Here is a 57,671-nt window from a genome sequence, read left to right as displayed (position 1 = left end):
TTCGAATATGGATGCGACTATTATCTTAAGCATGGAAAAATGATGGCAGATGATGGGATGGAGCGCCTGGCTGAATCGGACAGTATCCTGCTTGGTGCAGTGGGCGATGCTTCCAAAGTGCCGGACCATATCTCTCTATGGGGACTGCTTTTGAAAATCCGGCAGGAATTCGAACTGGGAATCAACGTCAGGCCGGCAAAGGTATTTAAAGGGATCGATTCACCACTGTCTGATCCGGCGCATTTCGACCTGGTCATCGTGCGTGAAAATAGCGAGGGAGAGTATAGTTCTGTAGGCGGGCGCATGTACCGGGGAGATGATGAGATTGCGATTCAGAACAACGTCTTTTCAAAAAGGGCCACAAAACAGGCCATGGAATATGCATTCAAGCTTTCTGCAGGGAGGAGTCATCATGTAACGAGTGCGACGAAATCGAACGGCATATTTCATGCCATGCCTTTTTGGGATGAAGTGTTCAGCGAAACGTCAGCACAGTATGAAGGCATTACAACGTCCCAACAGCATATCGATGCACTGGCGGCTTCACTCGTCACCCATCCACAGCGCTACGATACTATAGTGGCCAGCAATCTATTCGGAGATATCCTCACCGATATCGGTGCAGCAATAATGGGGAGCATCGGCATCGCACCATCGGCTAACTTGAATTTGAACGGCAAGTTCCCGTCGATGTTCGAACCTGTCCATGGTTCTGCGCCAGACATCGCCGGGCAGGGCGTTGCCAATCCTATAGGTCAGATTTGGACGGTCAAAATGCTGCTGGATCACCACGGTGAGGAAGAGATGGGGTCTGTACTGCTCGATACGCTGGAAAGTGTCGCAGCAGAAAGAATTCTTACACCGGACGTAGGCGGAAATGCGACAACTGATGAAGTAGCAGGTGAGGTAATCAAAAGGTTGAAAAGGAAAGTCTAAAAGGATGGCTGTTATATCAGCCATCCTTTTTAAATTGAAATTGTAGAACCACTAGAGTTGTGGTACTATTCTGATTAATGAAGAACGGATTTATACGTTGTGCACCCGAGGAGGGGAAAATATGGACGACAGAAAAGAATTGAAATCGATACTGAAGGATTGGCGGCTGCACGCTGTTGTCCTCACCATTGTCTTGTTTACAGAATTAATCGGACAGATATCCATCCCCGTCGGCCCAGGAGCGATTCTGTTGTTGCCGATGCTCTATGCGTTGATTATCGGTTTTGGATTGTATTTCACTCCAGTGATTTCGAAAATTCAATCCATCAATGCCGAGCCTTTGATCGTCATGGGAGTGGGGGTGCTCATTGCTAAAATAGGGGTTATCATCGGTCCTCAGGCAAAAGAACTGATTGCGGTTGGTCCTGCCTTGCTGCTCCAGGAGTTCGGCAACCTCGGAACCATCCTAATTGCACTGCCTGTGGCAATATGGCTCGGCATGAAGCGGGAGAGCGTAGGGATGACCCACTCGATCGGCAGGGAGCCGAATGTCGGACTCATAATGGATCGATATGGTTTCAATTCGCCCGAAGGGCGCGGGGTCATGACGATGTACATATTCGGCACGGTGTTCGGGGCAATATTCCTTGGGTTGATTGCAGGTTTGTTGGCAACAGTGACGCCGATTCACCCATTGTCGTTTGCGCTCGCTTCAGGCGTCGGCAGTGGTAGTATGATGGCGGCCGGCAGCGGGACACTGATTGCTGCATACCCCGCATTGGAAGACCAGATAATCGCATTGGCTGGAGCAAGCAATCTGATATCTCTTGCTACTGGTCTCTATGTCAGCATGTTCATCGGACTCCCTCTTGCCAATAAAATCTATTCTGTGATGAACCGGGAAGAAACAGGGGGACGAAGCGAATGAAGAAGATCATCGATTGGACTTTAATACTATTGATATTTGCAGGAATAACCCTGCTCGGGAACATGATTGGATATGATATCTACTCATGGGGCGCAGTTCCTGGCATACTGGTCCTGATTTTGATTGCATTGGCGGGAATGATTATGGAAGAATATATCCCGGTCAATATTCCAGCAGTCGGTTATATCGCGCTAATCGGCATTATCATATCGCTTCCGGGGTTTCCCGGATCTGAACAGGTGGTTACTTGGACGAACGATATTGAACTGCTGGCCATCACTACTCCAATACTCGCTTATGCAGGCATCTCGATAGGACGCAACTGGGCCGATTTCGCAAAAATGGGATGGAAGTCTATTGTAGTGGCGATTTTGGTTTTCATAGGTACATTTCTCGGTTCTGCTTTAATTGCAGAAGTTGTGCTGAGGATACAAGGCATCATATAAAAAAAGGCATCATATAAAAATCACGCACCTCATCGAGGTGCGTGATTTCATTCTGTGGTAGAAGATATAAATTAGGTCAGATCAACTGTTTCAGCTTCTGTCTCGTCATCATTCATTATTTTAGCCGTTTCAATCTCTATTTCTATGGCTTGAAGATTATCATTGCCTTTTAACTTCTGATAAGTCTGCCCAATTTTAGCGAGTGTCTCGTCAACATCAGGTGTAACATCTTCAGGCAATTTGGCTTTACCTAAAATTTCCACAAAACGCTCGCTCTTGTCAGTGCTTTCTTCATAGCCGAGAAGGATATGAGCATAAGGGTTCTTTTCAAGATCCTCTATTTTGTAGGTATCTTTCGTTGTGTACGTATAGAGTGTAAGACCATCATTATAGAAAGTCATATAACGGCTCATAGGTTTGTCCTCACGTATTGTGGCCATCGTACCTATTTTGTTGGAATCGAATATTTCTTTCAGCTTATTGGTGAAATCTGTCTTATTCATGGATAAACCTCCAATTAATGATCATTCTCCATCCTTATACCCATCTACAGGAAATAATAATCACGGTTGATTGCTGATGCGCAATTAGTAGTATAAAAAAATTTATATGCTTCTATTCCCTTCATATATATACTGCAAAATATGGTATGATTGTCTGACAATCGTGAAAAAGATTTACATATTAAGGAATGATTCAATGGGAAAAGAAAAGCTTTGGACCAAAGATTTCATCATAGTCTTCATCTTCAATTTCTTCATCATGCTGGCGATGTTCCTGCTTATGGTGACGATAAGCGGCTACGCGGTAGAAGAGTTTAATGTGTCCACCAGTACAGCAGGACTCGTATCGGGTATTTTCATTGTTGGTTCGCTGGTCGGACGGATATTGACTGGTCATCAGCTCAGTCTGATCGGTGCAAGGAAAATCATGTTCATCGGTACGATCATGTTCATCATTACATATGGCTTGTACTTTGTTGCCGGGAATCTCACCTTGCTGCTGCTTGTGCGCTTCTTCAATGGTCTGGCTAATGGAGTTGCAACCACTGCAGTTGGGACCATTGCAGCGCTCGCCTTGCCGAAATCCCGGAGGGGCGAGGGTATCAGCTATTTCAGTCTGAGTTTTGTAATGGCGACCGCCCTTGGGCCTTTCATGGCCTTCTTCCTGCTCCAGTACATCACCTACCAGACGCTGTTCGTCATCGTCTTCACATTAGTGCTTGTCGCCAGCCTCTTTACAATCTTCATCAAGACGGATAATACGACGATAGACTTGTCCAAAGAGCCTAAGCCCAAATTCCAGTGGATTGATAGGAAAGCGATGCCGATTGGCATTGTGGTATTGCTCATCTGTATGGCATACTCCACGGTGCTGTCCTTCATTGCATTATTTGCAGAGGAACAGAATCTTGTTTCAGCTTCAAGCTACTTCTTCCTGGTCTATGCACTGATCATATTGGTTACCCGCCCTGTGACTGGAAGGATCATGGACCAGGTTGGCGCCAATATCGTCACCTATCCGGCTTTTATAGTGTTGGCGATAGGGTATCTTACACTCGGTCAGACTACTTCCGGCTTGATGCTGCTGGTATCCGGCGTGCTGATTGGGTTTGGTTATGGAAATCTCCAATCGATTACACAGGCACTCTGCATTAAAGTGGCAGATGCCAAAGACGTTGGCCTCGCGACGTCTACTTATTTCATTGCACTGGATTTCGGTCTAGGGGTAGGATCCTACATCCTTGGTGGTTTTGTACCGATGATTGGCTACCATGGCCTGTATAGCATGATGGCCTTGCTTGTCCTGGCCGGAGTGGTAGTATACTACTTCGTATATGGCCGATATGAGAGAAGGGGTGCAAGACCTTAATCATGATGCAAAAGAGATGATCAAGTAAGCATCAATCATAAAAGCGCAGCAGCGAACATTACAAGAAAAGACTTCATGTTGTATTTTCCTCACCCATTGTATTTCCTGTGGTATGGTTTTTACTCCGATATTCGGATTGTGGCCATAGAAAAGCCGCTTATGCCAATCAGCATAAGCGGCTTATTTATATTGAAATGATTATACCTTCTGGGGCGTTGCCAACCAGTTTTCGGCCCATTTCTGCAATTCATCCATGAAGGGCTCCATTGCATATCCTTTTTCTGTAAGGATATATTCTATCCGCACCGGGGTTTCCGGGTAGACTTCTCTTTTGACCAGACCCTCTTTCTCAAGCGTCTTGAGACGTTCCGAGAGGACACGCCCACTGACACCGATGGAAGACTCGAGGTGGCAGAAACGCTTCGGCCCTTCGAGCAGCTGGTAGATGATGAGTCCTGTCCATCTCTGACCGAGAATACCCATGGCGCTTTCAAACTTTGGACAGATCGAATAATCCATATCATCACTCCTTGAGAGCCAGTATAACTCTTTTTGGGCGTGCATCACAACTAAACGAACCGTACTTGAATATAAACAATGCATAAGCGCATTATAATGATTGGATGTGTCCTTGCACTTGATGAATGCCTTCTATATATTGGAGTGTAGAAGAGAAAGTGGGTAGGTGACTTATGGTAACTGTAGAAAAAGCACTGAATAATAATGTGGTGATCGGCAGAGATGAGTTCGAAGAGGTCGTGTTGATCGGCAGAGGTATCGGCTTTGGCAAAAAAATGGGTGATGCGCTTGATATCGAAGATGCGGATAAGATATATAAACTAGAAGGGCAGCAGGATACAAGTCGCTATCAGACACTGCTGACGATGGCAGATGAAAAACTGTTCCAATCAACGCTTGAAGCAATCGAATTGATTGATGATATGACAACGATGACCATCAACAACCGCATACTGCTTTCCTTGACGGACCATCTGCTTTTCGCGATGAAACGGCTTGAAGAAGGGATTGATATCACCAATCCGTTCGTCAACGAAACGAAAGCGCTCTATCCGAAGGAATACCATATCGCTGAAGCGGTTGTCGATATGTTTGATAAAAAGTATGGCATCAGGCTACCAGAAGCGGAGACTGGGTTCATTGCCCTTCATGTTCACTCATCTCTTTATAACCGCTCACTCAGGGACATGAACCTTCTGTCCGAGGTCGTCCATCAGGCAATCGTCATCATAGAACAGGGACTGCGCACTGAAATCGATCAGTCATCTATCCAATATGACCGTTTTGTAAGACATATCAGCTTTTGTGTGCAGCGTGTAATGAATGGTGAGAGTGTACCCTCCCAAGATCATTTTGACTCATTGTTGAAAACTGAATACCCAACGTGCTATAATATAGCTGTAAAAATCGTGAAGATGATACAGAATAAATTGCAGCGGAAAGTCTATGATTCTGAAGTCGTTTATCTTACCATGCATATACAACATTTCAATCATTATTCCAAATAGACGTGTTACCGTAAGGGCATGAGTCTACAAGGGATGGTTTATTCAACCATGCTTTGTAAACTTATGCCTTTTTTCTGCTGATTCTTCACCTTACAAATAAACATATTCAAAAAGGAGGACATTATGTTCAAAAAACTATTTGGACAGCTTCAGCGTATCGGTAAAGCCTTGATGCTACCGGTCGCGATTCTACCGGCCGCCGGGTTGATGCTCGGAATCGGTGCCGCTATGCAGACTGAAGCGATGGTCGACCTGCTGCCATTTTTGGAAGCGGGATGGATCGTTGCCCTATCCAACATGCTGCAGGCAGCGGGTGGCGTTGTTTTTGATAACCTGGCATTACTATTTGCACTTGGTGTAGCAGTCGGACTTGCGAAAGGTGACGGCGTCGCAGCTGTTGCAGCTTTTGTCGGCTACATGATAATGAACGTGACGATGGGTCAGATTGCCCAGGTCACGCCTGAAATGGCAGCCGAAAATCCAGCATACGCAGACGTGCTCGGCATCCCGACCATACAGACTGGGGTGTTCGGTGGTATCATCATCGGTGTGATTGCCGCATGGGCCTACAACAGATACTACAACATCAATCTGCCGGATTTCCTTGGCTTCTTTGCCGGCAAACGTTTTGTGCCGATTGTCACCGCAGTATTCTCCTTCCTGATAGGGCTGTTGATGTTCATCGTCTGGCCACCTATCCAAGAAGGCATGAACTCGGTATCCCTTTGGTTGATGGAGGAAAACACTGCCATAGGCGTGTTTGCATTTGGTATGATCAAGCGGCTCCTCATTCCATTCGGACTGCACCACATATTCCACGCACCGTTCTGGTTTGAATTTGGTACGTACACGAACGTGGCCGGGGACATTGTGCGCGGTGACTTGAACATCTTCTTCGCCCAACTGCGCGATGGCGTGGAATTGACGGCCGGCAACTTCATGCAGGGTGAATTCCCAGTCATGATGTTCGGTCTGCCTGCTGCAGCTCTGGCGATGTATCACACAGCGCGTCCGGAGCGTAAGAAATATGTTGCAGGTATCATGATTTCAGCAGCGCTTACAAGTTTCTTGACAGGAATTACAGAACCACTGGAATTCTCATTCCTTTTTGTAGCACCATTATTGTATGTCATCCATGCAGTATTGGATGGACTCAGCTTCCTTATACTGTTCATGCTTGATTTGCATCTCGGATATACATTCTCAGGCGGCTTCATCGACTTCTTCCTGTTCGGCATCCTTCAGAACCGTACAGAATGGTGGTGGGTGATCGTTGTGGGACTGGTTTACGCTGTCATCTATTACACAGTGTTCAGAGTCCTGATTCAAGCACTCAACTTTAAGACACCAGGACGCGAAGACGATAGTGCAGAAGTCACAACTTCCACAGCGCAGGAACTGCCATTCAGTGTGCTGACAGCAATGGGTGGCGAAGAGAATATCAAACATCTCGACGCCTGCATCACGCGACTGCGTGTAGAAGTGTCCGATACGGCTGCGGTAGATGAAAGTAAACTCAAGTCACTCGGAGCCTCAGGCGTGATGAAGGTCGGCAATAACATGCAGGCAATCTTCGGACCTAAATCCGATCAGATCAGGAATGACATGCAGCGCATCATCGCCGGAGAAATCACTTCCCCGGCCGAAACGACCGTCACGGATTCCACAGCGGAAGAAGTGGAAGCGGCAGCCGGCGAGGAAATGATGCAGGATAATGATAAAGATATCTATTCTCCAATAGAAGGTGAAGCAGTTGAACTATCTGAAGTTCCGGATCAGGTGTTCAGTGAGAAGATGATGGGTGATGGTATCGCAGTCAAGCCAACAGACGGTATCGTCCGTGCACCATTCGATGGTGAAGTAGTGACGGACTTCCCTACCAAACATGCACTTGGACTCAAGAACGCGGGCGGACTTGAACTGCTTGTCCATTTCGGCCTTGATACCGTGAATCTAAAAGGTGAAGGTTTTGACCTCAAAGTGAAGACTGGAGACGAAATCAAAAAAGGTGATGTGCTTATGGAAGTGGATCTCGAGTATATAAGGGAACACGCAAAGAGTGACATCACTCCGATCATAATCACAGGACCAGCAGGCGTTGAAATCGCAGCGAGAGAGCTCGGTCCAGTAACCAATGAAGATGTCATTATCAACGTCAAATAACAATATGGGGGACGGCTCATGCCGTCCCCTTTTTTTATTGTCTGGAATTGTCAGCCACATTGATATCGTTTACAATTGAAGAGATAAAATTTTCAGAAAAAGGGGTGCAGAGCATGATTTCATTTCCAAAACCGGCAGTAGAACAATTCTTTTCTTCCTACAACATCAATAATTTTACGGTGAGTCCCGATGGAGAGAGGGTGCTTTTCAGTACGAACATCGATGGTAAAGTGAATATCTGGGCCATGGATCAGCCGGATACATATCCCTATCTTTTCGGAAAAAAGGATGAAGCGGTCAGTTTCATCAAGTTCGATCCAAAGAACCGCTATGTTCTGGCTGGATACGATAATGATGGAGATGAGAACTTTCAAATCTATGCGCTAAGTCCAAAGGGCGGTCTGCCTAAGCCGCTGGTCACTGGTGAACCGGATGAAAAATTCTTTTTCTCAAAGACATCGAGAGACGGCGATAGGATATACTACGGAACTTCCAAAGGAAATGAGAATTACTTGAATACAGAGGTATATGATCTGAAAAATGGAGAGACCCGGATCTTGCACGAAGGGGAGGGTGCCCCCACCTATCTTGTAGATATATCAGATGATGAGACCAACAGTGCCTATCTTCAGGTGCTGTCCAATACGTATATGCTCGGCTTCATCAAAACACCGGCGGGCATCGATTATATTACGCCTGATGAAACCGTTGTACAAACCGTCAGTGGGATGACATTCGTGAAGGATGACGAAGTATGGTTTGCTACCAACTACGGCAGTGAATACACTTATCTGGCCAAATATAATTTAACGGATAAAGTATTTTCGAAAGTGATGGACTTCGGCAATGAATCCGTATCAGGCCTGCAGTTCGACAGGCACCACAACATGCTGTACATCAATACAGAGCGAGGGGTTTCAGACTGGCTTTATTACTACGATCTGAACCATGATATGTCAGATGAAATCAAAGTGCCTTTTGATGTCGTGCGTCAACTCGCCGTCACAAAGGACGGTACACTATACGCCCTTGGAGGCAGCGCCACAGAACCTTTCAACATCTGGAAATATAATAAGGAAAAATGGAGTGCGCTGACAAAAAACCGTGTGCCGGGGGTCACCGCAAGAGATATGGTAGAACCTGAAAGCATCTTTTACGAATCTTTCGACGGCCTCGAAATAGAAGCGCTGCTATTTCGGGCGAAGGGAGGAAACCATAACGGTTATACGATATTTTGGCCCCATGGAGGACCTCAGGCAGCAGAACGCAAATCTTATCGTGCGATGTTCCAGATGCTGCTTAACAGGGGATATAACATATTCTGTCCCAACTTCAGGGGCAGCACCGGTTATGGTGCCTCGTTCGTAACATACGTCGAACAGGACTGGGGAGAAGGGCCCCGGCTGGACAATATAGAAGCAATCAAATGGTTGTTTGATAATGGAGTTTCTTCACCCGACACACTCTTCCTTGTCGGTGGCAGCTACGGAGGTTATATGGCGCTTCTGCTTCATGGCAGGCATCCTGAGTATTTTAAGGCTGTAGTCGATATATTCGGAGTGTCCAACCTGTTTACGTTCTATAACTCAGTGCCGGAGCACTGGAAACCGATCATGAAGCGTTGGATAGGAGATCCCGAGCAGGATAAGGAACGATTCGAAAGAGATTCACCGATCACTTACCTCGATACGATGTCACGTCCAATGCTTGTCATTCAAGGGGCTAAGGACCCGCGCGTCGTTAAAGAGGAGTCCGATCAGATTGTAGAAAAGCTGCGTGATGCAGGGAGGGACGTCGAATACCTCGTCCTAGATGATGAAGGTCATGGTTTTTCTAAAAAAGCCAACGAAATAAAGGTCTATAAAACGATGTTGCGATTTTTGGAGTCGCATCAATGAGATTTGCTTTTCTACGACAGGGAAAATATTTTTAGCTAGATAAGAAAGTGTGCATTTAAATTAATAAAACAAAAAACACCCCGTAGTGAGGTCATTGACCTGACTACGGGGTGTTCCTAATTAATGGATAAAGTTATGGCTCGCAACATTGCTTGCACTGACGGTTCTGGTTGTTTTATTTCCAACGCCGCCGGACCAGTTCATTTCTGAAACCACGATTGAGCCATCAGCGTTCACCGCTTCTACAACAGCCACGTGGCCAAAGGAATACGAGCCGTTTTGGAAAGCAGCAGATTGCATGATTGCCCCTACGGACGGAGTGTTGTTGACCTGTAGGCCTTCGCTACGTGCAGCACTCGCCCAATTTTTTGCATCGCCCCATGAATTGCTGACAGATGCGCCCATTTCTTTACGTCTTTCGAAGACATACCATGTGCAGTCTCCAGTCATATAGTAGTTGCTGCCGTATGAACCGGACGCAACTGAAGGTGCTGGGGCCTGTGGAGCCGGAGCTTGGACTTGAGTTGTTTCTTGTGAATTTACGTTCTGAGTCGCAACTTCATTATTGCTAGTATTTTCAACTACTGCAGGCGTTTCTTGAGATGATTGATTTACATTTTGGTTGTTTTCATTAGCAGATTGTTGAACATCTTCTGTTCTATTCTGATTTGAAGTTTGGGCAACATTAGATGATTCTTGCTCATTATTTTGATTTGCAGGCTGGGTTGCGGCTTGCTTCGGCTCAACCTGTTGGTTTGCATTATCTGACTGAGTTGCCTGAACTTCGGTATTGTCCTGGCTTTGTTCAACAACAGCAGGTGCTTCGGTTTCATTATTTTGGTTTGATTGCTGGGCTTCAGTTTTCTCTGAGTCGGCTTGTTGATTGGTTGTGTCAGCCTGAGCCTGTGTGTCCGCTGAATTATTTTGTGTTGCTGCTTCTGCCACAACAGGTGCTTTTTGTTCAGCTGGAACGGCGTCTGCAGAAACAATCAGCGTTTTGCCTGCATAGATCATATCAGAAGACAAGTTGTTCCATGTCTTGATCTGTTTATAATCGACATTGAATTTCTGGCCGATTTTATAAAGCGTGTCTCCACTTTTAATTGTATATATGCCTTGATTCTCTTCTTTAACGTGGGTTTCTTCCTTTTCCTCATCCACTTCAAGAACTTCGCCAGGGACGATCAGGTCACTGGAAAGGTTGTTCATCTCTTTTAGATTTGATACGGAAGTGCCGTTTTCGTTAGCAAGTCCCCACAGTGTATCGCCGCTCTCAACGGTGTAGTCCGCGGCCGAAACATTATGTGATGCAACTCCTGTGAGTGTAGTAACTGTCGCAATTGATAGCAATGTTTTTTTCATGATAAGATAAACTCTCCTTGAAATTTTTTTCGTCCACGACTAAAACTGTTTCTTAATTGAGGTGTATTTATATGTATCATTGAAATATATCCAAGATGGAACGGTTAAAGATTCATGACGATTCACAAGTAGAAAGTCTATCATGAATTGTAGCTTTATTGTTAAATGTCATAGATATGTAACTAGAAAGAAAAACTTGAAATATAATGTAATATCTATATATTGGTCCATATGATAGTGGAGACAACAAAAAAAGTTATTAGGCCATCTCGATTCGGGTATTGTTTAAAAAGGGGGGAGGGCCATGGCACGAAACAAGGGAAGACAGGACGGGCCGCAGTATCCACTACAGAAGAACGAGTACTGGTACACTTTCTTGTTCGATATGTTTTTGGAATCACTCGGTCTCATCCTACGTCTCATTGGAAAAGTATTCAGCATGCTGTAGAGGGTGAAATTATGCATATTGCGGTTGCGGTAAGTACAGGGATTTTATTTTTATTGCTGATCGGCATCGGTTTTGACAATTGGCCGATCGGCATCGGCGCAGGATTGTTCTTTGCGGTGACGAACTATCTGATGTTCAGGCAACAAGGGAATGGGAAATGAATCCAGCAGAAAATGTCTGGATTCATTTTTTAATCATCATATGCATACACAAAATGAAAAACTAGCTTGAGTGTATACAATACAATTTGAAGGCTTTTGTAAGAAAGGTAATATATAGTATGAATCGCAAGACCAAGAAGATGTCATCTATTTATGACGAAAGAAATAGCCAGGCCTTTATGACCTGGCTTTTTAAAATTGACTTTAATACCTATATGGGGTATAATTTAACTATAATGAATAGGACGTGATCACTATGGGTGAACATATGCATGACTACACCGTCGTTCCAAGGACGGACGAAGAAAAGACGAAGACGCTTAACCGCCTCAAGCGGATTGAAGGACAAGTGCGCGGTATCCAGAAGATGGTCGAGGAAGATCGGTACTGTGTCGACATATTGGTCCAGATCAGTGCCATCCAGTCAGCGCTTAAAAATGTTGGATATTCAGTGACGGAACGTCATATGAACCATTGCGTGACAGATGCGATCAACAAAGGAGAGGGAGAGGAATCAATCAAAGAATTGATGACTGTCCTTAAACAATTTTCAAAATAGGGGGTGACAGACGTTGAATAATGAGAAACATGTCGAATTGAACGTAACAGGCATGACATGTGCCGCCTGTTCGAACCGCATAGAAAAGGTTCTGAATAAGATGGACAATGTCTATGCCTCCGTCAACCTGACTACGGAAAAGGCAAGCATTAAATTTGACGGGGAACTTGTTGATGTTGGTGACCTCACCAGTAAAATTGAGAATCTTGGCTATGGAGTTGAAATGGAACATGCTGAATTCGATATAACGGGTATGACATGTGCGGCTTGTTCCAGCCGAATCGAAAAAGTGCTCAATAAGCAGGATGGAGTCGGCTCGGCGACAGTCAATCTGGCGACGGAGAATGCGGTCATCGAGTATAACCCGAATGTGCTGAGCGAAAAAGATCTGATTGGCCGTGTCGAGAAACTCGGCTATGGTGCAGAGCCGAAACGGAGTGCAGAAGATAAGGTGGATGCGAAGGATAGGCAGCTGAACCGGCTGAGGATCAAATTGATCATCTCTGCATTGCTTTCTGTTCCACTGCTTATAACAATGTTGGACCATCTGTTTGGTATCCAGTTGCCAAGTTTGCTGATGAATCCATGGTTCCAGCTGGCGATTGCGACTCCGGTACAATTTATCATAGGGTGGCAGTTCTATGAAGGAGCGTACAAGAATCTCAAGAGTGGAAGCGCAAATATGGATGTCCTTGTGGCAATGGGCACCAGCGCCGCCTATTTCTATAGTGTGTATGAGACAGGAGTCTGGGCAACGGATCCGACTCATAGTCCGCACCTTTATTTCGAAACAAGTGTCCTGATCATTACATTGATCCTTTTCGGTAAGTATCTTGAGCACAATGCCAAATCCAGGACGACCACTGCCATTTCCAAGTTGCTTGATATGCAGGCAAAGCAGGCACGTGTGATAAAAGAAGGTAAGGAAACGATGATCCCGATTGAGGATGTCGTGGTTGGAGATCGCCTTATCGTCAAACCGGGTGAGAAGATACCGGTTGATGGACAAGTTGTCAAAGGCCGGACTTCAGTTGATGAATCGATGATCACCGGTGAGTCCATTCCAATCGAGAAGGAAGTTGAGAATGGGGTTGTGGGCTCCACATTGAATGTGAACGGTACGATTGAATTTGAAGCGACACGAGTAGGTAGGGATACGGCTCTCGCTTCCATCGTCAAAGTGGTCGAGGAGGCACAGGGCAAGAAGGCACCGATCCAGAGGATGGCGGATGTCATTTCAGGATATTTTGTGCCCATAGTTGTCGGGATTGCTATCCTTACGTTCCTTGTCTGGTACATTCTTGTCCAGCCAGGCAATTTTGAGCCGGCATTGATTGCATCGATAGCGGTTCTGGTCATCGCCTGTCCATGCGCTCTGGGTCTTGCCACACCAACTTCCATCATGGTCGGAACCGGCAAAGGAGCAGAGAATGGTATTCTCTTTAAAGGTGGGGAGCACCTTGAAAAGACCCATTCATTGGACGTCATCATCATGGATAAGACCGGAACCATCACAAAAGGCAAACCAGAAGTCACCGACTTTTCCGGTAATGATGAAGTGCTCGGGTTGCTTGCTGCAGCTGAAAAAGGCTCAGAGCATCCATTGGCTGAAGCAATAGTTGCACACGCAACAGAGCGGGGGCTTGATATTCCGGAAGTGGACGATTTCACTGCCATACCGGGCCACGGCATCGAGGCATCGGTAGAGGGGAGGAAAGTGCTCGTCGGCACACGTAAACTCATGGCTGACAATGGCATTGCCAATGATACCATCACAGAGGAAATGACCCAGTACGAATATGACGGCAAGACAGCAATGATTGTAGCAGTCGATGGTGATATCAAAGGTATCGTAGCGGTTATGGATACTGTTAAAGAAAGTGCTGCAGAAGCAATACGCCAGCTGCAGGAAGACGGGCTTGAAGTCGTCATGCTTACCGGGGATAATACCCGCACGGCGGAAGCAATAGGCAGATCGGTCGGAATCGACCAGGTCATTGCAGAAGTTCTGCCAGAGGAAAAAGCAGAACAGGTCAAACGCTTCCAGGAAGCAGGCAGGACGGTAGCGATGGTTGGTGACGGCATCAATGATGCACCGGCTCTGGCCACAGCGGATATTGGAATCGCCATCGGTACAGGTACGGAAGTGGCGATAGAAGCGGCGGACATCACTATATTGGGTGGAGAATTGACACTCATCCCTAAAGCAGTGAGATTGAGTCACAAAACAATTCGCAACATTAAACAGAATCTCTTTTGGGCTTTCGCCTATAATAGTGCAGGCATACCAATAGCAGCGCTGGGTCTGCTTGCACCATGGGTGGCAGGTGCCGCCATGGCCTTCAGTTCCGTAAGTGTCGTGACGAATTCCTTGAGGTTGAAACGGGTAAAGATATAAAATGAAGATATATGGGAGGAGATTCATAATGGCTCAAAAAACGATAAAGGTTGAAGGTATGACATGTGGGCACTGTAAAAGTGCAGTAGAAGGTGCCCTCAACGAACTTGATGGCATCACTTCAGCGAATGTGGACCTGGACGCAGATAAAGTAGATGTTGAATATGACGACCAGAAAGTGACAGAGTCCTCAATGGTTGAAGCAATTGAAGATCAAGGATATGATGTGAAGTAATGGGATAGCCTGTTCCGGCATTCGGAGCAGGCTTTTTTTTGCCCAAAATGAATCGAGATATTAAACATTTCCACTTATGAGTGGTAAAATGGTGAAAATAAATTTAAAATAGATAATTAAGACATTTCTAGGTTTTATATATATGAGGAGGAAAATGAATGATCGTTGCGATCATTATACTGCTGTTTACTTCACTGTTTTTCTCGGGCAGTGAAACGGCCTTGACGGCAGTCAACAAAATGAAACTTCAATCGATGGCGAAAAAGGGCGACGCGAAGGCGGAGCGTCTGCTCAGATTGGTTTCAAGGCCAGGCGTATTCATCACCACGATACTCATCGGCAACAATATAGCAAATATCTTGCTGCCTACTCTGGTAACCACATTGGCGCTTGAATACGGCATCAGTATAGCGATCGCTTCGGCAGCTTTGACCATTGCCATCATCGTCTTTGCCGAAGTCATACCCAAATCGGTGGCGGCAACGTTCCCGGAACCGATTGCAATGCGTGTGGCGCCTATCATCATGTTCTTCGTGCTGATATTGAAGCCAGTTACAGTAGTGTTGAACTGGTTGACTGACACCATTGCGAGACTGCTGTCAAAGGGCGAATTGAAGGGCGCAGCCACCGTGTCGAAAGATGAACTGCGTGCAATCGTGGACATTGCGGATTCGGAAGGCATGCTTGCAAAAGATGAATCCTACCGGATCAAAGGGGTGCTTGATTTCAGACACCTTAACGTCAAGGATGTCCTGACTACCCCCCGGACGGAAATGGAAGCCATTTCCGCCACTGCATCATTTGAAGAGGTCAGGGATTTCGTCATCGAGCATATGTTCACCCGCTATCCGATCTATGATGAAGATATGGATGATATAATCGGCGTCTTCCATTCCAAATATCTTCTCCAGTGGTCGGTGGAACCTTCAAAGACCTTGTTGGATTACTGTGATAATGATCCATTGACCGTGCATGAATTCCAACCCGTTGAATATGTACTCAGAAAAATGACTAAGGAAAGGCGGCATATGGCCGTCGTCATTGATGAGTTCGGCGGCACGGAAGGGATACTCACACATGAAGACATCATCGAAGCGATGCTCGGTTTTGAAATCGAAGATGAAACGGATCTGCGCAACGATGCACTCGTCGAAAAGCTTTCCGATGAGGAGATCGTCTGCGACGGTAAGATTACACTACACCGCCTCAACTCCATTTTTGATACGGAGATACCGGAAGATGAAGACACCCTTTCAGGGTTTCTGTTGAAGGAATTCAATGACTTTCCGGTCGAAGGCGATGTCCTTGAGCAGATAGGATTGAAATTTGAAGTGCTAGTCATGGAAGATCAGATGATCCGTAAAGTCCATATTGTCAAAACAGATGAGAATGAAGAAGAATGATGGAGGGAAATGATATGAAGATCGCTACGATCGGGACGGGTTTCATCGTAGACCGTTTTCTTGATGCAGTCTGTCAAGTGGAAGGTGTGGAGGCTACAGCCGTCTATTCACGCCGGCTGGAAACGGCCGAGGCATTTGGACAGAAGCATGATATCGGGAGCAGGTTCACGGATATGGATGCCATGCTCAAGGACGAGGCGCATGATACTGTCTATATCGCCTCGCCGAACAGTCTACATCATGCATATGCCAAAAAAGCCATTGAAGCGGGCAAGCATGTCATATGTGAAAAACCATTCACATCGACAGCTGCGGAATTGAAGGAGCTGATTGACCTGGCCGGAGCGCAGGATGTTTTCCTGTTTGAAGCGGTAACAGGCATTCATCTGCCACACTTTAAAGCAGTTCAGGAGAATATGAAGCGGATAGGGGACATCAGAATCATCCAGGCCAACTACTCGCAGTACTCGAGCCGCTATGAGCAGTTGAAGCATGGTCAGGTGACCAATGTCTTCAACTTGGAATTTTCAGGCGGTGCGCTTGCCGATCTCAATATATATAATCTTCATTTCGTCATCCGGTTGCTTGGCCGACCGGATGAAATAGTCTACTTGCCAAATAAACATGATAACGGAGCCGACACTTCGGGTGTCTGTGTACTCAAGTATGATGGCTGTGTCGCGTCATGCATCGGCTCGAAGGACACGACAACGGATAATAGTGTGCTGCTGCAAGGGAACAAGGGCTATATTCGGGTCAATGGTTCTGCAAATATCATGGATTCTGTGGATGTAGTCACCGACGAAGGCAAGGAGCATATTGACCTGGGACAAAATGACAATAATATGGTGGCGGAACTTGAAAGCTTCAGGGATATGCTCTCATCGGAAGACCGGGGGGCTGCTACTGAATTGCTTGAGCATTCCATGAATGTGATGGAAGCATTCGAAGCGGCAAGAAGCAGTGCTGATATACAGTATCCTGCGGATGAAAAGTAGCCTGAGGGATAACCACCAGCCTCACCACAAATAAAACGGCCTGCAAATCTTGAAAACCAAGATTTGCAGGCCGTTTTATTTAGGGAGTTATCCAACTGACATGTGATTACTACGGCAGCACATGGCCAGCTGCTTTGTAGATCTGATACCATTCTTCACGGGAAAGTGATACATCAGGTGCTTTCATGATTTGTGAGAGCCTATCGGTATTCGTGGTGCCGATGATTGTCTGCATGTTTGCCGGATGTCTCAGAATCCATGCAACTGCAATCGCATTCTTCGTCACTCCATGTGCATCCCCGATTTGTTCCATGACTTCATTGAGTATTTTATACTTAGGGTCGTCCATGATGATGCCATCAAAATATCCGTAGTGGAATGGAGACCAGGCCTGGATGGTCACATCGTTCAGGCGGGCGTAATCCAGCATGCCGCCGTCGCGATCGGCGGCGCCTTCAAATGGTGTATTCGTCTGCATGTTGCTGTTGATCATGTGCGGTGCAGCGACACCGAATTGAATCTGGTTGGTAATCAGTTTCTGATCGACATATTTTTGAACGAAGTCGAACTGGCGGGCATTGAAGTTGCTCAAACCAAAATGTCTGACTTTGCCGCTCTCATGCAGACGATCAAAGGCCTCAGCAATCTCTTCAGGCTCCATGAGTGCATCGGGACGATGGAGCATGAGGAGATCGAGATATTCAGTGTCCAGACGCTCCAGTATGCCGTCGACGGAATCCAGTATATGGGATTTTGATAAATCATAATATTCGCCTGACTTGTCACCTTCCGAGCTGGAATTGCGGATGGCGCACTTGCTCTGAATGAGGATGTCTTCTCTTTTTATGCCTGATTTCAGTGCTTTGCCGAATTTGCGTTCACATTCGCCGCCACCATATATATCTGCATGGTCGAAGATATTGATGCCGGCCTCCATCGCTGTACTGATGTGACGGTGCAAAGCGTCATCCGTCATATCTGCAATACGCATGCAGCCAAGTACTATCTTTGATGCTTCAAGGTCTGAACCACCTAGTTTTATTTTATCCAAATTAATCACCTCGCCACCATTTTATCACAATCTATTTGAAGTATCGTGAATCTTATTGACTTTGAAATTCGGTTTGAATATTCTAGGAGTAGGAGGAAGATTTTCATTTCCGCTAAATATACATAATTTCAGGGGGTAGCATCAGATGAATTCTGTATTCAGACGTTTGTTTTTCCTATTCTCGCTTGTGGCATTGGCAGTCATCGTCGCAGCATGTGGCAGTGATGGGGCAGAAGATACAGCAGAAAAAGACGGGGAAGGTCAGGAAGGGGAAGTGGAGACACTCTCCATGGGCTTCATTCCTTCAAGTGATGCTGGAAATATCGCGACTACCGCGGAGCCGTTGGAAGAATTCCTGAGTGAAGAGCTCGGAATCGAAGTAAAGGCCGAAGTGATGGTAGATTACAGTGGATTGATAGAAGCGATGCGTACACAGCAAGTTGATATCGGTTTCCTCGCACCATTCAGTTTTGTGCAGGCCGAAGAGCGGGCGGACGTAGAAGTCATATTGAAATCCATCCGAAATGGTTCTGAATCATATGCAGCACAATATGTGGTGAACGCCGATTCCGATATTGAAGATATCGATGATCTGGTGGCTACAGAAGATCTTGTATGGGCATTCCCAGATACATTATCGACTTCAGGTTATCTGTTCCCGGCCATGCAGTTGAAGGATAAGGGTGTTGATGATCTGGAGAACCATTTCGATCAATTATCTGTAGGGGGGCACGATAACGCAATCACTCAAGTTTATGATGGCCAAGCCGATTTCGCGACGACATTCGACGATGCCCGTACGACGGTGGAAGAAGATCTGCCTGATGTCATGGATAAGGTGAAAATCATCGGCCACACAGAGGATATCCCAAACGATACGATTTCTGTGCGCTCTGAACTGCCGGACGAGATGAAGAAAAAAGTGACCGAGGCATTCCTTAGCATGAACGACAATGAGGAAGTCTTGGAAACGATGTACGAAATCTATGAGTGGGATGGCGTTGCAGAAGCAAGTTCAGAAGACTATGATATCGTGCGTGAAGTCTATGCAGAATTCGAAGATCAGCTGAACGAATAATAAGCAAGGGGCTAAGCCCCTTTTTTTGAGTGCAATTTATATAGGATGGTGACTCCATTGATAGAGTTCAAAGACGTTTCCCTGGTCTATCCCAACGGCCATGAAGGGCTTAAGAATATCAACCTGAATATCCCGGAAGGTGAATTCGTTGTAATCGTCGGCATGTCCGGGGCCGGCAAGTCCACCCTCATTCGAAGCATCAACCGTATGGTCACCCCGACTTCGGGAGAGTTGATCATCGGTGGAGAAAATATATTGAAGTTCAAAGAACCGCAGTTGAGGAAGCTACGGACTGGAATTGGCATGATCTTTCAAAGCTACAACATCGTCAAGAGAATGAGCGTACTGAGGAATGTCCTTGCGGGCAGACTGGGCCATATCGGAACATTGAGGAGTATTTTCGGACTCTTTCCACAAAGCGACATGCGTCTTGCGATGGATAATCTTAAACGCGTTGGCATTGATGAGAAAGCCTACGTCAGAGCAAGCAACCTGAGTGGTGGCCAACAGCAGCGTGTAAGCATCGCACGGGCTTTGACGCAGCAGCCATCGATCATCCTGGCCGATGAGCCGGTGGCGAGTCTTGATCCACCAACATCCCATAAGGTCATGAAGGATCTGCGGCGTGTAAGCCGAGAAGATGGATTGACCACTATCGTCAACCTGCACTTCATCGATATGGCGATGGAGTATGCTGACCGTATAATTGGCCTGCGCGATGGGGAACTGGTTTTTGATGGCCCAATCTCAGAAGTCGATGAGCAGACATTCGAAGAAATATATGGTCGTCCGATCAAAGAGGATGATCTGATCGGCAATGAGGAGGAGACGGATGAAACAGCAAAGGATTGAACGGATTGTTTTGATGCCAAGGCGGTTCAAATTCTTCATCCTGGGTATAATCCTGCTTGTTCTGATGCTGTATGTGGGAGCGGCCTACTTGACGCAATCATACCCGACACGGGTGATAGAAGGATTCCCGATCATATTCCTGTTTGTGGTCAATGATTTGTGGCCACCTAGCTGGGAATATTTTACAAGCGTGTTGGAGCCATTGCTCGAAACATGGAACATCGCCTTGTTCGGCACCACTTTCGGGGCAGTGCTTGCGATGCCGGTCAGCTTTATGGCAGCCGCGAACATCAACCGCAATAATACGTTCTACCGGATCGTCCGCTTCTTCTTCAACATATTGAGGACAGTGCCTGAGATCATCTTGGCCGTCTTGTTTGTGGCGCTGGTGGGGATCGGTGATGTTTCCGGTATCCTTGCATTGACTGTCTTGACCGTCGGAATCATCGGCAAACTGCTCAGTGAAACGATTGAAGCAGTCGACCCTGGTCCAATGGAAGCGATACGTGCAACCGGTGGGAATACACTGCAGGTCATACGCTATGGCGTCATCCCACAGATTCTGCCGCAGTATGCGTCATACACGCTGTATTCGCTTGAGATCAATGTTAAAGCATCCGTCGTCCTCGGTTTCGTAGGGGCCGGTGGCATCGGCATCATCCTGAGGCAGCAGCTCAGCATGTTCAACTACGAAAATGTTGCGGCAATCATCTTCGTCCTGTTCATTACAATATCCCTGATAGACTTTATCAGCAACAGGTTAAGGGAGCGTCTTGAATGATGAAAAATAAAGAGAAAATCAGAATGAAGGAAACTTTCGGCAAAAAAAAGCGCATGTATATGTATGCCGTCCTGTCCCTGCTGCTGATCATCTATATCATAGCCCTCATATCAACGCCTTTTGACGTCAACAGTTCTTCTGTATCCACGTTGGATACCTTGAGGCGGCTATTCATTGCACCTCTTGTGGAGTCGGAACGTTATGGGCAGTATCCAGAATATATCGGATATATGTTTGAAACCATTGCCATCGCCTATGCGGGTATCATGGTGGCAGCCATACTTGCGATACCTGTCGGTTTCCTTGCTGCCCGTAATGTCGGCGGACGTTTTTCCTACATAGGAAAGGCGCTGTTGAATGCGATACGCGCTATACCTGAATTGATCTTCGCGATTATCTTTGTGGCAGCCGTAGGCATCGGACCTTATGCGGGTGTTCTTGCGATCAGCATCAATTCCATCGGCATGCTCGGCAAACTGTATGCAGAAGTCATCGAGTCGATCGATAGGGAGAATGTGGATGCGATAAAGGCAAGTGGCGGTAATCGTGTCCAGTCCATGTGGTTCGGCATATTGCCACAAGTGCTGCCTGAGTTCGTATCGTATGCGCTCTACAGGTTCGAAATCGATGTGCGCGCCTCAACGGTTCTTGGAATAGTAGGTGCAGGCGGTATCGGGGCGCCGCTCATTCTGGCGACATATCAGCGCAATTGGGAAGATGTCGGTATGATTCTGGTAGTGGTAGTAGTATTTGTAAGTCTAATCGACATCGTATCCAGTTCGATAAGGAAGCGTTTAGTATAAGAAGCTTCTCCGATTACGGAGAAGCTTCTTATTTTTGTCATTCGAGTCATGTTATTATTTCAAGAGATGCCGATATACCTTATAATTAAAATAAAATCGAGGTAATCAATATGAAACTTTCACAAATTATACTTGGGTTCTCCATTGCATTGGCCCGCTTCCTATATAAAGAAGATAAAAAAATCGTGACGACACACTATGTGCATGAGTCGGAGAGGGTGCCTGAAGCATTTGATGGCTATAAAATCGTCCAAGTATCAGATTTCCATAATGCGTATTTCGGGAGGCGTTCCAAGGCACTCCTTGATAAGGTCAGAGCGGCAGATGGAGACGTCATATTCGTGACTGGAGATGTGATCGACAGGCGTACACCGAACCTTAAGCGCGCTGTCCATCTACTGCATGAACTGACCGATATTCTGCCCGTCTACTACGTCACGGGCAACCATGAGGCGCATTATGTGCATTTTGACAGGTTGGAGCAGGCCATTGGAATGTCACAAGTAAGAAACATCAGCAAGGGGAGTGAGAGGCTCTATATCGGGAACGATTACATCCGGCTGATCGGCATGGAAGATCTTTGGTTCTATGGAAATGAGGAAGAGCACGAGCTCTCTGATTTCTTTGAGGCAGACTTGAGGCAGAGGCTCAATAATGAATCCGACCCATTCACCATCGTGCTATCGCATCGTCCTGAGCTGCTTGATTTATATGGCAGACATGCAATTGACCTGGTGTTTACCGGTCATGCCCACGGTGGGCAGATCCGTCTTCCGGTAGTCAAAGGACTATACGCCCCCCACCAGGGAGTGTTGCCGAAATATACGGAAGGGGTACATGAGAAGGATGGGACGCATATGGTCGTCAGCCGGGGTCTCGGCAATAGCCGTTTCCCGTTCCGGGTCTTCAACCATCCAGAAATCGTAGTGATGGAACTCAAGGGGGAGCGGGATGGCATGAATAGGTAATCTGCTGGCTAGTGTCATCGTCGCATCCGCATGAATGTCACCGAAACGATAAAGGCCGCCCAGTGCAGCATTATGCACCGGGCGGCCTTCTATGTGTGACATCAGTCGTAGAAGATCATATCGACGGCATCTTCCGTTGTAACCACTTCCGTCTTTTGTAGGTATTGTTCCATTTTACCGAAATCGACCACCGCCCCTATACCAGGTTCCTGACTGACTGAGACGATGCCATCCTTGGCTGAAACTTCTGGCGTGATGATGTCTTCGTGCCAATATCTGCTGGAGGAAGCGGTATCGCCTGGCAGCGTGAAGTTCGCCAATGTCGTGATGGCGATGTTGTGAAGACGTCCGACACCTGCTTCAAGCATGCCGCCACACCACAGTGGAATGTCATGTTCCAGGGCAAGGTCATGAATCTTTTTGGACTGTGTAATTCCGCCGACACGCCCAACTTTGACGTTGATGATCCGACAGCTGCCAAGTTCTATGGCCCCAGCGGCGGCCTCATAGGAGTCGATGCTTTCATCCAGACAGACAGGGGTACTGATTTCCTTTTGAAGCTTGGCGTGATCGATGAGGTCGCCAGCAGCGAGAGGCTGTTCGATCATCATGAGGTCGAATGCATCGAGCGCCTTCAAAGTGTCCATATCATTGAGGGTATAAGCGGAGTTGGCATCCACCATAAGTGGGATGTCACCAAACTGCTCCCTTATCTTCCGTATCATCTCAACGTCGCGTCCTGGTTTTATTTTGACCTTGATGCGTTTATAGCCTTCTTCGACTTTTTCCTGTATTTTTTCAAGGAGACCTTCGTCAGTGTCTTCCAGGCCTAGAGAAATGCCGACTTCCACTTCTTTCTTTTTTCCACCGATGGCTTCAGATAAAGTTATGCCTTCCTGCTTTGCATAAAGGTCCCAGACAGCGCCCTCAATCGCCGATTTGGCCATATTATTCCGCTTGAATGGCTTGAACAACTCCCAAACTTCATCAGGGTGTGCAATTTCATTTTGGATGACGAGCGGTGCAAAGTACTTTTTCATAGCAATGAGTGAAGCGTCCATGAACTCTTCCGAGTAGAGTGGATCCTCTCCTGATACACATTCACCAAATCCTGAACGCCCCTCATCATCAATCGCTTCAACAATCGTGATGAAACGCTCCTGCTGCGTGCCGAAGCTTGTCGTGAAGGGGTGTTTCAATCCCATCAGCAACTGATGCAACTTGATTTCTTTAATCTTCATTAAACTATTCCTCCTATAGATTGAATCCCTTCCATCGCACTAAGTGTAATTATATAGATAATGCGGGGGACACGCCATTTTTATGCTGAAAGCTATGTAGACCACTCATGTAACTGTAGAGTGGTGGAAATTTGAATTTTCCAGCAATTAATAATATATTATAGTGAAGATTACATTGACATTCAATGATATACATAAAGGAGTTTTAGTTATGATAGAAGAAAAGATGATGAAGGCCTTCCAGCATCTGCATGCGCATCCCGAAATCAGCTATGAAGAAACAGAAACGACGGAATACATATATAACCTGTTGGAAGCAGAAGGATTCACGCCTGTCCGGTTCAAGAATACGACCGGACTCTATTGTGATATGGGAAATTTCGATAAAGGCCACATCATCGGTGTGCGCGCTGATATCGATGCCCTCTATCAGGAAGTTGACGGTGTAAAGCAGGCGAATCATTCATGCGGGCATGATGCCCATATGGCGATGGTGATCGGCACCATGCTGAAGATCAAGGATGACCCGGCCCTTGAATCGAAAGGGGTGCGTTTCATCTTTCAACCAGCAGAGGAAGTCGGCACAGGAGCCTTGGCGGTGGTAGATGAAGGTGTTATAGATGACCTGGATTACTTTTTCGGCATCCATCTGCGGCCAGTGGAGGAAGCGCGTGACGGTTATGCAGCATGCAGCATCGAACACGGTGCAGCATCTTCCCTCGAGTTCCGCATCACGGGCGATGATGCCCACGGTGCGCGGCCCCACCTCAACCATAATGCCATAGAAATCGGTGCCGATATCGTCAATATGCTGTCGAAGATCCATATCAATCCGGTCATTCCATCTTCAGTCAAGATGACGAAATTCCTTGCGGGTGGGAGATCATTGAATATCATACCCGGTAATGCAGAATGCGGCATCGATATGCGGGCTCAGACGAATGAGCAGATGGCGAAATTGAAGGAACGCGTATATGATGTGCTGAAAACCATCGAAGATTTCTATTCTGTAAAGATAGAAGATGTCGATTACTCGGGCATCGTTGCCAGTGAGAGCCATCAGGATGCAATTGATGTGTTGCGCAGATCGATTGTAGAGACGTTGGGTGAAGAGAAGTGTCTAGAGCCGATCATCACGAGTGGCGGAGACGACTTCCATTACTATACAGTGAAGCTTCCGGAACTTAAAGGTGCCATGCTCGGGCTGGGCTGCGATCTCAAACCGGGCCTTCATCACCCGCATATGACTTTCGAGCATTCTGCACTGAAGAACGGAATGGAGATATTGCATAAAGCGATCATCAACGCCGAATAATGTTGGAACCTCTCTGCTGGTTAATTGAAAAAATAAAATAAAACACCTCCAGGACAGCTGCCCTGGAGGTGTTTACACTTACTTATACGCTGCGGTATTCTTCATCATCTTCATCCACGATGCCGAACGCTTCTTCTTCAAGTTTCCGGTTGTAGAGGAAGAGTATGACTATAGCTGCGATACCGGCGGTTACAAAGTTCAACAGTGCAAGCAGTGCTGCAGTGCCGATATTTTTCGTATATGCCGTAAATACCCCAAGGAAAGCAATGGCCTCAATCAGCACATAGCTGACTGCGATATCGCCGATGGAGAGTCCCATGATATATAGAACGATTCCGGCGATGGCGAATACGATACCGAGCGTCTTAGGCTCGAATTTTCCACGGTCCAGAACATGTCCATCGAACATCTGTCCACCGAGGTAGAATGTCCCGAAAGGCACAAAGGCGAGTAACGGGATATCCAAGTTCTTCTTCTCAGCGATGCGGTAGAGGAAATAACCTTGCAACAACCATTTGACGATGCCGAGGAGGAACAGGAATAGCGCAAGTAATATTCCGATGATGGCGAGTCCTGCAAAAAGTCCGAACAATTCCATGTGAAATCACATCCTTTCTTAAATTATACCATAGGGGAAAGGTTCTATTGAAACGAAAAGCAGACCTGGGGTCTGCTTTTTTTACATATTATATTTACGGAAATTTCTTTTGTTTATCTTCTCGGCGCTGCGGTATGCATCGATGACTGCATAGAGCCATACGAGTGGCAGGAACAGATAGCCGATCAGGATTACTGTAAGAGCACCATTGATGAGCTGGAGGATCATGATGATGACCCCTTTTAAAATCTGCCCGTTGTAGATTTGTCCAAGGCCATTGATCAGAGCACTGAGTACTGCTGAAACACCTGGACTTTTTTGTGTAGGCAATGCATTCACTCCCATTTTTTGAGACTTTTATAATATACCCTTAATCTTCATCCCTAAACTTCTCTTCACGTTCCCGTCCGCCAGGCATTCTGAACGGCCACCAGTTGCCGCGTCGGAAGGTGATGACGAACGCAGGGACCAGAAGGGGCAGTACAACGAATGCGTATAGCAACAGTGCGAATATGATGATGCTTGCGACTTGTATCAATATGATCATGCCAGAAGGCAGGAGTGCAGCAAATGTTCCGGACAGTATGATGACAGCAGTGATTACCACACCGCCCATACGTCTGATGGACTGTTCGATTGCGCCTCTTATAGTGCGGTCTGCAAGTTCTTCCCTGAACCGGTCTATGATGAATATTGAATAGTCGATGCCGAGTGCTGCGAATATGATCAGACTGAAGAATGGCACGGCCCAATTCAATTCACCATATCCGAATAGGCCAAGCAGCCATTGTGTAATGGTTACAGATGCAAAGTAGGTGATGAATATCGAACTGATCATTGAAATTGGCAACACCAGGGATCTGAATATGACAGCCAAGATGACGAACAAGGTCACGATAAAGATGGTCACAACCCGGTTATAGTCATCATTGGAGATTTGGTTCAAGTCCCGGTTCATACTCGTTACTCCCGAGAAGTAGGACTCGGTCTCTTCCCTGTCAAGACGCTGCAGTTCTCCGTCTATCGTATCTTCGACCGAATTTAAAGTGTCCATGGCTTGATGACTATACGGATCGTCTTCCAGTATGACATTCATGATCAACGCTTCATTGTCACCGAAGGCATATTGATCGACTGCATCTTCAATATCCGGATTGTCGATGAATTCCTGAGGCACATGGACGCCTGTCTGATCGACTGCTTCATTGTCATTGATTTCCGTCATCAGTGAAGATACATCTTCAAGCCCATCTTTGATTTCTCGGATGCCTTCTGAGGAGTCGGACAAGCCGTTGCCAAGTTCCGTCAATTGCTGGCTGGCCGCTTCCTGCTGCGCGGTGATTTCTTCGTTGGCTACAGCAACTTCGTCCGACAATGTTGTCAAACCTTGCTGCACTTGACCCAATTGCTGTGCTGCCCCTTCGGCATCACCTGTTTGGGTCATATATTCAGTAATCTGGTTGAGGCTGCTGTTTATGTCTTCAATGCCGTCACCGAGCGCAGAGAGGTCTCCGCCTTGTGTTTCAGTATTGCTCAGGTTGCTGCTCGTTTCATCCAGACCATCGGCTATTTCGGTCAGTCCATCCTGCATATCGGCGATGCCTTCGTTCGCCTGTTTCAACTGGCTGCGGATATTGAGGTCTTCTATCGCTTCACCGGATGGGCGCGTGAGTGTCTGGACTTCCTTTACCCCGTCAAGATTTGAAACAGTGGAGGCCACAGCATCAAGTCTTGATAGGTTTTCCGACTTGAGCATATCTTCTCCAGTCGACAGGATGACTTTAAGAGGGAAGAGCTGGCCTTCATCGAAGTTTTCACTTACAACATTAGTGGCATGGACAGTGGAATAATCGTCATCGAGTTCTTCGATGGCATCGAAATTGACTTCATCGTTATAGAACAGGGCGACTGCGATCAAGATCGCAAATACTGTAAAGATGATGCGTGTCGGATATTTCAATGAGAATATCCCGAGCGGTGTCCATAAGCGGCTCTCCTTGAATTCCGTCTTCTTGATGTTCGGCCAGAAGATATATCTGCCGAGCAGATACATGAGCACTGGCAATAGTGTAAAGAGGGCGAGCAGCAGGAATACTACCCCTAATGCCACGCCTACAGCTGAACGGTAGATTTCAAAGTTGGCGAAGTACAGGACACCGAATACGATGGCGCCTGAGAGGCCACTGATGAATACAGTTTTACCAGCTGTGGAGAAAGTGCGTATGACTGCGTCATATTTATCATGATGTTCAAGTTCTTCTTTAAAACGGTTCAGCAGCAATATACAGTAGTCTGTACCGATACCGAACAGGATAACGATAAGGAAGCTCTGGGTCTGTGGCGAAATCGGAAAGCCGAACCATTCGACGAACCATGCAACGAAAGACTGGCCAATCAGGTAGGCGATGCCGACAACCATTACAGGTACGAACGGAGTCACGACGGATCTGAACATGATCAACAGTACAGCAACTACTATGATTACTGTAAACATTTCAGTGGATTGGATGCCTTCCATCGCATCTTGTTCGACTGTATTCTGGATGAGCTCATTTGAAGTCATGGATGTTTTTGCTTCAGTCGTGTTCGCTTCCTCGATGGATTCGGCGACATTGCCGATATCATCGACTGAACCTACATAATCCATCGGAATGATGGCGACACCATTATCTTCATTGATGAAATTCTCCTCCACATCATCCTCAAATTCGAATGGATTGACGACATTATCAACGTCATCCATAGATTTTATTTCTTCAATGTAATCGACGATATCCCCTTCGTTTGCCGAGACTTTCCCCTCAAATTCGAGGACGAGTGACATCGATTCCTTATCCTGATCGTATTTTTCGAGGAATTGCCTGGCTTGTTCACTTGGTGAGTCGTCCGCTAGCTGGACGTCACCTTTTTCTGTTGCCAGTTGCGTCAAGTTAGGAGAGAGGATAAAAGTAGTGATGGCGAAAATCAGCATCAGTACGGTGACGGGCCATTTGAACTTAAGTATGTGTTTCATCGGGGGTGCCTCCTGGTATATATTTCAAAATTGTCATGGTCGCGTGATAGAGCTGTTCTTCTTCTTCTTTCGTCAATATGCCAATATCAGTCGTGATTTTATGATGGATTTTATCCAGAAATTCCTCCACCAGTTGCTCGGAATCTCTGGTCATATAGATCAACTTCGATCTTTTGTCATTGGTCATTTTATTACCTTCACTCCTGACCAGATTCTTCTGGATCAGCTTCTTTACTGTATGTGTGATGGCGCTACGTTGGACATTAAGTTCCAGGGCCAGATCCGAGGGGGTGGCATGCCCATTCAGATAGATGAATTGCATGATATCCATCTGGGTCTTTGATATGTGCATTCGGGTTATCGAGTCGGTGACATCATTGAATACTTTCGTGTAGCCGTAACCATAGATAAGCTTGAGGTTATGTATAACGTCACTTTTTTCTGTCATATTTCCACCCCTCTGTATTTTAGTTGAGAGTACTAAACCAATCGAAGACTTCAACAGTCTACCATGTAATAAAGGACAGGGTCAAAGTATATGATGTGACAGTTTTACGAACAGAAAAAGGACCTCCGTAGAGGCCCTTGCAAGAATTATTATCTGTCCCAGATACGATGTGATTTTACATCTTCCAAGTATTGTTCAAGGTTTTCTTCAATATTCGTAACGCCTTTGTCATCGTCTGTGAATGAGAGAGCCCTGAATATATCACCGTCATCTGTACTGAAGCCGATCGCCTTCTTATGCTTGAATGCAATCTCGAGGTTTTCTACAGCTTCAGGATGCAGGTTTTCCTGTCCTTTCAGAACAATCACAGCATCGAAAAGCACCGAATGGACCGTGTCGAACGTTTCCGTCATGACATCATCGCCTATTTTACGTATCTTATCGGAGATGAAAGTGACTGCTGTACCCTTATCTTCCAGTTTTTGCTGCAGATTCAACATTTTTTCTTTCGGTACATCAGGTGTTATCATGATTCCGATCTGACGCGTCTCAAGAGATGAAGGGGTATTCGCCATGCTGAGCGCTGGAGAACTCTTTTCATAAGTCGATTCTTCTACGGTATCAGGCAAGTCCACACCTATTTTATCTACCACGTATTCGGTCATTTCACGATCGATGGGATTGAGCAGATAGTCTACGACATTCTGTCTGACACCAAGACTTTTACACTTGCCAAGTTCAAAGCTTAGAGCATCGAACATATGCTGTTTCTCATGCTCTGTCATTGAATTGAGGAACATCTTCGCCTGGCTGAAGTGGTCTTTGAAGCTCTCGCTTCGTGCCCTGATCTTCCGGCCCTCGACTTTCTCATCATAATGCTCATAACCGCCTTCTTCCGGCGAGGCCGGTTCCGGTTGGTTGTTATTGAGGTAATTCTTATGGTAGGAAGTCTGGCCTTTCGTAACATTCATCTGGTTGTAGCCTTCCCTCTGGTTGTTTGCGAATGGACAGATTGGACGGTTGATTGGAATCTGGTGGAAGTTCGGCCCACCAAGACGGATCAACTGCGTATCGGTATAGGAGAAGAGTCTACCCTGTAGAAGCGGGTCATTCGAGAAGTCGATGCCCGGCACGACATGGCCTGGGTGGAAAGCGACCTGTTCCGTCTCTGCAAAGTAGTCGTCGACATTTTGATTCAACGTCATTTTACCTACAATCTGGACCGGGACATCTTCTTCAGGCCATAACTTGGTTGGATCCAAAATATCGAAATCCATATTGAATTCATCTTCTTCGGGAATCAACTGCATGCCGAGTTCAAATTCAACCGCATTGCCTTTATCGATATTCTCCCATAGATCTTGTCGGTGGAAGTCCATATTCTTTCCGTTGATGAGCTGCGCTTCGTCCCATACCACCTGGTGGGTCCCCAGTTTTGGTTTCCAGTGGAACTTAACGAAATGACTTTTGCCTTCAGCATTCACCAGTCTGAATGTGTGGACGCCGAACCCTTCCATCATCCTTAGGCTTCTCGGGATGGCGCGGTCGCTCATCAACCACATCACCATATGGGCACTCTCGGTATTCTGTGAGACCCAATCCCAAAATGTATCGTGGGCGGATGCTGCCTGTGGCATTTCATTATGGGGTTCAGGCTTTACAGCATGAACCATGTCTGGAAATCTGATGGCATCCTGCATGAAGAAGACCGGCATATTATTTCCGACGAGATCGAAGTTGCCTTCTTCCGTATAGAACTTTGTCGCAAACCCGCGGACATCCCGCGGAATATCCATTGAACCACGGTTTCCGGCGACCGTTGAAAATCTTACGAAGACAGGTGTCCTTCTGCTCGTATCAGTGAAAAGGCCGGCTTTTGTATATTTTTCCAGTGATTCGTATAATTCGAATTCCCCATGGACCCCGAATCCTCTGGCGTGGACTACACGCTCAGGAATGCGCTCGTGGTCGAAATGCGTCATCTTTTCGCGGAAATGGAAATCTTCCATCAATGTAGGGCCGCGTTCACCCGCTTTCAGGGAGAATTCATCGTTGCTGACTTTAAGTCCCTGATTCGTTGTCATATGTGCCTTTTTGGTATTGTCGATTGTGTTCTTCTGGAGATCTTCCTTTTTCTTGTTCATTAATGGTCGTGCCTCCTTGAAAGATTGAATTGACTACCTTACACATCTACTATAGCAACCCCGCATGCGCTTTGCATGTATTTACTGTATCGAGTTTTTTCGTGTTCCAAGCGGGTATAAGAAAAGGTCGTGCACATTTTGGCACGACCTTTTATCTAAAGATATTCTTTAATTTTCTGTATCAATCCATCGTTGAGGTGGCTATGGCTAGTCAAGAATTCCTGCATTCCCAGCTGTGCAATTTGTTCATCTCTTTCTTTGACTTCCGGATCATCGGGATTATTGAATTCCAGTGCATATGCAGCAAGTTCTGTGAGGGCATTGCAACTGAGATTGTTCTGCTCCAAATAGATCAGTGGCTTCATGATGCGGTCGCCCGCGCTTAGCTTGCGCATCACACCACGCCCGACACGATCCAGATCATCGGACAGATGGGGGTTTTTGAATCGCGCAATTATTTTTTCAATATATGAAAGTTGCTGTGCCTCTGTGAAATCATAATTTGAAGTCAGATAGAGCATCGTTTCATTCAGGACATCCTTGAGGAATGCTTCGACCTTTTCATTGGTCATTGCTTCAGAGACGGTCTCAAATCCAAGTGTCTTTCCATAATAGGCTATCGCTGCATGACCGGTATTGACCGTAAACAGTTTGCGTTCGATGAAGGGTATCAGATTTTCTACATAAGTGACCCCGTCCAGTCTCGCATCTCCTATCCAGCGAGCTTTCTCTATCACCCACTCGTAGAATGGTTCCACTTTTACATCCAGCAGATTATCATTTTTTTGGATGGGTACGATCCGATCTACAGCTGAATTCGGAAAACCTATGCCATCAAGTTCATCAGTATGCTTCAAGATTTCCGCTTTAAGTGTATCTGTGGCAAGGATGGCGTTTTCGCAAGCAATGATGTTGAGCGGGCTGTTGCCACGCCCGGCGAGGTTTGGCGCTATTGATTTTGCGATTACAGGAAGGATGTTGACGCCCACGGCAGTGGTTATCAGGTCTGCTTCCAGAATAGCTGTTTTCAACGCATCATCATCAGTAATTGTATTGACCCCTGCGACATTCGTAACTTCAAATGTTTCACCATCTTCTTCTGCGATATGAACGGTATATTTCCCATCCTCATTAAGTGCGTCTATAATTTCAGCATCGATGTCCGCAAATGTCACCGAATAGCCATTATCATGGAGGATCTTTCCTATGAATCCGCGGCCGATGTTACCCGCCCCAAAATGTAGAGCTTTCATGGTTACAGCTCCTCTTCAAACAGCGCTATGATCTCGTCCGCTGAGGATGAGTGGATGACCTTGTCTGCATTCTCTTCTTCAGAGAACAGCACTGCTATTTTTTGGAGCATATCCAGGTGTTCGCCATCCTTTCCTGCAATTCCGAGGATGACTTTCGCTTCGTTGCCGTCGAAATCGACGCCGCCAGGCACCTGTACGAGTGACAACCCACTTTTTATTATTGAGGATTTACCCTCATCTGTCCCGTGGGGGATTGCAAGACCATTTCCCATGAATGTTGAAACAACTTTTTCGCGTTCAAGCATTGAATCGATGTAAGCTGGCTCTACAGCCCCTTGATCGACGAGCATCTGCCCCGCTTTTTTAACTGCTTCTTCTTTGGTAGCTACCTTTTCATTGAGGAGTATATTTTCTTTTTTTAACATGTTGATCAATCCTTTTCCATTAATATAGTGTACTTATATAATTTTTTATGATGTTTTCCAGAAGTGCAGGATTTTCAAATAAAGTGTCAGTGTCGTCATGATGTTCCCCAAACAGTATACTGATTTCGCTGATGAGGTCTATGATTAATGAATCTTCTGGCACAAGTACCAGAATTTGATGTGTAGTGGTGATCTCATCACCCAAATAGTTCCGATCGATTATGCCTGCTTTGTTTTCGATGAGAAAAATGTGATGTGATTTCAGCAAAGAAGACCGTACATGAGGGTAGGAAAGACCGTGTTCACCAATTATAAACCCTGTTTTTTTAAAACGTTTAGACAGCGAAGTCAATATTCGATCTCTGGAGTATTCATCCGCAACCTCCTGGGTATGCAGTACATGCTGGATGGTCTCCAATGCGTCCATTCTCTTAGTCAGCGTGATATGAGAGCGGTTCAGATACAATTCAGATGCTTGGATGACATGGATTGGGTCGATGGCAGTCTTGATCTGTGAGTGAGTATCGATGGTCGTAGGCCCCACGTGCATCTGGTTGATTGCTTCTGTAATCTTCTTCTCATCCTGGTCATCGAGCAGCGGACTTACAAGTATATAACGCTCCAAGTCGAGCGGTACGGTACTTAAGACAAGCTCATCATCCCGCAATTTGGCTTCACGAAGTTCTGAAATGGAGAGTTCCTGCCTGATGGATATATTGCTGAACCTGGTTTTCAACTGGTTAGCGAGTATTCTGCTTGTACCTATGCCACTTGAACAGACTGTCGTCACTTCAATGTTTGGTGTACTGCTAAGTGCGCCTCCGAAATGAATTGTCAAAAAACCAATTTCTGCATCACTGAGTCGTCTTGTTTTGAAATGCATGGCAAAACATTCACCGACCACTTCAAAAAGGCGAGGATAGCTTTCACGAATAGATTCCAATAGCGGATTATCAGTGATGATTCCTGACTCCATACGATGTAACGTTGGCTCGATATGCATGATCAACCCATCTTTAAGTTCAGGATGCGCAAAGAAGGGATAGTTCATCCTTTGGCTGACGGCATCAATGAATGAGATGGTCCTCTGTTCAAGGGATTCAACTATATCGTGGCCTTGAAACTTTCTTCTGCTTCCTCTTAGGTGCATCGATATGAAATATGTTTCCTCATCTGGAAATTCGATGCTGAATTCCGCTTCTATATTTTTAATGAGCGAGCGTGAGACTTGAAATTCCTGGGTGCCTGATAGCTCATCCATCAGATCCTGTCTGATTTCAAGGAAGGAATCATTTTTCGTGCGATCTATCGCCAAGACGATATGCAAGGCGAGGTTTAAATATGCATTTTCTGTTAGTTGATAGGGCAGCACTTCGAGTTCGTCCATGAGCAATCTTTCGACTTTAAAAATTGTATCTGCTTCAAGCGTCCCTATTACTCTATTGTTGACAAGAGAGCTGAATACAAAGTTATTTTCGATGACTGAATAGATGCTGTTGGAGTTAAGTTCGTTAACCATCATATCAGCTAGGAAGTTCTGCTTGTTGATCGAATCGCCAATAAGTTGGATGCCGATCGACCGGGTTTTGGTTATGGTGAGTTCAAATGCCTCAAGTTGGGGGCGCATCTGTTCAATCAGGTCATCAACAACATGCTCGCTGATGCCGAGTTCAACTGCTAGGGCGTTTTTCTTAAGGCCTTCATTATTCAGCATCAGATGATACAGCAGTGCAACTTTTTTCTCCTCAGTACTCAAATCCTCTACAGCATTTGCATTCAGATGTTTAATAAGTGTCTCCACTTCATTTGATGGAAGGTCCAGTTTGACTCCTCTATTGTATTCTTTTATAAGAATGAGGCCGAGCGATTCCAATGTATGAGTGACATTCTTCAATTCTCTATGGATGGTGCGGGAGGAGACCCCTAATTTTGTGGCAAGTTCTTTGATAAGGAGGAAGTTGCCGTTATGATGGATGAGTTCGGTGATGATTTTCTTTTCCCGCGAACTGATCATAGTGGCACCTCCTCATTTAAATGATGGTTATTCCTGATGTTTCTTAAGCGCTTCAATCAACTCATCATATTTCGGACTGTTAAGGAAATTGTCGACTGAAATATGTTTTGCAGTCGGCACTTTGCTTTCTGCCCGCTCCGTCAATGTCTTTTGGGTGATGATTATATCCTCATCGCCTTTCAATTGGTTGATTGCAGAATTGGTGACATCGATATCAAGATTTTCTTTTTTAAACTTATTCTTTAACATACCCGCTCCCATGGCGCTTGAACCCATACCTGCATCACAGGCAAATACGATTTTCTCGACGTTTCCGTAATCGAATACCGACTCTTCCGGGCCAGCTGTTTCAGATTGGGCTAAAGAACCTGCAACGGTGGATTTCTTACCTTTGGCGGCTTCCATCTTTTCAGTGGCTCCCGCAATATCATCATCTGGTTGACGCGTGAACTTCAAGATGATCGAAGCAACAATAAATGATACTAGAGTCGCTGCGGCGACACCGAGCAACATGACTAGAAGTTCTCCGCGTGGTGTCATGGCGAAGTAGGCAAGGATGCTTCCTGGTGCAGGTGGGCCGGAAAGTCCGAAGTCGAATAGGCTGAAAACCAAGATTCCAGTGGCACCACCGAGTATCGGTGCAACAACGAGCAGCGGTTTCATCAAGATGTAAGGGAAGTAGATTTCATGGATACCACCAATGAACTGGATGATGGCAGCGCCTGGTGCAGTCGCCCTGGCAGTCCCTTTGCCGAAGACCATATAGGCCAGCAGGATGCCGAAACCAGGTCCGGGATTCGTCTCAAGGGTGAACAGGATGGAGCGGCCGGCTTCCTGGACTTCTTCAGAAGCAAGCGGGGTCAGCACGCCGTGATTGATTGCGTTGTTCAGGAAAAGGACTTTTGCAGGTTCTATGAATATGCTGGCGAGTGGCAGCAGCCCCGCTTCTACAATAAGGTCGACAAGTTTGCCGAGCAGATCCGTCAACCAGGTTACGACAGGACCAAGGCCATAGAAGCCAAAGAGTGCCAACAGGAACGCAAGAATTCCGGCTGAGAAATTATTGACCAGCATTTCAAGGCCTTGCCTGATTCTTGGGACGAGTATACGGTCGACTTGTTTAATGAGATAGCCACCGAGCGGTCCCATTATCATTGCGCCAAGAAGCATTGGAGAGTCTGGGAAAGCAGTGATTACACCCATGGTTGCAGTAGAGCCGACGACTCCGCCACGGACGTCGTGGATCAGTTTCCCTCCGGTGTAGGCAATCAATAGTGGCAGAAGATAGGTGATCATCGGGTCTACCATTCCAGCAAGATCTTCATTTGGAAGCCAACCGACTTCGATGAATAACGCAGTGATGAGTCCCCAAGCAATGAATGCAGCGATGTTCGGCATGATCATACTGCTTAAAAATGAACCGAAAGCTTGAACTTTACGTGAAAGACCTTTTTTTTCTTCAGACATTAAAGCCACCCCTTTTTAGATGATTTATAGTATAACTAAATCATAAGGCAAAACGATAACGCTTACAATATAAACAAAACGCAGTTTTGGCACACTGATATTGCCAAAACATAAGTTAGTGATTAAAAGGGGGGATATCATGGTATAATTGCCGGAATATTCAAGTGTAGCGGATGGGTCCATATGCAAAAGGAGAACAGTAAAAGGGGTGGTCTGTATGGAAAGCAGTAAAAAGGGGGCATTGTTTGCCCTGAGCGCCTATCTGATATGGGGGTTCCTACCAATCTATTGGAAGCAGCTGGAGCATATATCTTCATACGAAGTCATTGCCCATCGCGTATTCTGGTCGTTCATCTTCATGATTGTATTCATCCTCGTGACGAACCGTATGCACCTTTTCTATAAAGATCTAAAGTTCATATTCCGGGATAAAAAGAAAGTAGCGGCATTATTCGTAGCTTCAGTGGTCATCACTTCCAATTGGTTGCTATACATCATTGCAGTCAACAGTGGCCATATACTGGATGCGAGTCTCGGCTATTACATAAATCCCCTCATAAGCATTCTCATCGGGTTCGCAGTTCTTGGGGAACGATTTTCAAAATCTCAATGGGTCGCCATCATAATCGTCTTTCTGGGAGTCGCCTACATGACGGTAGGTCTGGGTTCTGCGCCGTGGATATCACTTTTCCTGGCTCTGTCCTTCAGTATCTACGGATTAATCAAAAAAGTAGTCAATATGGATGCCGTCTTTGCTATGGCTGTGGAAACTTTTGTTTTGGCGCCGGTGGCGCTATTCTATATCCTATTCCTTGAAGTCGGCGGGGAGGGGCATTTCGGATTCGATCAGGATAGCCTGGTCATGATGGGGACAGGCGTCGTCACTGCCGTACCATTGTTGCTGTTCTCGATCGGTGCACAGCGTATCCGACTGTCCCTAGTGGGTATACTTCAGTATTTTGCACCGACTGTAATGCTTCTGCTTGGGGTCTTCATGTATGGTGAGGCATTTACCCGCATACATGGTGTCGCCTATATATTGATATGGGGCGGGCTCGGGCTGTATACATTCACCCGCTTCAAGGAAATGCGGCGGGACACAGGACGCAAGCCGAGACGGCGCGTCACGCACTAGCATATTGTTAGGGGAAGCATCTATAGTCATGATATGATTTATTGAAAATGAGTTTTCTAAGGAGTAGGGGATATGAAGTTTTCGAAATATCTGTTTGCCGTTCCGATTGCAGTTGCGTTACTGACTGGTTGTCAGGGGGAAGAGGAGAAAACAGATCAGACATCAGGAGAGGCCGGGGTCGCCCAAGAGGAAACGACCGAAGGGAAGCAATCAATGGACACCACAGATGATGCAAACCGGACATTGAAAGGAATCGAAACAGATGATTCCGCAATTGCCGACTTGATTGAAGAAGCCCAGAATATAGAAAGTTACCAAGCCATGGTGGACCTGGAGGCTTTGGTGGACGATGAATCCTCCCAAACTCTTGATGCGGACGTAAAGTATAAAGAGGGGACGCCACCGTCTTTGCATCTTAAGTCAGAAGGGGAGGACCGGACCATCTCGAAAGATGGTGAAACCTACTACAATAACGGAGACGATTGGGTAGACATCTCAGAGTCCATAGAAATAGAACAGCTTTTTCATGTAACATACAAAAATGCCGTCATCGCTTTTTCTGATATTAAAGATGAGATGAAGCTGACTGAAGAGGAAAATCAGCTGATCTATACATTTGAGGGGGAAAGCACTGAAATCTTTGAAGTGTTTGAATCACTCTTTGCAGCTGAATTCAGTGCCATAGATACCTCCAATCCGAATAATGAGGTGGAAGTCGTCATCGACAAGGAGAATTCGCGCATAAAGTCCATCCAGTATGAAGCGACAGGAGAAGATGCAGAAGGGCGTTATGAATTATCCGGAGAGGTCGAGTTTAAATCATTCAATGATATAGGTGCGATACAGTTGCCTGAGTCAGTCGACTAGTCCAGGTGCAGAGATGGTATGAGAAGGTAATGTCACCTGTGCGGGTGACTTAAGGAAGTAAGAAGAGGCGATTCTCATGGGATCGCCTCTTCTTATTTTTTAGCTCCAATGACTCGGTTTTCCCCCTCGTCATCATTTATTTTACATCCTTCAGTTAAAACGACTCCTTATTCAGTATCTTTCTTCAGCTCGACGAACCTGACATATTCAAGGGTAGAAACGTGGACGGAGCCATTCCTATCTTTCTCGATCAATTTCAGTTCCTGGGCGAAATCATCTCCGACAGGTATGACCATCTTACCGTCTGGGGCGAGCTGGTCAACCAATGCCTGAGGTGTTCTTTCGGCGGCCGCGGTGACGATGATGCGGTCGTAGGGAGCATATTCCAACCACCCCTGGTTGCCATCGCCGTAATGGAAATGGATATTGGAAAACCCCTCGGTCCGGAGTCTTTCTTTAGCACGTTCATACAATGCCTCAATGCGTTCAACAGTGTAGACGTTTTTTGAAAACTTTGCGAGCATGGCGGTCTGAAAGCCTGAACCGGTGCCTATTTCGAGCACATCATGTTGTGGTGCGAGCTCGAGCGCAAGCGTCATGGACAACACAAGCGAAGGTTGTGAAATCGTCTGGCCGTGGCCGATCGGGCACGGCATGTCGGCTCCTGCCAGATGTCTTTGCGTATCCATATATCTGCTGCGATCAAGCCTGTTGAAAAAGGATTCTATTGCTTTTTTATCATGTTTCAAAACACTCACCCCTTTTAGTTGATGGGCGTCAGATACATTTCAATGAAATCACGCTGTTCTTCGATGGCAGGCGGAAGGGAGAGTTTCTCTCCAAGGGCATCGATGGGTTCGTCAATATCGAAGCCCGGCCCTTCTGTCGACAATTCTACAGTTATCCCACCGACCGTCGTGATATATAGGGCCTTGAAGTAATAGCGGTCGACGATGCCTGAATTCAACCACTTTTCATGATCAACCTTCTCCTTGATATTGAGGAGGGCTGCTTCATCGGCGACACGTAGGGAAAGGTGGTGTACGCTGCCATATCCTTCTTTTTCGAGCTGGCTGGTCCGCTTTTCGATAAGGTATAGAGAATCGTCGCCGAACTTCATTTCGACGGCTGTGTCCTCGTTTTTGTAGGGGTGATCTGAAACGCCGCCGAGCAGTTCGAAGAATTGGACCATGGGTTTCAAGTATTGGATGCTCAGTTCCACAGCACCAATCGACGTCAAGGCATGGACTTCAGGAATCTCCGGATGAATATTCGGGTGTTTCGGCCCCTGCTGATCCACCATAAGGGCCAGACGTTGTTTTTCGTGATCTTCGAATTTCAAGACGGTCTTGCCGAATTCTTCCGTGATCTCTTCATGATGGATATTTTTCTCTTCAAATCGGGTCTTGAAGAATTTGAGCGCCTCCTCAGAAGGGACTCTGAAGTATGTGCGGCTGATGCCGTTGCTGCCTGGTTGGTACTTTGGTGCTCCGGTTATTTCAAAGAAAGTGATGTCTGTGCCCGGATGGCCTTCATAGTCTGCGTAAAACAGATGATACATGCTTGTGTCATCCTGATTTACAGTCTTTTTGACGAGTCGGAGTCCAAGCACATCTGTATAGAATTTGTGGTTGTCGGTGATGTTTGCAGTAATTGCTGACACATGATGCAACCCTTTTGGTGTCATAAAAATCGCTCCTTCCACTTATCACTGATATTATATAATATAGAGGAAGTAAACTCTAATAAAGGAAGTTGTCGGAATGGAACATTTATTTATAAAAGCTAAAAACGAGAAGAGGAATACACTGATACTTTTTCATGGCAGTGGCGGCCGCGAAACGGATCTTTTGGAGATTGCAGCTATGGTGGACGGCTCAGCCAATATACTCGCATTCCGCGGGAATGTTGATGAAGCAGGCCGTGCACGCTTCTTCGCTCGTCAGGGAGCAGGATATGATGAGGATAGCCTCAAGGCAGAAGGGACGGCCATCAAAAGACTGATGGAGGATCTGGCTGAAGAATATGGTTTGGATCTCAATCAGGCGACATATGTCGGCTACTCACATGGAGCGGATATGGCTTCGCATCTGTTGATGCATCACGACCTGCCGGTGGCAGGTGCCATGCTCATGCATCCATCCTACAATGGTGAGCAAGCAGCAGAGATTGAGCTGAATGGGAAGAAGGTCCTTATAACAGCAGGCGCAAGAGATGTCCAGACGACTGCCGGTGATGCATATCAATTGAAACGGCACCTCGAACAAAAAGGCGCCGAAGTCAGCATCAAGCTGACCGACGGCGGCCACGAAATCGATTCGGAGGAATTGATGGAGGGGCATGTCTGGTATCTGGGGGTTAAATGACTCCTGATTGATCAAAGGTATACGGAAGCCAGATAGCGCGAGAGGCCATCTTCGTCGCACGTATATTCAGTGATATCGTCTGCGGCTTCAAGGATTGACGGGACTGAATTTTTCATGGCGGTACGCTTGCCGGCTTTGTCAAATAAGGGAAGGTCGTTCATCGAATCTCCCACGACATGCACATCCTCATACGACAGTCCGTATCGAATCATTAAAGTTTCAAGGCCTGTTGCCTTGTCGCGTCCCTTCAACATGATTTCGGCATTATGGACACTGGTGGTATAAAGGGCATAGTCGGACTCATCTTGATGCGTCTTCAGATGGTCGTACCAACTGGCGATCTTGTGTGTGTCTGTACTGAAGAAGAATATCTTTACGACATGTTCCAATGACAGGGTCGGCACCCATTGGACTGTACTTTCGAGTGTCTTTTGGGCGTAGAGGTATTCAAAATGCTTCATCGTTTCCGGTTGGGGTTGGCTGATGTCCGCAGCCGAGTACTCTTTATCTTCAAGAAGGGTGCGGCTTGAATTTTCAAGCGTATGGATTTCGTAATAGATCTCCCGCCTGCGTGCAGCAGCTATCATATCGGCAACGAAGTCAGGATCGAAGGAAGCGGAATCGATCAACTGGCCATCGACATAGACCCCCATGCCGCTTGCCGCAACATAACCGTCAAGTGGGCAGTCTTCGGGAGTGATTTTTGTGATTTCGTGATGTGTCCGTCCCGTTGCGAAGAATATGAGCATCCCTCTTTCTTTGAGTGCTGCCAGTACCGCAACGAGGGATCTTGGGAAACGGCCACTGTGGTCGAGTATCGTGCCGTCCATATCCAGAACCAATGCTTTCATGAAATGATTCTCCTTTTATGCTGAAGTTGAATTGTAATGCCTTCTTATTGCGAAGTATATTTTTATAATTATAGATTCAGGCGGGGTGAAGAAGTAGTGCGAACGGATTTGAAGAAGCCGCTGATGGACGGATTGACCATCGGCATGGGCTACGTGCCGGTTGCTGTAGCCTTTGGCATAACAGCGAAACCGGTTATGTCCTTTTTTGACGCGGTGCTGATGAGTTTCATGGTGTATGGAGGCGCAAGCCAATTTCTGGCCCTCCAGATGATGTCTACGAGCGGCGCAATAGCCATTGTATTTGCCGTATTCATCCTAAATTCAAGGCATTTTGTCATGTCGTTCAAGGTAAACTATGATTTGAAGCATGAATCCTTTTTGAAACGTCTGTTCCTATCTTCATATGTTACGGATGAGGGCTTTGCAGTGACCGCCAACAGCACACCAGAACAGCGGCATTTCAGCAGCTATGCAGTCACTTTCCTTACAGCCTATCTTTTTTGGGTGACGTTTTCTGCCATTGGTTACCTGGCGGGTGAGTGGATGAGCGAGGGGTGGGTTGCAGCCAGCGGCATCGCTTTATATGCACTGTTCATCGCCCTGCTCATTCCAGCTGTGCGTATCCACTACCGCTTCGGCATCATCGCCATGGCAGGCATGATCATCCATTACATAATGGGACAGCTCTCCTTCGTGCCATCCGGCATCGCCATCGTGCTGGCGATACTCATTGCAGCAGCACTCGGATCGATACTTGAAAGAGCGGAGGTGTCCAGATGACCCTACTGGTTGTTGCCATGTTTGCTGTGACGATTATAACACGTATTCTACCGGCATTTATAATCGATGTTTTCCCGTTGCCGGAATGGCTTGTAACATATTTGAACTACATCCCTTATGCCGCACTCGGCGTGCTTATCTTCCCGGGTATATTAGATGCCCTCGAAAATCCATTGCATGGTCTTTTGGGAGGGGCGTTCGCCATGTTGTTGGCATTGTTTCGGGTGCCGCTTTTCTTTATCGTGCTAGGCACAATCGTGTTTGTCTATCTGATAACTTGAGGTGCCTTAGATTTCAGCATATCCATTTGTTGGGCCTAAACCGGCATGACAGCGACCTTAGGGGGACCTGATTGGTTACCAAGGAGCGGGTCATGTGGTAAAATGAAGGGAATAATCAAGGAGCGAAGGAGTTTTAATGTGAAAAGTACAAAGAGCCATCTAAAGTCGTACAATATGAATGATCTGAAGCGTCTTGCGCGTACCATTTCAGTGAAAAACTTCTCGAAATATAAAAAGGATGATCTGATTGATGCCATAATCGAGCGTCAACATACTACAGAAGCGGCAGTGTACGCGTATAAATACATCGATGACCATTCTTTTGAAGCCTGGAAGAACACGGGAGGCCGTGGGCCTACCGAGTCGCGATATAATTTGGAAGAACTGTTCGGGCTGTATATATTGGGCTATGCCTTTGAAGATTCTGAACAGGAGGATAAGTTCTTTATTGCAGAAGGAATACCGGAGCTGTTCGCTATGGTGGACAATGAAGAGAATAGGGAAGCGCGGCTTAAAGTCCAACGTAAATTGAAGCTTATAAGAGCAGCGCTTCATCTTTACGGTATTGTGAGCTTCAGTCAGCTCCAACACCTATTCAAAAAATATTATGATATGGAAATGACTTCAGCGGAACTGGTGAGCTTTCTTGGAGAATCACCTTATGATATTTCAATTGATGAAGATAATGAACAGATCATCATTGATGACATGAATTATGCACAGTATGAAATGGTCAAAAAACTCCAGGGAGATCTACCTTACTACGAGCCGGAATTCGGCAAATTCATCAAGTTCAGCGATCCCAACTATATCGATGAATCGAAAGCCCATCGTGCACTCAAAGAGTGGGTGAAGGATAATGTCGATGTACCGAGGGACAAACATTACAGTGTATATATCTCACTGCTTCAGCTGATTATGCAGGGGTCTAAGAAAGATGACATCCTCCAATACTTGATGACCTTGAATGTCGAGTTGCAGAATGCTGACAGCCAACGCGAATTGATGGATATGATGGCTGAGATCGTTGAGAACACACGCCACTTCAAATATCGTGGCCACAAGGAGTCGGAATTGAACTCCCAGACAGTCGTCAAGGAAGTCAAAGTGGGTCGGAATGACCCTTGTCCATGCGGCAGCGGGCGTAAATATAAGAAATGCTGCGGCAGATGAAGGTCCGGTATTTAGCGGACCTTTTTCTACGCAGTTAAATAATTGAATATTCAAAACAAGGGGATTTTAGATGAATCATTATAGTTATCCGTATAAAAACTCGAGATACAGCACATATGCAAAGAATGGCATGGTGGCCACCACTCACCCATTGGCGACGGATGCGGGGATTGAAGTGATGAAGCAAGGGGGTAATGCAATGGATGCGGCAATTGCTACAGCAGCGACATTGACCGTAGTAGAGCCGACGAGCAACGGCATAGGCGGAGACGCATTCATGATTGCATGGATGGATGAAAAGTTGTACGGCATGAACGCCAGCGGCCGCTCGCCAAAAAGGTTGGGGATGGAGCAAGTTAAGGCGAGGGGGTTTGATGCACTGCCAAAGTTTGGTTGGCTACCGGTAACAGTACCGGGAGTGCCGAAGGCTTGGGCCGCACTTATCCGTGATTTCGGCAATTTGACTTTAAAGGAAGTGCTCGCACCAGCAATACGTGCTGCACGTGACGGTTTCGTCATCACACCGGTAGTGGCCAGATACTGGCAGGCGGCTTATCAAACCTACAGTCGGGAAGCGGACAATCACGAAGAATTGAAACCATGGCTCGAGACTTTTGGCACCGCATCAGCAGGTACCATCAAAACTCTGCCGGAGCATGCGCAGACATTGGAAGATATTGCCGCTACTGATGCGGAAAGCGTCTATACGGGAGATCTTGCAGATAAAATCGTCCAATTCAGTAATGAGACGGGCGGGTTAATTGAACATGACGACCTGGCTGGATTCGAAGTGGAATATGTCCAGCCTGCAAGCATGGATTATAAAGGTCATGTTATCCACGAACTTCCCCCGAACGGTCAGGGCATCACGGCATTGATGGCCCTCGGCATGCTCAAGAATGATGACCACCCTGCTTTGGATGAGCGCACTTTTCATCATCAGATTGAAGCGATAAAATTGGCGTTCGCCGATACGACCAAACATGTAGCGGATTCGGATAACATGCGCATTAAGGTCTCGCAACTGCTGGACCAGGAATATCTCCAAAATCGTCGAAGCCATATTACAGAAATGGCAGAGGAGCGGGAACATGGGAATCTGCCTGAGGGGGGAACTGTCTATCTTGCCACAGCAGACGGTGAAGGTAATATGGTATCTTATATCCAAAGCAACTATATGGGTTTTGGTTCAGGTGTAGTGATTCCCGGCACCGGGCTCGCCATGCAGAATAGGGGACATAACTTTTCCATGGATCCGGAACACGCTAATTTCATAGGCGGCGGTAAAAGGACTTTCCATACGATTATACCTGCCTTCATCACCAAGGACGAGATGGCGGTTGGCCCATTTGGCATAATGGGTGGATTTATGCAGCCGCAGGCCCATCTGCAGGTGGCGATGAATCTGATCGACTACGGGATGAATCCACAGAGCGCCCTCGATGCGCCAAGATGGCAATTCAAGGCAGGGCTCGAAGTTGAAGTTGAAGATCGTTTCGACACAGATATCGCCCGCAGTCTGATCAGGCGGGGACACCATATCAAAGTGAATCTTGAACCCAATAGTTTCGGTCGTGGGCAGGTAATCTTAAAGAACCCTGATGGGGTGCTTATCGGAGGAACTGAGTCGCGTACGGATGGGGCCATTTCATCTTATTAGTTGAAGGGATTCTGGAAGTCATCTGATATATTAAAGCAGGCCCAGGGGGCCTGCTTTAATATAAGTCTAGAATTGTTTATTGAAAAAAGGTCTGCCGATGGAGTTCTTGTCGAAGTAACGGTTGTATGAGACATTTCTATAATCGCTTACCAGTACTTTAATATCCTCTTCGAGCGCTTCATCTGGTACGAATGTATCTCCTATATATGCACCACTTGAGGCGATGCCAGTCACACCTTTCTGATAAAGCTGCACCAGCATATAGTAGTAGGGTGTTGTCTTATATTGGCCGTCTGCCAGCAGTTTCGGCACGAGGAACATGGGGCTCAATAAATCTGCATCACTGGTGTCGCCCCTATCATGGTTCTGATAGATGAAGTAGGGGGCCTGGTTAGTATGCCCTTGTAATTGCGCCCCCTTTCCCCTGAGGAAACTAGGTGCATGATCTCCATAAAATATCAGGTTTACATCGTACTTCTGGTCTTCCATATCGGCGATCAGCTTCTCGATTGCAGAGTCGGTTTTCACCAGCTGCCTGAAATATGATTTTGCATATTCTATATAGTCACCATACTTGCTTGCAGTAGGCTCCTCGGAGAGTATGCCAGGCTTTAGAACCGGCTCATAGGCGATATCTTCGAGAACTCCGGGTGAATAGGGCGAATGATTCTGCATAGACATGACATTCATCATGCGGTAATCATCCATCTTATTGTCCACCAGGTCCGTAAGATAGCGGTCGCTTGCCCTGCCTGTTCCTTCAAGCTTCTCCAAGTCGTTCATATCCTCTTGGCTGAACAGCTTGGAAACCCCCATCTTGTCGTACACATCAACTCTGTTATAGAGGCTGAAAGTATAGGGGTGGATCACGGCATTCTGCTCGACCAGTGTAAGTATAGATGAACTGTCACTGGATTTTTCGAAGTACTCGATGTAGGGCGAGGTGACTGTAGGTTGCTGATGGAGTTCAAGCGACATGCTAGTCAGCATCTCAAATTCTATATTTGCTGTTCCGCCTCCGATGAACAGTGAGCGCATTTCTCCTCCGCGCTGTTCCTCAAGCTTTTTGATGAATGGTGCAGGCATCTTGTTCTGTATCAGAACCTCATTCTGCCAAAAGCTTTCGCTGAGATAAATGATGGTATGTTCGTCGGTGATATCATTTTTTCTGGCATCGTTATATTCAGCGGATTCTTTTTTATACTTTTCTGAAATGGCGTTAATATTCGACCTGGAATAATCATCTGGAGGTTCCATGAAGTTCCTCGAAATATTGATCAGAAAATTTGGCACGAAGCCTACCCTTTTAATCTCTTTAATCGGGTTGAAGATATATGAATCCTTCTCTTCAATCCCGAAATATTCATAGGAATATTTTTCAGTGTCCGTATAGAAGATCACTGAAACAATTATGATGCCCACCAAAGCTGTAATTCGAATGATCCTGAATCTGGACAGCCCCAATTTTCTATATAACTTGCTTTCCAGATAAAATAAAACGAATGATGCCAACAAAAGAACGGTGACAAGAACAAACAGCATCTTCAGGTCGACTATATTTGAAAGTTCCCTGATGTTGATGACTTCTTTGATTTCGTTATAGTTGACGACTTCGCCGCGTTGTTCGAATTTCAATTTGTTGGCATAATAAAAAAGAAATAGTGACATATTGGAGATCAATAATGTGGTCAACGGTTTGCCGATCAGGCCGTAGACCAGCAATATGAAAAGGAATATGATGGATATCCCCTGAAAAGTGTGTTCGTTGATTTCTTCAACCGGCACGGTTTTTCCATCATATAAAATTGTGGGGAAGGTCTGGATCCAGTATCTACTGTTGAGTAAGAATACTGCTAACAGGCCTAGAAGGAAAGTTGAATTTTTTACTAGTTTCATGATTACTTCCTTAATATTGAATTTGATCGGGAATGAGAGGTTGAAAGAGCCTCAAACTCCCCCTTGAAGGGGGAGTTGAAAGTAAATGACTATACGTTTGGTTGCCGCATAATAGTATATAATCTAAAGCAAATAAGCAGACAAGTCAATAATTCTTAATAATCGGAATAGTTTGACGTGATGGAGGGCGTATAATGCATTTTAAAATATTCTGGGTGTTTTTTAAAGTCGGAATGCTTGGGTATGGTGGTGGCCCATCGTCCATTCCGCTTGTCCATAAAGAAGTGGTCGATACACACGGATGGATGACAGATGAAACCTTTCAGGATGCCCTGGCTATAGGTAATGTTCTGCCTGGTCCCATTGCCACCAAACTTGGAGGATACATAGGTTACCTGCAAAAAGGGTGGCTCGGGATGGTCAATGCTGTATTGGCCACAATTCTGCCGACAATCATATTGATGATTGTACTATTAAAACTGTTTACGGAATTTAAGGACCTCGAGTGGGTGCAAGGTATGAGCAACGGGGTGATGCCCGTAGTGGGCGTCATGTTGTTTGTATTGACGTATGAGTTCCTCGCCAAGGCAAAGGCGAAAACGACGTGGCACTTCCTCTTCCTGTTTACGGCTATCGCATTCTTCATGTTGGTGGTGGTAGGAATTCACCCTGCCCTAATCATCCTGCTCATTGTTGTTTTCAGCATGTTCAGAAGGGAGGGGAGAGTATGATCTATATACATATATTCCTGGCTTTCTTCATCCCCGGAGTTCTGGGTTATGGGGGCGGCCCCGCTTCCATTCCATTGGTGGAGCAGGAAGTTGTACAGAATTATGGGTGGATGGATTCCCGTGAATTTGCCGAGGTTCTGGCACTTGGTAATGCCTTACCCGGCCCGATTGCGACCAAAATGGCCGGCTTTATAGGTTATGAAGTTGGAGGGCTGGGGGGATCGATTGTTGCAGTTGCTGCTACAGTCTTGCCTTCACTAATGCTGATGATTTTTCTCGCGGGACTGCTCTACAGATTGAAAGGCACACAGAAATTCGAAACTCTGACCACACTGATCCGACCGGTGATTGCAATCCTTCTTGGGTTGATAGCATACGATTTCATCTTCAATGCATATGATGCCTCCGGAACCGTACACACAATATTTCTGGTTGCGGCCAGCTTCCTGCTATTGGTGAAATTTAAAGTCCACCCCGCACTTGTGATTATTTTTGGTTTAGGTTATGGTGCGCTTCTGTTGTGATATGCAGGGGGGTAAAGAGCCAAAATCAGGGTCTCCTACTTTTGTTTTTTCTTGAACTTATTCAGCATGGCCTCAAGGAAGGTACGGACGCCGTCGACTCCCATCAGCAGTAACATAGAGATATAGAGTACAGCCATCAGTGCGAATGCAAGCACCAGGCTGACATCACTTCCAACAAAAGGATTCATAAGGATCAAAAATCCATAAGATGATGCAGCAGCAAAAAATGCAGCGGCTGTAATCCGTAACGCAGTCGGTATAAGATGTGTCAGATTAAGCCGGCCAAATTTTCTGCGTAGGCTCCGTGTCAGTAGCAGAACGGTCATCAGTGCAGAAAGGCTGGTCGCAAGAGCTAGACCACCTATCCCGAGGATTGGCGCCAGCAGGAAGTTCAGGGCAATATTGATGCTCACCCCGATTGTGCTGTTGAGCATAGGTGTTTTTGTATCCTGCAGTGCATAGAAAGTCCGGGTTAAAATCAGGTTGACACCTGTACCGGCAAGACCGAGTGAGTAGAAGAAGAACGCCGAAGTCGTCAATGTTACGGCGGTTTCATCGAAGGCGCCGCGGTCGAACAGGAAACGGACAATAGGCTCTGCGAATATCATCGCACCGATTGTGGCAGGAATTATTAGGGTCAGCACACCCAGTATGGTCTGGTTCAAAGTGTGCTTTAGCCCCGGCATGTCTCCTCGGGCTGCCTTTTTGGATATGTCTGGATAAAACACTGTAACGAATGAAGAGACGAAGATACCGAGGAAGGATACATTCAAAGTGCTGGCATAGTTAATTGAGGAAATTCCACCTATGGAAATCCAGGATGCAAGTGAACGATCAATCAGACGGTTCAATTGACCCACACCGGAACCAAGGATGACCGGGAAAGCCAATACAGCCATTTCTTTTATATGTTCATCTCCCGGACGCAACACCCGCTGGAAGCGGAAAGAATATCTATAGGCAAAGAACAGGATGATCAGGAACTGGATAAATAGTGCGACTACATTAGCCACGGCGAGAATGTAGATCAGTTCTAATCTGCTGCTCAGGATTATGGCCACAATCAGCACCAGATTCATGGGAATGCCTATCAAGGAAGGGATAGCAAACATCTTTTTATAATTCAGATAGGCACTTAGAATCCGGGTGATGAGTGTAAAGTAGATGCCGAATATGCTGAAGCGGGTGAACATTACTGCAAGTGCCAATGTTTCTCCCTGGAATCCGATTGCGAATACCTTAACGAGCTGTTCAGTAAAAATAAGAGCGAGTATGACGATGAATGTAGTGGAAATCAGCAATATATTAATTAGGTTGTTGGTATATTCGAGCCCCGCCTTGTCGCCGGACTGCTCTGTTATCCGTGAATAGAGCGGGATGTAGCCGGTCGAAATGCCTGCTGCCACCACACCAAAAACGACAGTTGGGATACTGATCGATAATAGGAAGACATCACTGGTTTCGCTTGCTCCGTAGAAATAGGCGAGCGTCAAATCCCTCAAGAACCCAGAGACTTTTGAAACGATGGTCAGCACCATCAACAGAAAGATGGTTTTTCTCATATGGCCACGCTGTGTGGATTCTGTATCAATCCATGATTTGCATACATAATGTTCATAAAAAAACTCCTATTGATCCATACTCCAAATAGTAAAAGCATACAATATGTATTTTAGCAGAAAATGGATGGATGGCGAGTTTAGAGCTATGGGACACGGAGATATGAATGATCGGTTTGGGTCGAGTTTAAATCAGCAATCCAGCATATACAGATTTAAGGCATAGAAAAGGTCTGGAAATGTCATTCCAGACCTTTTCTATGTCACTATGCGCTGTATCTTTTGCCTTATCAGCCGTGGTGTTTCTTCAATGATGTCCTCAATTTTTCTGGTGCCATCGCTCAATGGATGGACAGAAGCGAAAGCTGTAGTATCAGCACCGGTTACCTGACCAGAGATGAGGTGGCACGGCTTTTGATGGCGATCGGCGAGTTGTGCCACAGTCGCAGGGACTTTTCCGTGCACTGAGGAAGCATCGGTTTTCCCTTCACCTGTAATTACCATATCGGCTTTCATTATTGCATTCTCCAAGTGGATCATCTCAGCAACCAGTAGACCTCCCGGTTTCATCTCTGCCCCGAGATTCATCAGCATCCACCCAAGTCCACCAGCGGCACCTGCGCCGTGGCAGTCACTGAAGTCATCTTGGAAAACATCCGATATTTTGGTACGGAGGTGTGAGAGCAGTGACTCGAAGAAAGCGACATCCGCTTCCTGCACGCCTTTTTGGGGACCGAACGCACGGGTAGCCCCTCGGACTCCGAACAATGGATGGGTGACATCGGACGCGACAGTCAACTGTACACCTTCCAGGGGCTGAAGTGATCTTAGGCTGATTTCAGCAACATGTCCTATATCACGAGTGAACACGCCAACTGGCATGCCACCTGTATCCACTGCAGCACCTCCTAGAGCGAGCAGCATCCCGTAGCCGCCATCGTTTGTTGCAGAACCACCCAAACCCAGTATGATGTGTTGTGCCCCGTTATCAACCGCGTCCAAAATCAGTTCGCCGACGCCGAATGACGTCCGATCGCCTGGGTTTGAACTGCCGACCAGATGAAGACCACATGCCTCGGCCGTTTCAATCACTGCAGTCTGTCCCTTGCGACAATAGGAGGCTTCGACCGTCTGGCCTTCTGGCCCTGTAACATTGGTGGTGACCTCCTCATAATCCTCATTCCGAAAACACGTAAGAAGGCCATCTCCACCGTCACTCATCGGTTTCAAAATGCTTTGATGGCCCAAATCTGTGAGGGCCTCTCCCATGATTGTTGCAATCTCATATTGATTGAACGTCCCTTTATAGGAATCTGGTGCTACAACAATATTCATGATATCTACTCCAAGGTAATTCCGTAATGATCAAGGACATGGTGCGGTACAAAGAAGCGGGAAGTCTTCAAAGGATCGACTACCTGATTGATCTGCGCCTCGCCGACCAGACTCATGAGCATGGTCATTTCAGACAGACTCAAGTCTGTGTGGGGACGGAGTAATGCAATCATTTCCTTGACGGACTCGTCGACTGCGGTGTCGAGACTTTCGCTCGATACTGTCATGTAGACACCATCCGCATCGACGACGATCGGATGGCGTGTTTTTATATTGTGTGCTTTATCGAGGGTTACTGTGATCGATGCACCCGTCTCAAGTCCACTTACGCTCACTTCGCCGTCCCCCATCTTGGCGTGGACATCTCCAAGGCCAAACAAGGCCCCATCGTGTGCAACAGGTAGATAGAGGGTGGCGCCAGTCGTGATCTTCTTACTGTCCATATTGCCGCCGTGTCGGCCCGGTGTCCCATTATTGACCGCTTCTCCCTCTGGTGCCACTCCAATGACGCCGATCATCGGGTTCAGGGGAAGAGACAGGCCATTGAACGAAACAGTGCCTTCCGATGTATCAATATCGAACATTTTGGCCTCCATCTTCTCCATATCATCCCCCATGACGCCAAGCCCAGGGCCTGTCAGCATGCCACCGTTTGGTTCGAGGGTGATGTCTTCAATTGTGACTTTGAGCACATCTCCGGCTTGGATGCCATCTATATGGATAGGACCCGTTGCAGGGTTGATGCGGTCCCAGTCCAACTGGTCCAACACGGTATCACTGGAAGTGATCTGTCCGAGGAAGCAATCGTTCGTCTCAATCGTTACTGTATCCCCAGCATCAACCTTTAAAGCAGCTGGATTATCCTTTGACATCGCATAAAATAAGTTTGATTTATTCAATGAATGTTTCATGATCATTCTCCATTCTAATATGCTCTTTTATACTGCACAGGGATGAAGGCGTCATCCTCTGCATTTTTGTCCTGGGAAGCGTTGAGCACCCAATAAGGGTCGCGCAGCAGTCCACGGCCGATGGCGACGAGATCTGCAGATTCCGATGCGACGGCGTGCTCAGCCAGATTGACATCATCGAGAAGACCGACAGCTATGACAGGGACTGAAGCAGCTTCTTTCACCGCTCTGGCATACTCGACAAGGTAGCCGGGGAAAGCCCCATTGAAACGCTCTGGTGAAGGCTTACCGTCTCCTCCAGCTGATACATCGATCATATCAACCCCAGCTGCCGCATACTCGCGCGCCAGATGGGTCCCGTGGTCGATGTCGTAACCACCATCTGCATACTCGACAGCTGAGAGGCGTAGCATGAGCGGCATCCCTGCAGGCATGACAGATTTGACTGCTTCAATGACCCTGCGTCCAAATAGGCTGAAATCTTCACCATATTCATCGGAGCGCTTGTTGGTGAGTGGGGATTGGAATTGATGGATGAGATAACCGTGGGCAGCATGAAGTTCGATGGTGTCAAATCCAGCCTCAACTGCACGTTGGGCCCCCCATTTGAATGCATCGATAATCTCTTCCGTCTCTTCTCTCGTCAGTTCATGTGGCTGATGGAAGTCCGAGCTATATGCTTCATCCGTACTTGATACTGGAGTCTCCGTATCCTGAGCCTTGCGCCCTGCGTGAGCGAGTTGGATGCCCACCTTTGCCCCGTGGCGATGGCAAGCGTCGACGATTCGTTTGTAGTGGGGCACATGTCCGTCGGACCAGATACCTAGACAATGGTCGGTAATGCGACCCCGTGATTCGACATTGGTCATCTCCAACATGATCAGACCAGTACCGCCGACCGCCCGTGAGGTGTAGTGCGTGAAGTGCCACTCGTCAGGTATGCCGTCAGTCGCGCTGTATTGGCACATGGGGGCCATTACAATCCTGTTCTTTGTCGTTAAAGCCTTCAGTGTGTAGGGTTCAAAAAGTGATTTCATCCAATTCCTCCTCAGTGGTTAACTCCATTGTATTAAATTTAGAGAAAATTTCAAATATAAAGAGGCTTTGAATTTAGCAGTTTTGAATAATGTTATATTCAATGACAACTGTAATAAGTCCACTGGGTTAGAAGGATATTTCAAAACGCATATTAATGTGGTGTTCAGAATTGTACTGATAGCAAGCGCATTGCTTCTGATCGCACCGGAAACATATACTAACCTCATCGGTGTAGCAGCGGCAGTGATTATATTGGTGATGAATCGCATCAAATGGAAACGGGAAATGCGCACGGCATCATAGATTACAAAAACAGGCCCTTAAAGGGCCTGTTTTATTTTCCTTCGTTTTTAAACTGGATGATTCTTTTTTCGATGTCGTCTCTTACTTGGCGGAATGCTGAATATATTTCTTCTTCACTGCCTTTGGCTTTGGCTGGGTCTTCGAACCCCCAATGCAGGTGGATGACGTCCGATGGCGTGACAGGACAATTATCACGGGCGTCCCCGCACAGGGTGATTGCATAATCTGCATGGTTCAGAATTTCAGGGTCTATGATGCTTGACTGCTGACCAGTGATATCAATGCCGGCGTCTCTCATGATGCTTACCGCCCTTGGATTAATTCCATGGGCTTCGATGCCTGCTGAATGAATCTCATATTTATCGCCTAAATATTTGTGGGCAAAGCCCTCTGCAATCTGACTTCTACATGAATTTCCGGTGCATAAAAAATAGATAATGGGTTTTTGCATGATGACACTCCTTTAGTTTATGAAATGATGAGCAGCCATAGGTATAGGCCGGATAAAGTTATGAATAGAACGGGAATCGTCAGGATGATACCGATTTTGAAATAGTATCCCCAAGAAATATTGACCCCTTTCTTTTTGAGCACATGCAGCCACAGCAGTGTAGCAAGTGACCCGATCGGTGTAATCTTCGGACCAAGGTCAGAGCCGATGACATTGGCGTATACCAGACCCTCCTTAATGGAACCTTGTGCACCTGATGCAGTTATGGCGAGGGCATCAATCATAACGGTCGGCATATTATTCATGACCGATGACAGTATTGCAGCTGTGAAGCCCATGACCATTGTGGCGGCAAATAACCCATGTTCTCCTGCGGTAGCCAGAAAACGGCCGAGTAGGGCAGTCAGCCCTGCATTTTGCAAACCATATACGACAACGTACATGCCGAGGGAGAAGAAGACGATGTCCCAAGGTGCCCCCTTCACAACATCCTTAACAGGCACAGCGGGACTGTTTCTTCCCATCATCACAAAAAAGAATGCAATGAGGCCGGCAATGATGGAAACAGGGATCTCAAACGGCTCACTCAGGAAATATCCAATGAGCAACAAAGCGAGCACCACCCACGACCAGGTAAACATTCTTTGGTCACGGATGGCTTCAGAAGGGCGCTTCAACTCAGATACCCCGTAATTGGACGGTAGGTCTTTTCTGAAAAAGAGCCACAGTACAAGAATGCTTGCCAGGATAGAGAACAGATTGGGAACAAGCATCCTTGAAGCGTATTCGATGAACCCGATGCCAAAGAAGTCTGCCGAGACGATATTCACCAAGTTACTGACGACGAATGGCAGGGAGGCGGTATCGGCGATGAATCCGCTTGCCATGATGAACGGCATGATCATCTTCTCCGTGAAATTGAGGTTCCTGACCATCGCCAGAACAATCGGTGTCAGAATCAGGGCGGCTCCATCATTGGCAAACAATGCAGCCACTATCGCGCCCAGCAGGATGATGTAGATGAACAGCTTCAATCCGCTGCCTTTGGCAAAACGTGCCATATGTAGTGCAGACCATTCAAAAAATCCGATCTCATCGAGTACCAATGAAATCAGTATGACAGCGACGAAAGTCAGTGTCGCATTCCAGACTATGCCCCATACGGTTCCGACATCCCCAAAGCTTACGACGCCGAAGACCAAGGCTGCAACTGCCCCAGCAACCGCCGACCAGCCGATGCCGAGGCCTTTAGGCTGACGGATGACAAGAAACAACGTGATGAGGAAAATCAGGACTGCAATTACAGAATTCACCATCAGCAGCATGCCTCCCTTGTGCATGAAGCGAGCAGACGGTCGACATGTGCATCAAGGCCAGGTGTCGTCGCCAATAATTTTGACAGCATTTCCATGAATGGACTATCGGAGTTCAAGGAAAGATGGGTCCAATACCCATCTTTCCGTTCCGTGATCAAGCCAAGTGTCCGCAACCTTTTAAGATGCTGGCTTACAGCAGGTTGGCTCATATTGAAGCATTCTGTGAAATCACAGACGCAACATTCCTTCTTATACATCATCGCAACCATCGATAATCGTGAATGATCGCCCAGAACTTTGAAAAGTTCCGCAACATCATTAATATCAACTGTCGTTTCCATTGGATCGCACCTCAATCATATAATTTTTTTATTATGTAATAGGTTGAATTATATAAGATTATGGTTATATGTTCAACAATGATCTTAAAAATGAAGTATATCGGTGGATTTCCATTTTCATTACTTTTATCATGATATATAGAATGACAATTCAGAAAACTCAGGAGGCGTTAAAGGATGCAATCAAATATTTATGGCAACACCCCTCCGATGTTGGGGGCGAAAAATCTTACAAAGACTGACGAATACGATACGGATGTACTGGTCTACGGTGTACCGTGGGAGGGGGCCTGTACTTGGGGAGACTACACAGGGTGCGAACTGGGCCCGAAACAGATCAGATTGTCCTCTGCGCGGTACAGCACTTACTTGCCCGAGCTGAATCATATCAATGTGGAAGACCATTTGAGCCTTGGGGATGTTGGCGATGTCAGCGTCATACCGCATGATGTGCCGGGCACCATGGACCGCATTGAAGCATTCGCCGAAAACCTGTGGCGCTCAGGTAAGTTCCTGGTAGGTCTCGGTGGCGACCACGGCATCACATATCCTGTCGTCAAAGCCTTGACCAACACCGGCAAAAAGGTGGGGATCATCCATCTGGACTCCCACTATGATAATATGCCTCACTATGAAGGAGACAGGTTTGCCAGAAGTACGCCATTCATGCGCCTTTACGAGACCGACGGAGTCAGGAATGAGAGTCTTATACATGCAGGCATCAAGGGTCCGAGAAATAAACCGGAGACGGGAGCCTATGCTCAGGAAGCGGGAGCCGTGACGCTTTCGATCAATGACATCAAGGGGGCACATGACCTGAAAGCCTATGCGAATGAAATATATGATATGGCAGCACAAGAGGTGGATGTCGTCTATTTGACGATCTGCAGCGACGTGTTGGACTTTGCGTTCAACCCAGGAGGTCCCGTCGATGGCAATGGGCTCACATCCCATGAGCTGGTGACGATGATCTATGAATTCGGTAAACGGGGATTATGTGGAATGGATTTTGTCGAAGTGTACCCTCAGCAGGACGCGAACCAGAACTCAGCGCACTTTGTATCAACAGCGGTTTTATATGTGCTGGCGGGCCATGTACATGGTGGTCATGCTTGATAGATGAACGGGCGATGGGAGACTGTCTTCTGTATCCAAAGGGGTGGAAGCATTGAATGGACAGAAAATTATTGAAAAGCTGAAAGTGATAGGGCCAGGTGCAATCATCACGGCTTCGTTCATCGGACCAGGCACCGTGACGACAGCCACACGTGCAGGTGCAGGGTTTGGGTTCGCCCTCCTGTGGGCAGTGGTTTTTGCGATTCTGGCGACAATCGTACTGCAGGAGATGGTCGCAAGGATCGGTATGGTG

The 57,671-nt window shown here is 46.6% G+C and carries 57 protein-coding genes (2 of these 57 cut by a window edge); 32 read left to right on the top strand and 25 right to left on the bottom strand.

Translation table 11 applies throughout. From position 1 onward, the window contains the following. The 3 genes from ABD734_RS01630 to ABD734_RS01620 form a co-directional block, all read left to right on the top strand. Positions 1-936 carry the 3' portion of a tartrate dehydrogenase gene (locus ABD734_RS01630; RefSeq protein ID WP_344700876.1) on the top strand. It extends 126 nt beyond the left edge of the window, so only the last 936 of its 1,062 coding nucleotides appear in the window; its start codon lies beyond the left edge, outside the window; its stop codon occupies positions 934-936. 121 nt (positions 937-1,057) lie between these two features. Further along, entirely contained in the window at positions 1,058-1,864 is an 807-nt protein-coding gene (locus ABD734_RS01625; protein ID WP_344700875.1) for a DUF3100 domain-containing protein, read from the top strand. Further along, positions 1,861-2,310 carry a hypothetical protein gene (locus tag ABD734_RS01620; RefSeq protein WP_344700874.1) on the top strand — a complete coding sequence of 150 codons (450 nt, stop codon included), beginning with the start codon at positions 1,861-1,863 and terminating at the stop codon, positions 2,308-2,310. The genes ABD734_RS01625 and ABD734_RS01620 overlap by 4 nt, the downstream gene beginning before the upstream one ends. 71 nt (positions 2,311-2,381) lie before the next feature. Here the strand turns inward: ABD734_RS01620 and ABD734_RS01615 are convergent, their stop codons facing one another. After that, positions 2,382-2,813, bottom strand: a complete 432-nt coding sequence (locus tag ABD734_RS01615; RefSeq protein ID WP_344700873.1) for a pyridoxamine 5'-phosphate oxidase family protein — start codon at positions 2,811-2,813, stop codon at positions 2,382-2,384. Positions 2,814-3,009: 196 nt separating this feature from the next. Here ABD734_RS01615 and ABD734_RS01610 point away from each other — a divergent pair, with 196 nt between their 5' ends. Continuing rightward, positions 3,010-4,182, top strand: coding sequence for an MFS transporter (locus ABD734_RS01610; protein WP_344700872.1), 1,173 nt, complete (start codon positions 3,010-3,012; stop codon positions 4,180-4,182). Between the two features lie 198 nt (positions 4,183-4,380). On the opposite strand, the gene ABD734_RS01605 is transcribed toward ABD734_RS01610, so the two are convergent. Beyond that, entirely contained in the window at positions 4,381-4,701 is a 321-nt protein-coding gene (locus ABD734_RS01605) for a winged helix-turn-helix transcriptional regulator (protein WP_344700871.1), read from the bottom strand. Positions 4,702-4,874: 173 nt separating this feature from the next. Here ABD734_RS01605 and glcT point away from each other — a divergent pair, with 173 nt between their 5' ends. The 3 genes from glcT to ABD734_RS01590 all read left to right on the top strand — a co-directional run bounded on the left by glcT (position 4,875) and on the right by ABD734_RS01590 (position 9,769). Then, positions 4,875-5,708, top strand: coding sequence for a glucose PTS transporter transcription antiterminator GlcT (gene glcT / locus ABD734_RS01600; RefSeq protein WP_344700870.1), 834 nt, complete (start codon positions 4,875-4,877; stop codon positions 5,706-5,708). A gap of 123 nt (positions 5,709-5,831) precedes the next feature. Continuing rightward, on the top strand, positions 5,832-7,871 hold the full coding sequence (gene ptsG / locus ABD734_RS01595) for a glucose-specific PTS transporter subunit IIBC (protein ID WP_344700869.1): 2,040 nt from the start codon (positions 5,832-5,834) through the stop codon (positions 7,869-7,871). A 113-nt stretch (positions 7,872-7,984) separates the two neighbouring features. Further along, positions 7,985-9,769 (top strand): S9 family peptidase, encoded by a 1,785-nt coding sequence (locus ABD734_RS01590; RefSeq protein ID WP_344700868.1) that lies wholly within the window; start codon positions 7,985-7,987, stop codon positions 9,767-9,769. A gap of 120 nt (positions 9,770-9,889) precedes the next feature. Here the strand turns inward: ABD734_RS01590 and ABD734_RS01585 are convergent, their stop codons facing one another. After that, positions 9,890-11,131, bottom strand: a complete 1,242-nt coding sequence (locus ABD734_RS01585; protein ID WP_344700867.1) for a LysM peptidoglycan-binding domain-containing protein — start codon at positions 11,129-11,131, stop codon at positions 9,890-9,892. A 304-nt stretch (positions 11,132-11,435) separates the two neighbouring features. On the opposite strand from ABD734_RS01585, the gene ABD734_RS01580 reads away from it, so the two are divergent. The 7 genes from ABD734_RS01580 (at position 11,436) to ABD734_RS01550 (ending at position 17,333) form a co-directional block, all read left to right on the top strand. Continuing rightward, positions 11,436-11,579: a hypothetical protein gene (locus tag ABD734_RS01580; RefSeq protein WP_344700866.1), complete on the top strand. Its 144-nt coding sequence runs from the start codon at positions 11,436-11,438 to the stop codon at positions 11,577-11,579. A gap of 11 nt (positions 11,580-11,590) precedes the next feature. Then, complete coding sequence (locus ABD734_RS01575) at positions 11,591-11,740, top strand: hypothetical protein (RefSeq protein WP_344700865.1); 150 nt, start codon at positions 11,591-11,593, stop codon at positions 11,738-11,740. Positions 11,741-11,996: 256 nt separating this feature from the next. Continuing rightward, positions 11,997-12,299 (top strand): metal-sensing transcriptional repressor, encoded by a 303-nt coding sequence (locus ABD734_RS01570; RefSeq protein WP_344700864.1) that lies wholly within the window; start codon positions 11,997-11,999, stop codon positions 12,297-12,299. Positions 12,300-12,312: 13 nt separating this feature from the next. After that, a complete protein-coding gene (locus ABD734_RS01565; protein WP_344700863.1) occupies positions 12,313-14,697 on the top strand; it encodes a heavy metal translocating P-type ATPase in 2,385 nt (794 codons plus the stop codon). A gap of 28 nt (positions 14,698-14,725) precedes the next feature. Then, positions 14,726-14,932 (top strand): copper chaperone CopZ, encoded by a 207-nt coding sequence (gene copZ / locus ABD734_RS01560; protein ID WP_344700862.1) that lies wholly within the window; start codon positions 14,726-14,728, stop codon positions 14,930-14,932. A 158-nt stretch (positions 14,933-15,090) separates the two neighbouring features. Beyond that, positions 15,091-16,335, top strand: a complete 1,245-nt coding sequence (locus ABD734_RS01555; protein ID WP_344700861.1) for a hemolysin family protein — start codon at positions 15,091-15,093, stop codon at positions 16,333-16,335. 14 nt (positions 16,336-16,349) lie between these two features. Continuing rightward, entirely contained in the window at positions 16,350-17,333 is a 984-nt protein-coding gene (locus tag ABD734_RS01550; RefSeq protein ID WP_344700860.1) for a Gfo/Idh/MocA family protein, read from the top strand. Positions 17,334-17,442: 109 nt separating this feature from the next. On the opposite strand, the gene ABD734_RS01545 is transcribed toward ABD734_RS01550, so the two are convergent. Continuing rightward, on the bottom strand, positions 17,443-18,384 hold the full coding sequence (locus ABD734_RS01545; protein ID WP_344700859.1) for an aldo/keto reductase: 942 nt from the start codon (positions 18,382-18,384) through the stop codon (positions 17,443-17,445). A gap of 145 nt (positions 18,385-18,529) precedes the next feature. On the opposite strand from ABD734_RS01545, the gene ABD734_RS01540 reads away from it, so the two are divergent. The 5 genes from ABD734_RS01540 to ABD734_RS01520 all read left to right on the top strand — a co-directional run bounded on the left by ABD734_RS01540 (position 18,530) and on the right by ABD734_RS01520 (position 22,866). Further along, a complete protein-coding gene (locus tag ABD734_RS01540; protein WP_344700858.1) occupies positions 18,530-19,462 on the top strand; it encodes a phosphate/phosphite/phosphonate ABC transporter substrate-binding protein in 933 nt (310 codons plus the stop codon). Between the two features lie 57 nt (positions 19,463-19,519). Further along, positions 19,520-20,314 carry a phosphonate ABC transporter ATP-binding protein gene (gene phnC / locus ABD734_RS01535; RefSeq protein ID WP_344700857.1) on the top strand — a complete coding sequence of 265 codons (795 nt, stop codon included), beginning with the start codon at positions 19,520-19,522 and terminating at the stop codon, positions 20,312-20,314. Continuing rightward, positions 20,295-21,095 carry a phosphonate ABC transporter, permease protein PhnE gene (gene phnE, locus ABD734_RS01530; RefSeq protein ID WP_344700856.1) on the top strand — a complete coding sequence of 267 codons (801 nt, stop codon included), beginning with the start codon at positions 20,295-20,297 and terminating at the stop codon, positions 21,093-21,095. The genes phnC and phnE (ABD734_RS01530) overlap by 20 nt, the downstream gene beginning before the upstream one ends. After that, complete coding sequence (phnE, locus tag ABD734_RS01525) at positions 21,092-21,898, top strand: phosphonate ABC transporter, permease protein PhnE (RefSeq protein ID WP_344700855.1); 807 nt, start codon at positions 21,092-21,094, stop codon at positions 21,896-21,898. The genes phnE (ABD734_RS01530) and phnE (ABD734_RS01525) overlap by 4 nt, the downstream gene beginning before the upstream one ends. 110 nt (positions 21,899-22,008) lie before the next feature. Then, a complete protein-coding gene (locus ABD734_RS01520; RefSeq protein ID WP_344700854.1) occupies positions 22,009-22,866 on the top strand; it encodes a metallophosphoesterase in 858 nt (285 codons plus the stop codon). Positions 22,867-22,967: 101 nt separating this feature from the next. Here the strand turns inward: ABD734_RS01520 and menC are convergent, their stop codons facing one another. Then, on the bottom strand, positions 22,968-24,107 hold the full coding sequence (gene menC / locus ABD734_RS01515) for an o-succinylbenzoate synthase (RefSeq protein WP_344700853.1): 1,140 nt from the start codon (positions 24,105-24,107) through the stop codon (positions 22,968-22,970). Between the two features lie 211 nt (positions 24,108-24,318). Here menC and ABD734_RS01510 point away from each other — a divergent pair, with 211 nt between their 5' ends. Continuing rightward, complete coding sequence (locus tag ABD734_RS01510; RefSeq protein ID WP_344700852.1) at positions 24,319-25,422, top strand: amidohydrolase; 1,104 nt, start codon at positions 24,319-24,321, stop codon at positions 25,420-25,422. An 82-nt stretch (positions 25,423-25,504) separates the two neighbouring features. Here ABD734_RS01510 and ABD734_RS01505 read toward each other — a convergent pair whose 3' ends face one another. The 9 genes from ABD734_RS01505 to ABD734_RS01465 form a co-directional block, all read right to left on the bottom strand. Next, positions 25,505-26,020 carry a hypothetical protein gene (locus tag ABD734_RS01505; RefSeq protein WP_344700851.1) on the bottom strand — a complete coding sequence of 172 codons (516 nt, stop codon included), beginning with the start codon at positions 26,018-26,020 and terminating at the stop codon, positions 25,505-25,507. 81 nt (positions 26,021-26,101) lie between these two features. Beyond that, positions 26,102-26,359, bottom strand: coding sequence for a hypothetical protein (locus tag ABD734_RS01500; protein WP_425568270.1), 258 nt, complete (start codon positions 26,357-26,359; stop codon positions 26,102-26,104). A gap of 31 nt (positions 26,360-26,390) precedes the next feature. Further along, complete coding sequence (locus tag ABD734_RS01495) at positions 26,391-29,033, bottom strand: MMPL family transporter (protein WP_344700849.1); 2,643 nt, start codon at positions 29,031-29,033, stop codon at positions 26,391-26,393. Further along, on the bottom strand, positions 29,017-29,481 hold the full coding sequence (locus ABD734_RS01490) for a MarR family transcriptional regulator (protein WP_344700848.1): 465 nt from the start codon (positions 29,479-29,481) through the stop codon (positions 29,017-29,019). Before ABD734_RS01490 ends, ABD734_RS01495 begins: the two co-directional genes overlap by 17 nt. A gap of 149 nt (positions 29,482-29,630) precedes the next feature. Then, positions 29,631-31,625 carry a catalase gene (locus ABD734_RS01485; protein ID WP_344700847.1) on the bottom strand — a complete coding sequence of 665 codons (1,995 nt, stop codon included), beginning with the start codon at positions 31,623-31,625 and terminating at the stop codon, positions 29,631-29,633. Positions 31,626-31,780: 155 nt separating this feature from the next. After that, positions 31,781-32,878 carry a mannitol-1-phosphate 5-dehydrogenase gene (locus ABD734_RS01480; RefSeq protein WP_344700846.1) on the bottom strand — a complete coding sequence of 366 codons (1,098 nt, stop codon included), beginning with the start codon at positions 32,876-32,878 and terminating at the stop codon, positions 31,781-31,783. 2 nt (positions 32,879-32,880) lie between these two features. Continuing rightward, positions 32,881-33,312, bottom strand: a complete 432-nt coding sequence (locus tag ABD734_RS01475; RefSeq protein ID WP_425568268.1) for a PTS mannitol transporter subunit IIA — start codon at positions 33,310-33,312, stop codon at positions 32,881-32,883. Between the two features lie 10 nt (positions 33,313-33,322). After that, positions 33,323-35,317, bottom strand: a complete 1,995-nt coding sequence (locus tag ABD734_RS01470) for a BglG family transcription antiterminator (RefSeq protein WP_344700844.1) — start codon at positions 35,315-35,317, stop codon at positions 33,323-33,325. A gap of 27 nt (positions 35,318-35,344) precedes the next feature. Then, a complete protein-coding gene (locus ABD734_RS01465; RefSeq protein WP_344700843.1) occupies positions 35,345-36,784 on the bottom strand; it encodes a PTS mannitol transporter subunit IIBC in 1,440 nt (479 codons plus the stop codon). A gap of 217 nt (positions 36,785-37,001) precedes the next feature. Here ABD734_RS01465 and rarD point away from each other — a divergent pair, with 217 nt between their 5' ends. Beyond that, positions 37,002-37,919, top strand: coding sequence for an EamA family transporter RarD (gene rarD, locus ABD734_RS01460; RefSeq protein ID WP_344700842.1), 918 nt, complete (start codon positions 37,002-37,004; stop codon positions 37,917-37,919). Positions 37,920-37,991: 72 nt separating this feature from the next. Beyond that, positions 37,992-38,786 carry a hypothetical protein gene (locus tag ABD734_RS01455; protein ID WP_344700841.1) on the top strand — a complete coding sequence of 265 codons (795 nt, stop codon included), beginning with the start codon at positions 37,992-37,994 and terminating at the stop codon, positions 38,784-38,786. A 167-nt stretch (positions 38,787-38,953) separates the two neighbouring features. Here ABD734_RS01455 and ABD734_RS01450 read toward each other — a convergent pair whose 3' ends face one another. Both ABD734_RS01450 and ABD734_RS01445 read right to left on the bottom strand, forming a co-directional pair. Continuing rightward, on the bottom strand, positions 38,954-39,535 hold the full coding sequence (locus tag ABD734_RS01450; RefSeq protein ID WP_344700840.1) for a protein-L-isoaspartate(D-aspartate) O-methyltransferase: 582 nt from the start codon (positions 39,533-39,535) through the stop codon (positions 38,954-38,956). A gap of 14 nt (positions 39,536-39,549) precedes the next feature. Continuing rightward, on the bottom strand, positions 39,550-40,473 hold the full coding sequence (locus ABD734_RS01445; protein ID WP_344700839.1) for a VOC family protein: 924 nt from the start codon (positions 40,471-40,473) through the stop codon (positions 39,550-39,552). A gap of 76 nt (positions 40,474-40,549) precedes the next feature. Between ABD734_RS01445 and ABD734_RS01440 the strand changes: the two genes are divergently transcribed. Then, complete coding sequence (locus tag ABD734_RS01440) at positions 40,550-41,152, top strand: alpha/beta hydrolase (protein ID WP_344700838.1); 603 nt, start codon at positions 40,550-40,552, stop codon at positions 41,150-41,152. Positions 41,153-41,163: 11 nt separating this feature from the next. Here the strand turns inward: ABD734_RS01440 and ABD734_RS01435 are convergent, their stop codons facing one another. Beyond that, positions 41,164-42,003, bottom strand: a complete 840-nt coding sequence (locus ABD734_RS01435; protein WP_344700837.1) for an HAD-IIB family hydrolase — start codon at positions 42,001-42,003, stop codon at positions 41,164-41,166. Between the two features lie 96 nt (positions 42,004-42,099). Here ABD734_RS01435 and ABD734_RS01430 point away from each other — a divergent pair, with 96 nt between their 5' ends. The 4 genes from ABD734_RS01430 (at position 42,100) to ABD734_RS01415 (ending at position 45,897) form a co-directional block, all read left to right on the top strand. After that, positions 42,100-42,783, top strand: coding sequence for an AzlC family ABC transporter permease (locus ABD734_RS01430; protein WP_344700836.1), 684 nt, complete (start codon positions 42,100-42,102; stop codon positions 42,781-42,783). Next, a complete protein-coding gene (locus ABD734_RS01425; protein WP_344700835.1) occupies positions 42,780-43,064 on the top strand; it encodes an AzlD domain-containing protein in 285 nt (94 codons plus the stop codon). The genes ABD734_RS01430 and ABD734_RS01425 overlap by 4 nt, the downstream gene beginning before the upstream one ends. Before the next feature lie 138 nt (positions 43,065-43,202). Beyond that, entirely contained in the window at positions 43,203-44,237 is a 1,035-nt protein-coding gene (locus tag ABD734_RS01420) for a Rho termination factor N-terminal domain-containing protein (protein WP_344700834.1), read from the top strand. Between the two features lie 70 nt (positions 44,238-44,307). Continuing rightward, complete coding sequence (locus tag ABD734_RS01415) at positions 44,308-45,897, top strand: gamma-glutamyltransferase family protein (RefSeq protein WP_344700833.1); 1,590 nt, start codon at positions 44,308-44,310, stop codon at positions 45,895-45,897. Between the two features lie 66 nt (positions 45,898-45,963). Here the strand turns inward: ABD734_RS01415 and ABD734_RS01410 are convergent, their stop codons facing one another. Continuing rightward, positions 45,964-47,793, bottom strand: a complete 1,830-nt coding sequence (locus ABD734_RS01410; protein ID WP_344700832.1) for an LTA synthase family protein — start codon at positions 47,791-47,793, stop codon at positions 45,964-45,966. 194 nt (positions 47,794-47,987) lie between these two features. Between ABD734_RS01410 and ABD734_RS01405 the strand changes: the two genes are divergently transcribed. Together ABD734_RS01405 and ABD734_RS01400 are read left to right on the top strand one after the other, a co-directional pair. After that, positions 47,988-48,524, top strand: coding sequence for a chromate transporter (locus tag ABD734_RS01405; RefSeq protein WP_344700831.1), 537 nt, complete (start codon positions 47,988-47,990; stop codon positions 48,522-48,524). Continuing rightward, a complete protein-coding gene (locus ABD734_RS01400; RefSeq protein WP_344700830.1) occupies positions 48,521-49,048 on the top strand; it encodes a chromate transporter in 528 nt (175 codons plus the stop codon). The genes ABD734_RS01405 and ABD734_RS01400 overlap by 4 nt, the downstream gene beginning before the upstream one ends. A 35-nt stretch (positions 49,049-49,083) precedes the next feature. Here ABD734_RS01400 and murJ read toward each other — a convergent pair whose 3' ends face one another. The 4 genes from murJ to ABD734_RS01380 all read right to left on the bottom strand — a co-directional run bounded on the left by murJ (position 49,084) and on the right by ABD734_RS01380 (position 53,890). Then, a complete protein-coding gene (murJ, locus tag ABD734_RS01395; RefSeq protein WP_344700829.1) occupies positions 49,084-50,610 on the bottom strand; it encodes a murein biosynthesis integral membrane protein MurJ in 1,527 nt (508 codons plus the stop codon). 255 nt (positions 50,611-50,865) lie between these two features. Beyond that, positions 50,866-51,942, bottom strand: coding sequence for a glycerate kinase (locus ABD734_RS01390; protein ID WP_344700828.1), 1,077 nt, complete (start codon positions 51,940-51,942; stop codon positions 50,866-50,868). Between the two features lie 5 nt (positions 51,943-51,947). After that, positions 51,948-52,853: an acetamidase/formamidase family protein gene (locus ABD734_RS01385; protein WP_344700827.1), complete on the bottom strand. Its 906-nt coding sequence runs from the start codon at positions 52,851-52,853 to the stop codon at positions 51,948-51,950. A 14-nt stretch (positions 52,854-52,867) separates the two neighbouring features. After that, positions 52,868-53,890 (bottom strand): NADH:flavin oxidoreductase/NADH oxidase, encoded by a 1,023-nt coding sequence (locus tag ABD734_RS01380; protein WP_344700826.1) that lies wholly within the window; start codon positions 53,888-53,890, stop codon positions 52,868-52,870. 67 nt (positions 53,891-53,957) lie between these two features. On the opposite strand from ABD734_RS01380, the gene ABD734_RS01375 reads away from it, so the two are divergent. Beyond that, the gene (locus ABD734_RS01375; RefSeq protein ID WP_344700825.1) at positions 53,958-54,194 is read left to right on the top strand and encodes a hypothetical protein; all 237 of its coding nucleotides are present in this window, start codon (positions 53,958-53,960) and stop codon (positions 54,192-54,194) included. A gap of 31 nt (positions 54,195-54,225) precedes the next feature. On the opposite strand, the gene arsC is transcribed toward ABD734_RS01375, so the two are convergent. Genes arsC through ABD734_RS01360 form a run of 3 tightly spaced genes read right to left on the bottom strand, consistent with a single transcriptional unit; the run spans position 54,226 to position 56,302 of the window. After that, complete coding sequence (arsC, locus tag ABD734_RS01370) at positions 54,226-54,645, bottom strand: arsenate reductase (thioredoxin) (protein ID WP_344700824.1); 420 nt, start codon at positions 54,643-54,645, stop codon at positions 54,226-54,228. Positions 54,646-54,662: 17 nt separating this feature from the next. Then, positions 54,663-55,961, bottom strand: coding sequence for an arsenic transporter (locus tag ABD734_RS01365; protein WP_344700823.1), 1,299 nt, complete (start codon positions 55,959-55,961; stop codon positions 54,663-54,665). Continuing rightward, the gene (locus ABD734_RS01360; protein WP_344700822.1) at positions 55,961-56,302 is read right to left on the bottom strand and encodes an ArsR/SmtB family transcription factor; all 342 of its coding nucleotides are present in this window, start codon (positions 56,300-56,302) and stop codon (positions 55,961-55,963) included. Before ABD734_RS01360 ends, ABD734_RS01365 begins: the two co-directional genes overlap by 1 nt. A 177-nt stretch (positions 56,303-56,479) precedes the next feature. Here ABD734_RS01360 and ABD734_RS01355 point away from each other — a divergent pair, with 177 nt between their 5' ends. Continuing rightward, positions 56,480-57,418 (top strand): agmatinase family protein, encoded by a 939-nt coding sequence (locus tag ABD734_RS01355; protein WP_344700821.1) that lies wholly within the window; start codon positions 56,480-56,482, stop codon positions 57,416-57,418. A 52-nt stretch (positions 57,419-57,470) separates the two neighbouring features. Further along, positions 57,471-57,671, top strand: the beginning of a protein-coding gene (locus ABD734_RS01350; RefSeq protein ID WP_344700820.1) for an Nramp family divalent metal transporter. 1,020 nt of this gene lie beyond the right edge of the window; the window shows 201 of its 1,221 coding nt (coding positions 1-201); its start codon is at positions 57,471-57,473; the stop codon falls past the right edge of the window.

The organism is Salinicoccus jeotgali (assembly GCF_039538805.1).
GTDB lineage: Bacteria > Bacillota > Bacilli > Staphylococcales > Salinicoccaceae > Salinicoccus > Salinicoccus jeotgali.
Note: the sequence above shows the minus strand (reverse complement) of the source record. Positions and strands in the feature narration are given on the sequence as shown.

Coding starts and splice junctions, on each gene's coding strand:
- ABD734_RS01385 (WP_344700827.1), bottom strand. CDS start 52,853: ATGAAACATTCATTGAATAAATCAAACTTATTTTATGCGATGTCAAAG.
- ABD734_RS01505 (WP_344700851.1), bottom strand. CDS start 26,020: ATGGAATTGTTCGGACTTTTTGCAGGACTCGCCATCATCGGAATATTA.
- ABD734_RS01435 (WP_344700837.1), bottom strand. CDS start 42,003: ATGAAAGCATTGGTTCTGGATATGGACGGCACGATACTCGACCACAGT.
- copZ (WP_344700862.1), top strand. CDS start 14,726: ATGGCTCAAAAAACGATAAAGGTTGAAGGTATGACATGTGGGCACTGT.
- ABD734_RS01620 (WP_344700874.1), top strand. CDS start 1,861: ATGAAGAAGATCATCGATTGGACTTTAATACTATTGATATTTGCAGGA.
- rarD (WP_344700842.1), top strand. CDS start 37,002: ATGGAAAGCAGTAAAAAGGGGGCATTGTTTGCCCTGAGCGCCTATCTG.
- ABD734_RS01480 (WP_344700846.1), bottom strand. CDS start 32,878: ATGAAAGCTCTACATTTTGGGGCGGGTAACATCGGCCGCGGATTCATA.
- ABD734_RS01365 (WP_344700823.1), bottom strand. CDS start 55,961: ATGGTGAATTCTGTAATTGCAGTCCTGATTTTCCTCATCACGTTGTTT.
- ABD734_RS01355 (WP_344700821.1), top strand. CDS start 56,480: ATGCAATCAAATATTTATGGCAACACCCCTCCGATGTTGGGGGCGAAA.
- ABD734_RS01425 (WP_344700835.1), top strand. CDS start 42,780: ATGACCCTACTGGTTGTTGCCATGTTTGCTGTGACGATTATAACACGT.
- ABD734_RS01440 (WP_344700838.1), top strand. CDS start 40,550: ATGGAACATTTATTTATAAAAGCTAAAAACGAGAAGAGGAATACACTG.
- ABD734_RS01520 (WP_344700854.1), top strand. CDS start 22,009: ATGAAACTTTCACAAATTATACTTGGGTTCTCCATTGCATTGGCCCGC.
- ABD734_RS01405 (WP_344700831.1), top strand. CDS start 47,988: ATGCATTTTAAAATATTCTGGGTGTTTTTTAAAGTCGGAATGCTTGGG.
- ABD734_RS01580 (WP_344700866.1), top strand. CDS start 11,436: ATGGCACGAAACAAGGGAAGACAGGACGGGCCGCAGTATCCACTACAG.
- ABD734_RS01380 (WP_344700826.1), bottom strand. CDS start 53,890: ATGAAATCACTTTTTGAACCCTACACACTGAAGGCTTTAACGACAAAG.
- ABD734_RS01390 (WP_344700828.1), bottom strand. CDS start 51,942: ATGAATATTGTTGTAGCACCAGATTCCTATAAAGGGACGTTCAATCAA.
- ABD734_RS01540 (WP_344700858.1), top strand. CDS start 18,530: ATGAATTCTGTATTCAGACGTTTGTTTTTCCTATTCTCGCTTGTGGCA.
- ABD734_RS01625 (WP_344700875.1), top strand. CDS start 1,058: ATGGACGACAGAAAAGAATTGAAATCGATACTGAAGGATTGGCGGCTG.
- ABD734_RS01470 (WP_344700844.1), bottom strand. CDS start 35,317: ATGATCAGTTCGCGGGAAAAGAAAATCATCACCGAACTCATCCATCAT.
- ABD734_RS01415 (WP_344700833.1), top strand. CDS start 44,308: ATGAATCATTATAGTTATCCGTATAAAAACTCGAGATACAGCACATAT.
- murJ (WP_344700829.1), bottom strand. CDS start 50,610: ATGAGAAAAACCATCTTTCTGTTGATGGTGCTGACCATCGTTTCAAAA.
- ABD734_RS01615 (WP_344700873.1), bottom strand. CDS start 2,813: ATGAATAAGACAGATTTCACCAATAAGCTGAAAGAAATATTCGATTCC.
- ABD734_RS01575 (WP_344700865.1), top strand. CDS start 11,591: ATGCATATTGCGGTTGCGGTAAGTACAGGGATTTTATTTTTATTGCTG.
- ABD734_RS01495 (WP_344700849.1), bottom strand. CDS start 29,033: ATGAAACACATACTTAAGTTCAAATGGCCCGTCACCGTACTGATGCTG.
- ABD734_RS01610 (WP_344700872.1), top strand. CDS start 3,010: ATGGGAAAAGAAAAGCTTTGGACCAAAGATTTCATCATAGTCTTCATC.
- ABD734_RS01550 (WP_344700860.1), top strand. CDS start 16,350: ATGAAGATCGCTACGATCGGGACGGGTTTCATCGTAGACCGTTTTCTT.
- ABD734_RS01400 (WP_344700830.1), top strand. CDS start 48,521: ATGATCTATATACATATATTCCTGGCTTTCTTCATCCCCGGAGTTCTG.
- ABD734_RS01555 (WP_344700861.1), top strand. CDS start 15,091: ATGATCGTTGCGATCATTATACTGCTGTTTACTTCACTGTTTTTCTCG.
- ABD734_RS01490 (WP_344700848.1), bottom strand. CDS start 29,481: ATGACAGAAAAAAGTGACGTTATACATAACCTCAAGCTTATCTATGGT.
- ABD734_RS01570 (WP_344700864.1), top strand. CDS start 11,997: ATGGGTGAACATATGCATGACTACACCGTCGTTCCAAGGACGGACGAA.
- ABD734_RS01445 (WP_344700839.1), bottom strand. CDS start 40,473: ATGACACCAAAAGGGTTGCATCATGTGTCAGCAATTACTGCAAACATC.
- ABD734_RS01465 (WP_344700843.1), bottom strand. CDS start 36,784: ATGTCTGAAGAAAAAAAAGGTCTTTCACGTAAAGTTCAAGCTTTCGGT.
- ABD734_RS01410 (WP_344700832.1), bottom strand. CDS start 47,793: ATGAAACTAGTAAAAAATTCAACTTTCCTTCTAGGCCTGTTAGCAGTA.
- menC (WP_344700853.1), bottom strand. CDS start 24,107: ATGAAGATTAAAGAAATCAAGTTGCATCAGTTGCTGATGGGATTGAAA.
- ABD734_RS01455 (WP_344700841.1), top strand. CDS start 37,992: ATGAAGTTTTCGAAATATCTGTTTGCCGTTCCGATTGCAGTTGCGTTA.
- glcT (WP_344700870.1), top strand. CDS start 4,875: ATGGTAACTGTAGAAAAAGCACTGAATAATAATGTGGTGATCGGCAGA.
- phnE (WP_344700855.1), top strand. CDS start 21,092: ATGATGAAAAATAAAGAGAAAATCAGAATGAAGGAAACTTTCGGCAAA.
- phnE (WP_344700856.1), top strand. CDS start 20,295: ATGAAACAGCAAAGGATTGAACGGATTGTTTTGATGCCAAGGCGGTTC.
- ABD734_RS01510 (WP_344700852.1), top strand. CDS start 24,319: ATGATAGAAGAAAAGATGATGAAGGCCTTCCAGCATCTGCATGCGCAT.
- ABD734_RS01360 (WP_344700822.1), bottom strand. CDS start 56,302: ATGGAAACGACAGTTGATATTAATGATGTTGCGGAACTTTTCAAAGTT.
- ABD734_RS01485 (WP_344700847.1), bottom strand. CDS start 31,625: ATGAACAAGAAAAAGGAAGATCTCCAGAAGAACACAATCGACAATACC.
- arsC (WP_344700824.1), bottom strand. CDS start 54,645: ATGCAAAAACCCATTATCTATTTTTTATGCACCGGAAATTCATGTAGA.
- ABD734_RS01585 (WP_344700867.1), bottom strand. CDS start 11,131: ATGAAAAAAACATTGCTATCAATTGCGACAGTTACTACACTCACAGGA.
- ABD734_RS01590 (WP_344700868.1), top strand. CDS start 7,985: ATGATTTCATTTCCAAAACCGGCAGTAGAACAATTCTTTTCTTCCTAC.
- ABD734_RS01605 (WP_344700871.1), bottom strand. CDS start 4,701: ATGGATTATTCGATCTGTCCAAAGTTTGAAAGCGCCATGGGTATTCTC.
- ptsG (WP_344700869.1), top strand. CDS start 5,832: ATGTTCAAAAAACTATTTGGACAGCTTCAGCGTATCGGTAAAGCCTTG.